This is a genomic window from Marinactinospora thermotolerans DSM 45154, from assembly GCF_900167435.1.
GTDB lineage: Bacteria > Actinomycetota > Actinomycetes > Streptosporangiales > Streptosporangiaceae > Marinactinospora > Marinactinospora thermotolerans.
Window position 1 is genome coordinate 115344 of the sequence record NZ_FUWS01000006.1, and the last position, 56433, is coordinate 171776.

The window sequence follows — 56433 nt, forward strand, 5'->3', positions numbered from 1 at the left end:
GAGCAGGACGCAGTCGAAGTGGTTGGCCTTGAACACGGCGACCCGGTCGCCGGAGCGGACGCCCGCCGCGTGGAGCACCCCCGAGAGCCTGCGCACGAACTCGGCCATGTCGGCCACGTCGATGACGGTCCGGCCGATCGGGTCGATGTCGAGGGGGCGGTCGAGGCGGAAGAGCATGGACGCGCCCTGTTCCGCCCTGCGGTCGAAGAATAGGCCGATATCGTATTTCCAGAGTTGCCTATTACGCATCCGTTTCCCCGTTTGCCGACATAGGAGCGGGACAAGCGAGCCGCTTTCCCCGGAACACGGCCACGGACAAGACAAGCAACGGCCAACCATCAGGTCAACCTCAATATTCACATCCGCAGCAAAGGCCAGATGTGGCCTCGACACCTTCTCCTATTTGCTGTTCAATTCGCTTCTTTTGCGAGCCCGCGGTTATGCCACTCCATTCGGAAAACAGACACATCAAGAAACCCCACAAAGGCGACAAGACAGCCAGACTCTCTGGAAATACGTATTTCGCCTACAATCCGGCGTCCGACGTCGACTCCCGGCGAGCCGCCGTCCCTGGTATCCCGCCACACCATGGCCGACACCGCGTGGCTCCGATCGGTCAGCGGGCCCCGGGCGACGGAAAGCCCGTGCCGGCGAGCGCGTCAGCGGGGCGGTCACGCGCCGCTCCGGCACCCGGCCATGGAGCCCGCCCTCGCGGACGTCCGCGGAAAGCCGGAGCATACGCACCGTCTCACCGCCGGGGCCGCATAGCGGCGTCAGGGTGATCGTTCCCGACCGCGAATGGGATCGCCTTCCTCGACGCGGCGGAACCCGCCCCGCTCTGATCCCGCCCGCCCCGGATGACGTGGAGTGGTACCGCTCACGCGCTCACGGCACGTCGAGTACCCGTAACCCGCCGGCGTCGATGGTGACACCGCCCCGGAGGTCGGGGCCGCGGTCACGAAAGGGAAGGAGCAGGGGCCAGCGTTCCCGATCTCCAGGCCCGTTGGCCTCCTCCCCGGAAACATCACCGATCCGGACGGACTTTTAATTGCATAAGCGAAATACGAGCGCACGCTGCTAATAACGCCTGGTCGCCTATACTGATGGCGGGGAGGTTCCGGTCTCCCCTCGTCGCACCCCGAGGAGACCGCAGTGTCGATGCCCGACGACGCCGCAGAGGCACGCGCGCAGGGCTGGCGCGCCCTCGCCGCGCTGCACGCCCGCATCGAGATCCACATCGAACGCGCCCTCCAGGCCGCCCACGGTCTCAGCGTGAGCGAGTACACGGTGCTCGACGTGCTGTCCCGGCAGAAGGGGCACCACATGCGCATGCAACAGCTCGCCCGGGCCGTCGTGCTCAGCCAGAGCGCCACCACCCGGCTCGTCACCCGGCTGGAGGACCAGGGCCTGCTCACCCGTTACCTGTGCGCCGACGACCGGCGCGGCATCTACACCGAGGTGAGTCCCGCGGGTCACGCCCGCCTGGACGAGGCGCGCCCCACCCACGACACCGCGCTGCGCGCCGCGTTGGACGAGGCCGCCGAGCTGCCCGAACTCGCGCCGTTGGTGGACGCCCTGCACCGGCTCGAACCCGCGGCCGGATAGCCGGTCCGGCCTCCTCGGCCGCTACGGACGAGCGCGCCCCTCCGTCCGGAGGAGCCATCCGCCGATCCGGGTCGGGTCCGTGCCCCGCGCCCGGCCCAGGGTCTCGCCCGGGCCGCCCGGGCCGGGACTCCCCGCGGGTTCGGCGGGGTCACCCCGCCCTCCCGGGTCCGGCCATCACGATCGCTCCGCCCGGCGCGCCGCCGGCCACGTAAGAGGCCGCCCCCCTTCTCGAATTCTCCCGGCCGCTCCTGATCCGCCTCCTCGGTGACGGCGAGATCCCCTTCGGTGTGCGGGGCGGTCATCACCGTGGCGACGCGGTCCGCGTAGCGCGGCCCGGCGTCGGCTTCCAAGGTCCTGACGGCTCGCTCCGTTCCCTACCCGTCTCCTCCTCACCCCTCCCCGTGGGGATGTTCCGCCTCCCGGGGGGCAGGCGGGGGAGGGTGCGGGCGGTGCTATGCTCTCCGCAATTATCTCGATTTTCAAGATGCTTGTTTTTCAAGTCACATTTCACGGTCGAATCCACCGACGGGACGGAGAGGACGAGGGTGAGCGGAACGGTGAGACAGGGGGATCCCGTGCAGGCTCCCGACCGGCAGGACAGACCGGTGAAACGCAGACGCCTCATCTACGGGGCCGCGATCGTGCTCGTCCTGGTGTGGCTGGCCGGCGCCGGCCCGCTCGGCGCGTTCATGGGCCGCCTCTCGGAGGTACAGTCCAACGACAACTCGGCCTTCCTCCCGGTCAGCGCGGAGTCGACCGAGGTCCAGCGCATCCAGGAGGGCTTCCAGGAGGACGAGCGTGTCCCGGCCATCGTCGTCTACTCCGCCGAGGAGGCCCTGACCCCCGATGACCTGGCGGGAATCGCCGAGGACGCGGCCGCCATCGAGGCCGAGCCGTGGGCGTCGGGCCAGGTCATCGGCCCCGTCCCCGGACCCGAGGACGACAGCGTCGCCCAGCTCGTCGTCCCCCTCGCCGAGGACTCCGACACCGGCGAGGCGGTGGGGGAGCTCCGCGCGCTGCTGGACGGACGCGCCACCGGCACATCGCCGGAGGCGCTGGTCACCGGCCCCGCCGGGTTCGCCGCCGACATCTCGGCCGCCTTCGGCGGGATCGACGGCACCCTCCTGCTCGTGGCGCTCGCCGCGGTCCTGGTCATCCTCATCGCCGTGTACCGCTCCCCGCTGCTGCCGGTCGTCGTCATCCTGTCGGCGCTGCTGGCCCTCGCGCTGTCGGCCGCGCTGGTCTACGTGGCGGCCGACGCCGGCTGGATCCAGCTCAACGGGCAGAGCCAGGGCATCCTGTTCATCCTGGTCGTGGGGGCGTGCACCGATTACGCGCTGCTGCTGGTCTCGCGCTACCGCGAAGAGCTCCAACGGCGTCCCACCGCGCCGGAGGCCGTCCGCGCGGCGGTGCGCGGCACGGTCGAACCGATCCTGGCCTCCGGCGGCACCGTCATCCTGGGCGTGCTGTGCCTGCTCGCCAGCGACCTCGCCTCGAACCGGGGCCTGGGCCCGGTCGCGGCACTGGGCATCGCGGCCGCGCTGGTGTCCGCGCTGACCTTCCTGCCCGCGGTGCTGCTCCTGCTCGGCCGGGCCGCGTTCTGGCCGGTGCGGCCCCGTTACGAGGGCGGTTCAACGGCCCGGGAGGAGAGCACCGAGGCGGTGGTGCGCCGGCACCGGCTGTGGGGCGGGGTCGCCACCGCCGTCGCGCGACGTCCACGGCTGTACTGGGTCGGCACCGCGCTGGTGCTGGTCGTGGCGGCGGCGTTCGTCCCCCAGTTCCGGGCCGAGGGCACCTCACAGGTCGACGTGTTCCGCACCGAGGTGGACTCGGTGGCCGGCCAGGAGGTCCTCGAACGCGGTTTCGGCTCCGAGTCCACGGCGACCCCCGCCGTGATCGCGGCGAACGCCGACCACCTGGACGAGGTCGTCGCCGCGGCCGAGGACGTGGACGGGGTGAGCCGGGTGGTCCCGGTCACCGAGGGCGGCGCGCAGGGCGCGCCCGCCGCGGCGGGCGGCGGCGCCCCCGACGCCGAGCCCAAGGTCGTCGACGACCGGGTCCTGGTGGAGGCGACGCTCTCCGAACCCGCCGAGAGCACCGAGGCGATCGAGATCGTCCGCGACCTGCGCGCGGCCGTGCACGAGGTCGAGGGCGCCGACGCGCTCGTCGGCGGGACCACGGCGTCCAACCTGGACACGCTCGACACGTCCTCGCGCGACCTCGTGGTGGTGGTGCCGCTCGTGCTGGGCGTGGTGCTGCTCGTCCTGGTGGTGTTGCTGCGCTCGATCGTGGCGCCCGTGCTGCTGGTGCTGACGACCGTGGTGTCCTTCGGGTCGGCCCTGGGGGTCGGCGCGCTGGTGTTCAACCACGTCCTGGGCTTCCCGGGGGCCGACCCGGTGGTCCCGTTGTTCGCCTTCGTGTTCCTGGTGGCGTTGGGCATCGACTACAACATCTTCCTGATGACCCGGGTCCGCGAGGAGACGCTGCGCCACGGGCACCGCGAGGGCGTGCTGCGCGGGCTGACCGTCACGGGCGGGGTCATCACCTCGGCCGGCGTGGTGCTCGCCGCGACCTTCGCCGCGCTCGGGGTGATCCCGGTGCTGTTCCTCGTCCAGCTCGCCTTCCTGGTGGCGTTCGGTGTCCTGCTGGACGCGCTGATCGTCCGCTCGCTCCTCGTCCCGGCCCTGACCCTGGACCTGGGCCGGTGGATGTGGTGGCCCGGCGCCCCCTTCCGCCTCCCACGGAAGTAGGTGAGGGGGACGAGAAGGCGGGTGGCCCCGGGCGGATCGGCCCGGGGCCGCCCACCCCGCCGGCCTCCGGCGCCACGCGGACGCCCTTTCCGCCCCTTTGTCCGGCTTCGAAGCCGCCTCGCGGGGCAGGGACCCTATGGCCACCCCAGCGAAAGGACGCACATGCGCAAACGCAACGTCGCGGCCGACGTCACCGCCGGAATGCTGCTGTCCAACGCGATGCCCCACCTGATCATGGGCGTCGCCGGAAAGCGGATGCTGACCCCTGGCCGCCCGGACTCCTCCCCCACCCGCAACCTCGTGTGGGCCGGCCTGAACCTGGTCGGGGGGGCGCTCCTGCTCGGTGTCACCGGCTGGGGGACGGCCTCTCAAGAGGAGGCCGAACGCCGGATGGTCGCGGTGGCCGCCGGAATGCTGCTGAAGGACCTGTCCGGGCTCGGATACGAGCTGACGCTCGGCCCGGGACGCGCCGCGCTGCGGCGCGGCCGGCACTAGCCGCCCGTCACTCCCCCGAGACCGCCGCACCCGCCCGGCAGGTGTCCAGGATCGCCGCGGCGACCGCGCGCGGGCGGTCGGCCATGGGGACGTGGCCGCACCCCAGCAACGTCACCTGGCGGGCGTGCGGAATGCGCGCGCAGGCCCGGCGCGCGGCCCGGGCCGGGAGGATCCGGTCGAGGTCGCCCCAGCCGATGGTGACCAGGCACGGCACCTCGGAGGCGGTGAACTCGTAGTCGACAACGGGCCGGGCCAGGCGCACGAACGGCGACCCGGGCGACAGCACGGTCGCGTCGAAGCGCAGCTCACGCACTGCCGGGTCGGCGGGATCGCCCCGCAGGACCCGTTTGGCGATGGCCCGGGCCGGCCGGCTGGCCGCCGCGGCGAGCCGGACCGGTTCGGGGATCCGCGCCGCCAGCCCCATCCCACGGGTCAGCAGCCGTGTCCCGGCCTTCTCACGCGGCGTGGTGAACCCGATCGGCGCCAGCGCCGTCACCGACCCCGCCAGCCCCCGCGCGCCCAGTTCCAGCGCGATCGCGCCGCCCAGCGAGTTGCCGGCGAGGTGCGGACGCTCCAACCCCAGTGCTCGGCACGCCCTCGCGACGACGTCCACGAGGGAGTCCACGTCGTACCGCTCCTGCGCGGCGGGGGCCGGCGAGCGGCCGAACCCCGGAAGGTCGAGCGCGATGACGTCGTGCCGGCGCGCAAGCTCGTCCATGACCGGGTACCACGCCTGCCTGCGGTGCCCGAGACCGTGCAGCAGTACCAGCGGACTGCCCGAGCCCCTGCGGTCGTAGACGATGTTCCACGGTTTCATGAACTCCAGGTGTACCCGATGCGGGAGGGTGGCGTCGGGTGGAGGTCCCGCCGGCGACGTCCCCGCCCGTTCCGTCCGGACCTCGCGTGCCCGGCGGCTCCCCATGGGGCCGGGCCACCGCGCTCACGCCCGCGAGGCGACCAGTTCCACCTCGAACCCGTCGGCGTCCTCCAGGTAGCCGGCGTAGTGGCGGTCGCCGCCGGCGTGGGGGTAGCGGTCGGCGAAGAGCGGGGACCAGCCGTGCGACGGCGCGGCGGCGACGAGGGCGTCGACCCCGGCCGCCGAGGAGACGTGGAACGCCAGGTGGTTGAGCCCGGGACGGTGCCGGTCGTGGGTCCGCGCGGACAGCGCCGGGGAGCGTTCCATGACCAGGTAGGTGGCCCCCAGCCGCCGGCTCCGTCCGGCCGGCCACGCCTGGAAGGGCTCCCAGCCCAGTTCGCCCAGCAGCCACCCCCAGCTCGTGGCCGCCCGTTCCAGGTCGGCCACCCACAACTCGACGTGGTGCAGCGCGCCGTTCACCGGATCCTGCGGGCGAACCGGTCGTAGTCGATGACGAGCCCATCGGCGTCCACCGTCAGCTCGTAGCGTTCCTCGACGGGTCCTCGGTACTCGTAGCGGTCGACACCGCCGAAGGGCGCCAGCCTCGTGTAGCGCTGGGCCATGCGGTGGATCTTGAGGCCCGGGACGTCGATCCAGGCCACCGCGATGTCACGTGATTCGCCCGGTTCGAGCCCCAGCCTGCGGATCGGCAGCGTGTTGGTGAGCGGGGTCGCCGCGACGTCGACGTCCAGGCAGCCGTCCAGGCGGGGCTCCCTGCGTCCGTTGACGGTCCACTGCCCGCCACCCCCGGTCAGCGTGATCCGTTCGGCGCCCCGTTCCGTCAGCACCTCCACCTCGACCTCGCGGGTCACCCAGGCGAGGTCGGCGCGCACGGTGAACCGGCAGCCGAAGTGTTCGCGCCGGTCGGCGATGACCTCGCTGCCCTCCAGCCGGAACCCGGCGGGCTCGGCGACGAGCGCCCCCACCCCCGTCCCCTCGGGGACGTCGATGCGCGTCCAGGCGGCGGGCAGACGGTACGTGACGGACATGCCGACCGTTCTACCCCTTCTCCGTGTCGCCGCGCCATACCCGGTGTCACCGTATGGGCACAAATCGCACCCCGGACGCCCACCGCGGCGCGGACGCCCCTGCCCCTCGCACCGGCCGCCCGAGGGGTGCGGCGTTAGCATGTGCAGGCGACGGAAACCAGGAAGCCGGTGCGAGTCCGGCACGGTCCCGCCACTGTGATCGGGGAGCCGAACCCCCCGCGCGCCACGGTGCCCCGCACCGGAAGGCCGGGTGAGGCGTTGATCCGCGAGTCAGGAGACTGGGCCGTCGCTGCTTCGTCCACGCGGGCGCGGATCCCCGCGAGACGTGCCCGGCGGCCCGCCTCCGGTTCCTTCTCGCGCCGTGCCCGGATCCCGCGAGAGGACCCTGACGTGCACCTCCCCTTCCCCCGCCGGCCGCGCGCGTTCGCGCTCCCGGCCGCCCTGGCCTGCGCCGCCCTGGTGGCCGGCTGCGGCGCCGGCCCCGCCGAGCCTGCCGCCGACCCGGCGACCGGATCCGCCGAGGGCCGCCCGCTCACCCTGGACAACTGCGGCGTCGAAGTGAGCGTGACGGCGCCGCCCGAACGGGTCGTCACCATGAACCAGCACGTCACCGAGGTGATGCTGGCGCTGGGCCTGGAGGACCGGCTCGTGGGCACCGCGTTCCTCGACGACGAGATCGTGCCGGAGTACCGCGACGCCTACGAGAAGGTCCCGGTGCTGGCCGACGAGTACCCGTCGTTCGAGGACCTGCTGGCGGCCGAACCCGACTTCGTCTACGGCGGCTTCGCCAGCGCGTTCGACGAGACCCAGGGGCGCGGCAGGGCCGCGCTGGCCGACGCGGGCATCCTCACCTACCAGAACATCGAGCAGTGCGTCGACGAGGTGACGGTGGGCACGGTGGAGGAGGAGATCCGCAACGTCGCCGCGATCTTCGGGGTGGAGGAGCGCGGCGAAGAGCTCATCTCGGAGATGAACGACGAGCTCGCGCGCACCGAGGCGGCGCTGGAGGGCGTCGACCCCGTCGACGTGCTCGTCGTGGACTCCATCGGGGCGACCGTGTTCACCTCGGGCGGCAGCGGCATCGGCAGCGACCTGATCGCCCGCGCCGGCGGACGCAACGTCTTCGACGACGTGGACGACACCTTCGCGGACGTGTCCATCGAACAGGCCGCCGAACGCGCACCCGAGGCGATCCTGTTCTACGACTACGGCTCCACCGGCATCGAGGACAAGCGGGCGGCCGTGCTCGCCGACCCCCTGCTGGCCGGCACGCCGGCGGTGGAGCGGGAACGGTTCGCGGTGCTGCCCCTGACCTCGGCCCTGGTGGGGATCCGGGTCGGCGACGCGGTCGCCGACATCGCCGAACAGCTCCATCCGGGCGTGTTCTGAGCGTGCGCGCGCGGATGCGGATCGGGCGGCCGGCACGGCGGGCGGCGGGAAGCGCGGCGCCGGTCCGCCGCGGCGGTGGCCGGCTGAGCGTGGCCGTGGTCCTGCCGCTGCTGGTGGCGGGGCTGGTGGCGGCGGTGACCGCGGGGATCGCCGTGGGATCGGTCGCGGTCTCCCCCGCCGACACCTGGGGGATCATGCTCCACCGGGTGGTGCCCGGGTGGGTGGAGGTGTCGTGGCCGGCGACGCACGAGCGGATCGTGCTCTCCTCCCGGCTGCCGCGCGTCCTGCTCGGGGTGGTCGCCGGCGCGGGGCTGGCCCTGGTGGGGATGGTGCTCCAGGCGCTGGTGCGCAACCCCCTGGCCGACCCCTCCCTGCTGGGGGTGTCCTCGGGGGCGACGTTGGGCGCGGTGCTGGTCGTGGTGTCGGGGGTGGGGCTGTTCGGCGTGTACTCGCTGCCGTTGTCGGCGTTCCTGGGGGCGCTGGTCGCGCTGGTCACCGTGTACCTGCTGGCGCGGACGGGCGGCCGGACGGGTTCCACCCGGCTGGTGCTCTCGGGGGTCGTGGTCGGGCAGGTGTTCCTGTCGGCGTCGAGCCTGCTGATCATGACCTCGGGCGACCCGCACGCCTCGACCGCGGTGACCCGGTGGACACTGGGCGGGCTGGGCGGCACGACCTGGCAGACGCTGACCCTGCCGTCGGCGGTGGTGGTGCTGCTGCTCGCGGCGCTGGCGGCGCGGACGCGGTCGCTCAACCTGCTCCTGGCCGGTGAGGAGGCGGCGACGACGATGGGGCTGGCCGTGGGACGGTTCCGGACCGAGATGTTCCTGTTGACGGCGCTGGTCACCGGGGTGATCGTCGCGGTGAGCGGGGTGATCGGGTTCGTCGGCCTGATGATGCCGCACATCGCCCGGCTGCTCGTCGGCGCCGACCACCGTCGGGCGCTGCCCGTGGCGACGCTGCTCGGTGCGGTGTTCCTCGTCCTGGCCGACCTCGCCTCGCGTACCCTGGCCAGCCCCGAGGAACTTCCGGTGGGCATCCTCACCGCGTTGTCCGGCGCCCCGTTCTTCCTGTGGTTGATGCACCGGGAGTCGCGTGGCCGGCGGGGCCGCCCGTGACGACGCCTCCTCCGTCCACAGCCTGTGGACACCCCTTCCACTCCCCTCTTCCGCCCGGGAGGACCACACCATGAGCCACCACGGCGTCCACCCCGCGTCGTTGTCGCTGCGCGGGGTCGGCTGCCGGGTCGAGGGCACCGACCTGGTGCGCGACGTCGATCTCGACGTCGCGCCCGGCGAGTTCGTCGGCGTCATCGGCCCCAACGGCGCCGGCAAGTCCACGCTGCTGCGCACCGTGCACCGGACCCTGCGGCCCCGGACCGGGAGTGTCCGCATCGACGGCGAGGACCTGTGGGCGCTGTCGCAACGGGCGCTGGCCCGGCGTGTGGCCGCCGTCCTCCAGGAGAACGGCGCGGACTTCGAACTGACCGTCGACGAGGTCGTCGCGATGGGCCGCGCCCCGCACAAGCGGGCCTTCTCCCCCGACAACGACGACGACCGGCGCCTGGTGATGACCTCACTGGAACTCGTCGGCGCCGCCCATCTGGCCGCCCGGTCCTATCCGACCCTGTCGGGCGGTGAACGGCAGCGCGTCCTGCTCGCCCGCGCGCTGGCCCAGGAACCCGCCCTGCTGGTCCTGGACGAGCCGACCAACCACCTCGACATCGCGCACCAGCTCGACGTGCTGGCCGTCGTGCGCCGGCTCGGCACGAGCGTGCTGGCCGTGCTGCACGACCTGAACCTGGCCGCGCTGTTCTGCGACCGGCTCTACGTCGTGGACCACGGCCGGGTCGTGGCCGCCGGCACGCCCGCGGCCGTGCTCACCCCCGACCTGCTCGCCGAGGTGTACCGGGTCCAGGCCGACGTCACCCTCCATCCGCTGACCGGCGCCCCCAACGTCGTGCTGCTCCCACCACGCTGAGCCCGCCCGTCGGACACGAGGAGGCCCGGCCGGCGCCTCACACGCCGGCCGGGCCGCCCCCTACGCGGATCGACAGGTCAGTCCCAGTCCAGGCCGCCCCCTGTCTGGTACTCGATCACGCGGGTCTCGAAGAAGTTCTTCTCCTTCTTGAGGTCCATCATCTCCGACATCCACGGGAACGGGTTCTCGGTCTCGCCGAAGATCGGCGCCAGGCCGATCTGCTCGGCCCGCCGGTCGGTGATGAAGCGCATGTACTGCTCGCACAGCCCGCTGTTGAGCCCCAGGATGCCGCGCGGCATCGTCTCGCGGCCGTAGGCGATCTCCAGCTCGCACGCCTCCGCCAGCATCGAACGCACCTCGGCCTGGAACTCCTCGCTCCACAGGTGCGGGTTCTCGATCTTGATCTGGTTGATGACGTCGATCCCGAAGTTCAGGTGGATGCTCTCGTCACGCAGGATGTACTGGTACTGCTCGGCGATGCCCACCATCTTGTTGCGCCGCCCCAGCGACAGCACCTGCGCGAAGCCGGTGTAGAACCACATCCCCTCGAACACCACGTAGAAGGCGACGAGGTCGCGCAGGAACGCCTGGTCGGCCTCTGGCGTGCCCGTCGCGAAGTCGGGGTCCTCCAGGTTGCGCGTGTACCTCAGCGCCCAGGCGTCCTTCTCGGTGATCGAGGGGATCTCCCGGTACATGTTGAACAGCTCGCCCTCGTCCAGGCCGAGGCTCTCGCAGATGTACTGGAAGGTGTGGGTGTGCACGGCCTCCTCGAACGCCTGGCGCAGCAGGTACTGGCGGCACTCGGGATTGGTGAGGTGGCGGTAGACCGCGAGCACGATGTTGTTGGCGACCAGCGACTCCGCCGTGGCGAAGAAGCCGAGGTTGCGCTTGAGCATCAGCCGCTCGTCGTCGGTGAGGCCGTCGGGCGACCTCCACAGGGCGATGTCGGCCTGCATCGCCACCTCGGTGGGCATCCAGTGGTTGTTGCAGCCGGCCAGGTACTTCTCCCACGCCCAGTGGTACTTCAGCGGCAGGAGCTGGTTGACGTCGGCGCGGGCGTTGATCATGGCCTTGTCGCCGACGTCGACCCTGCCGGCGTCGCGCTGGATCTCACCGAGGCCGGTGGTGTCGTTCTCCGAAACGGTGGTCATCTCGTCGTTCTCTCAGGAGGTCGGGTGAGCGGGGCCGGGGCGGGGCGCCGCCCCGGCCGGGGGGGCGCCGCTACTGGCACGCCTCGCACTCGGGGTCGTCGATGGAGCAGACCGCGCCCGTGACGGGGGCGGGGGCCGGCGCCGGGGAGGGCGCGGCGGCCGGCGGCGTCGCCGCGACCGCGTTGAGCCGGCCGTCGGTGCCGCGCAGGGTGCTCTTCTCCACGTGGGTCGCGCTCTGCGAGCGCAGGTAGTAGGTGGTCTTCAACCCGGACCGCCAGGCCCGCCGGTACAGCTCGTCGAGCTTGCGGCCGCTGGGCGCCGCCATGTAGAGGTTCAGCGACTGCGCCTGGTCGATCCACTTCTGGCGCCGCGCCCCCGCGTCGACCAGCCACGACGGCTCGATCTCGAACGCGGTCGCGTACAGCTCCTTCAGGTCGACCGGGATGCGCGCGATCTCGCCGAGGCTGCCGTCGTGCAGTTTCAGCTCGGTCACCATCTCCTCGTCCCACAGCCCGCGCTCCTTCAGGTCGCGGACCAGGTAGGGGTTGATGACGGTGAAGTCGCCCGACATGTTGGACTTCACGTACAGGTTGCGGTAGATCGGTTCGATCGACTGGCCGACCCCGGTGATGTTGGCGATGGTCGCGGTCGGCGCGATCGCCAGCACGTTGGAGTTGCGCATCCCCTGGGAGCGCACCTTGGCGCGCAGGGCGTCCCAGTCGAGCCGCTCGGTGGTGTCGACGTCGAGGTCGCCGCCGCGCGCCTCGGCGAGCAGCCGCAGCGAGTCGATCGGCAGCACGCCCCGGCTCCACAGCGACCCGTCGAACGTGGCGTAGGAGCCGCGCTCGGCGGCGAGGTCGCTGGACGCCTCGATCGCGTGGTAGGAGATGAGCTCCATGCTCTCGTCGGCGAACTCCACGGCGCCGCGCGAGCTCATCGGCAGCCGGAGTTCGAACAGCGCGTCCTGGAAGCCCATGAGCCCCAGGCCGACCGGGCGGTGGCGCATGTTGGCGCGCTCGGCCTCGGGGATCGTGTAGAAGTTCACGTCGATGACGTTGTCGAGCATCCGCACGGCGGTGCGCACGGTACGGCGCAGCCGGTCGGCGTCCAACCCGTCCGGGCCGACGTGGGCGGCCAGGTTCACCGAGCCGAGGTTGCACACGGCCACCTCGTCGGCGCTGGTGTTCAGGGTGATCTCGGTGCACAGGTTGGAGGAGTGCACCACGCCCACGTGCTGCTGCGGGGAGCGCAGGTTGCACGGGTCCTTGAAGGTGATCCACGGGTGGCCGGTCTCGAACAGCATCGTCAGCATGCGCCGCCACAGGTCGACGGCGCGCACCCGGCGCCACACCCGGATCTCGCCGGCGTCGGCGGCCCGCTCGTAGGCGACGTAGCGCTCGGCGAACTCCGGCCCGTACAGGTCGTGCAGGTCGGGCACCTCGTCGGGGGAGAACAGGGTCCACTCGGCGCCGGCCTCGACCCGCTGGAGGAACAGGTCGGGCACCCAGTTGGCGGTGTTCATGTCGTGGGTGCGGCGCCGGTCGTCACCGGTGTTCTTGCGCAGGTCGAGGAACTCCTCGATGTCGATGTGCCAGGTCTCCAGGTAGGCGCAGACGGCCCCCTTCCGTTTGCCCCCTTGGTTGACCGCCACCGCCGTGTCGTTGGCGATCTTCAGGAACGGCACGACACCCTGGCTGTTGCCGTTGGTGCCCCTGATGTGGGCGCCCATGCCGCGCACCGGGGTCCAGTCGTTGCCCAGGCCACCGGAGTACTTCGACAGCATCGCGTTGTTGGAGATGCCGTGGAAGATCGCCTGGAGGTCGTCGCCGATCGTGGTGAGGAAGCAGGACGAGAGCTGGGGGCGGCGGGTGCCGGAGTTGAACAGCGTCGGCGTGGAGCACATGAAGTCGAACGACGACAGCAGGTCGTAGAACTCGATCGCCCGGGCGTCGCGGTCGTCCTCGCGCAGCGCCAGGCCCATCGCCACGCGCATGAAGAACGCCTGCGGCAGCTCGTAGCGGACGCCGCCGCTGTGCAGGAAGTAACGGTCGTAGAGGGTCTGGAGACCGAGGAAGGTGAACTGGAGGTCACGTTCGGGGCGCAGCGCCGCGCCGAGCCGGTCCAGGTCGAAGTCGGCCAGTTCGGGGGCGAGCTGGTCCAGCTCGATCCCGCGGGCGATGTAGTCCTTGAGGTAGGCCGGGTAGCGGGCGGCCATCTCCGCCTGGCCCGCCTCGTCGAACCCGCCGGCCAGGAATCCCAGCGCCTCGCGGCGGAGCTTGTCCAGCAGCAGCCGGGCGCTGACGTAGGAGTAGCCGGGGTCGACCTCGACGAAGGTCCTGGCCGCCATGACCAGGGCGAGTTCCAGCTCGGCGGGGGTGATGCCGGGGTAGAGGTTGCGCCGCGCCTCCGCGAGGACCGTCTCCGCCGAGACGCCGGCGAGTCCGGCGCAGGCCTCACCGACCACCATCCGGACCCGTTCCATGGGGTCGGCGGTTCCTCCCGCTGACGGCGCGACCTCGGTGCCGAGGGACATGGTGACTCCAACCAGGTAGACGGTAACCGGCCGGGTCCTGAGCAGGAGGGCACACGTCCGGGAGTGGGCACATGTCAGCCCATGTCCGTCCCTGGTTCGCGCGGCGGCCCTCCCTCGAGGCCCCGTTCCGTGCGCGCACGCGCGCACGCCGATGGCAGGTCTTCGGACTCACGGGCGTGGGCGGATTCCTCCGGCCCGGCCTACCGGCCGTCGCTTCCCAGGCGTGTGGCACCCAGTGCGTGTTGACGGCTTCCGTTCCCGTTCACCGCTGCGGGGCAGTCCCGGATTCCCACCGGGTTCCCTCTTGCCTCACCCGGGGAATGCACCGGGTGAACCATCAGCGGGAGAGATACTACATCTGGTGGCGACAGGTCGCGACAGCCGCAAGATATCGGCGCGCCACCGTTGGTTCACCGATCTGGTAGGCGGAACGGACCGTGGCCCCCCGAGCACTCCGCGAAGGCGGCCCCGGCGGGTGGAACAGTGGACCGACGAGACGGACCGCTCTGAGGGCGCCTCTCCGCCGCCAGGCGACCGTCGAGGAGGTGCGCACGCGAGGGGATCGCGCGGGAGCGGTGCGTGGCCTGTGGCGGCTCGCTGTCGGACGGCCCCCTGTTCGGGCACCTGGCGCGCACGGTCGCCGTCAACGCCGACCACCACCTCGCCGACATCGCGCGTGTGGACCATCGCGGCACCGACCTGTGGGACGCCTACCTGCTCGGCCGCGGACTGCTGGACGGTTCGGGGGAAGGACCGGACACCGCCTCCAGGACCCTCCGGGCGAACCGCGCGCACCAGGCGTGAAGGTCCTGCGGCTCGTGGACGGTGAAGTCGGCGTCGAGGAAGGCGAGCTTGAGCAGGAGCCACTCGGGTGAGTGGATCCAGGTCGTGAGCCGGCTGGTGGCCGCCCCGAGGGGTTCGATCGCGCAGTCCTCCCAGGTGAAGACGTCGGCGACGGCCGTGGCGGGCGCGTCGACGGTGAGGACCACGCGCCGCCGGTCGGGGCGCATGGCGGTGCGCAGGTAGTCCTCCACCGAGTCGGCGGGGAGGGGACGGGGGGTGAAGGACGTCCCGGTGCCGCGCACGCCGCCGATGCGGTCCACCCGGTAGACACGCCAATCGTCCCTGTCGAGGTCCCAGCCGAACAGGTACCAGCGCAGGTGGCGCACCACCTGGCGGTGGGGTTCGACGCGGCGGTGCGTGCCGACCCCGTTCCTGTCCTCGTAGTCGAAGGTGACGACCTCGTGGTGGTGGGCGGCGCCGGCGAGCAGGACGAGCGTCCGGGGGTCGGCGGACGGGCCGGACTGGGGTGCCGCTTCGAGGGTCGCCCGCAGGGCCCGCGCCTTCGGCCGCAGCGAGCGGGGCAGGAGCTGGTCGATCATGCCGTAGGCGCGCTGCGCGGCGCCGTCGAGCCCGCCGGGGGCGTCGGGCGGCGTGGTGGCCGCGACGATCGCCAGTCCGACCAGGGTGGCGACCGCCTCGTCGTCGTCGAGGACCAGGGGCGGGAGGGCGCGGCCCGCGCCGAGTCGGTAGCAGCCGCCGGGGCCCGGGCGCGTGGTGACGGGGTATCCGTAGGCGCGCAGGCGTTCCACGTCGCGGCGCAGGGTGCGGGGGCTCACCTCCAGTCGACGGGCGAGCTCGTCGCCGGAGAAGCCGCGCCCGCTCTGGAGGGTGGCGAGCAGGTCGAGCATCCGGCGGGTGACATCGGCCATGCCCCCATCATCGCCGGTTTCGCGGTCAGGATCCGGCCACATCTGTTCCTAGCGTCATGGCCATGCAGATGCGACGGCAGGACGGCGCGCAGCGGATGATCCGGATCAGGCGCGCCAGGACGAACAACCTCAAGGGCGTCGACATCGACGTCCCCCGCAACGCCGTGGTCGTGTTCGCGGGGGTGTCCGGGTCGGGGAAGTCCTCGCTGGTGTTCGACACCATCGCGGCCGAGGCCGGCCACCAGTTGAACGAGACCTATCCGCCGTTCGTCCGCAACCGGCTGCCCAAATGGCGTCGGCCGGAGGTGGACCACATCGACGGTCTGTCCCCGGTCGTGGTGATCGACCAGCGCCGTATCGGGGGCAACGCGCGTTCCACGGTGGGAACGATCACCGACGCCTACACCTACCTGCGCCTGTTGTTCTCGCGGGTGAGCGAGCCCCACGTGGGCGAGTCGAACCACTTCTCGTTCAACGACCCGGCGGGGATGTGTCCGACCTGCTCGGGGCTGGGGGAGACGGTGGTCAGCGCCGTCGACCGGTTCCTCGACCTCGACCGGTCCCTGGAGGAGGGGGCGATCCTGCTGCCCGGTTTCGGCAGGGGCGGCTATTGGTACTCCCAGTACGCCGACATCGGTTCCTTCGAGCCGACCACGCCGCTCCGCGAGTGGAGCGCGGAGCAACGGCGGGCGCTGCTGTACGGCGGCGAGGCCGCGGCGCGGCTCGGCACGCGGCCACCGAAGGACTACGAGGGGGTCGTCGAACGGTTCGAGCGGATCTACCTGCGCACCTCGGACGACCTGTCCCAGCGCAAACAGGAGGTGCTGGCGCGCTTCACCCGGCGCGAGGTCTGCCCGGAGTGCCGGGGTGAGCGGCTCGCCGAGGCGCCCAGGACGGCGACCGTCCTGGGCCGCACGATCGGCGAGATGACGCGTATGGAGGTCGCCGACCTCGCCGCGCTGGTCGCCGGCGTCACGCGGCCCGATGTCGCCCCGGTGGTGGAGGCGCTGCGGGAGCGCCTGGACGCGATGACACGGATCGGCCTGGGCTATCTGTCCCTGTCCCGGGCCACCACGACGCTGTCGGGCGGCGAGTCCCAGAGGATCAAGACCGTCCGCCACCTGGGCAGCAGCCTCGCCGAGATGGTGTACGTGTTCGACGAGCCCACCGTCGGCCTGCACTCCCACGACGTCACGTCCATGATCGACCTGTTGCTGCGGTTGCGGGACAAGGGCAACACGGTGCTGGTGGTCGAGCACGATCCCGCCGTGATGCGGGTGGCGGACCAGATCGTCGAGATCGGTCCGGGCGCCGGCGACGCCGGCGGGAACGTCGTCTTCCAGGGCCCCTGGGAGGAGCTTCGTCGGGCCGACACGCCCACCGGCCGCGTGGTGCGGGCGCGCTCGGCGTCCGCGCCGCCGCGGCGCCGGCCCACGGGGGCTCTGACGGTCCGCGGGGCGTCCCGCAACAACCTGCGCGACGTCACCGTGGACATCCCCACCGGTGTCCTCACCGTGTTGACCGGTGTCGCCGGTTCGGGCAAGTCCAGCCTCGCCGCGGAGCTCGTGGAGCGGCACGACGCCGTGGTCATCGACCAACGTCCGGTGTCCACCGGTCGCCGATCGACCCCGATGACCTACACCGGCATCGCTCCGGCGATCCGCCGGCTCTTCGCCCGGGCCAACGGGGTCGGTGTGAAGTTGTTCAGCGCCAACTCCGAGGGAGGCTGTGCCCCGTGTGGCGGGCTGGGGGTCATCTACACGGACCTGGCCTTCATGGACGGCCAGGAGGTCACCTGCGAGGCGTGCCAGGGGCGGCGTTTCTCCCCTGAGGCGCTGGCGCATACCGTCGGCGGGCTCAGCATCGCCGACGTCGACGACCTCACCGTCGCCGAGGCGGTGGAGCGCCTCGGCGACGAGGCGGTCGTGCGGACGCTGGACGTGCTGCGTACCGTCGGGCTGGGCTATCTCCGCCTGGGCCAGCCGCTCGGCACCCTTTCGGGCGGTGAGTGCCAGCGTCTCAAGATCGCCCGGGAACTCGCCGGCGACGCGCGGCCCGCCGCCCTTTACGTCCTGGACGAGCCGACGACCGGGCTGCACCCGTCCGACACCGCGACCCTGTTGCGCGTCCTGGACAACCTGGTCGACTCCGGTGCCGGCGTGGTCGTCGTGGAGCACGACCTCGACGTCATCTGGCACGCCGACCGGGTGATCGATCTCGGTCCCGGTCCGGGCCGGCACGGCGGCCGGGTGATCTTCGAGGGCACCCCCGACGAGCTCGCCCGGGAGGAGGGCTCGTTGACCGGGGCGGCGTTGCGGGGCCGGGCGTTCGGCTGAGCCTCGTCGGGGCGCGTTCCGCCCGGCGCCGGACCGGGGACCGTCGTTCGGGCCGAGCAGGTGGGATCGCTCCCGGGCAGAGCGGTCCCCGCGCCGGCCCGTGACGTGCCGGCGCCGCCGGTCCGCGCGGCCGTGCCGCCAGGGCCTGGTGCGAAAACGCCGGTCACCGCCGGTTCGGCCCTCAGGTGCGGCTCGTTGTCAGCGGCGCCGGGCATGATCGGCCCGTCGGTTCTTCCAAGGGGACGGGACACTATGCCGATCACCAATCCGCAGGTGGCGGGGCACGCTTTTCTGCGACAGCTGTACGCGGACTCCTACTTCCCCGATCACGTCGTCGACAAGGGCCGGATGGTCCTGCTGCGGCTGTGCGAGCGGATCGAGGCTGAGCGGCCGTCGGATCTGGCGGCCCTGTACGCGCTCACCCAGGCCGCGACGGAGGAGTTCAACCTCCTGGAGGCGGAGTTCGAGGCGGCCGGGAGCGAGATCGAGACGGTTGCGCGGGAGGAGATCGCTGAGGGCTTCTGGTTCGTCGCGTCCGGCTACGGGTTCCCGGACGCCGACGTCGAGGAGCTGATCGCCACCCGGGACTGGTGAGCGGCGTCCGGCAACGGGATCGGGCCGCCGGTCAGGGCCATCCGTTTTCGCGACAGGCGCTAGCCGTCGAGCAGCCGGTCGAGGTCGTCCTCGGTGAAGCCGAGGTCCATGCGGATCCGGAAGCGGATGCGCAACAGCTCCAGCAGGAGGTCGTGCATGTAGGGCGAGACGTCCTGGTGGCGGAAGCGCTCCACCCCGAGGGTGGCCCACTCGTGGGCTCCGGTGAGGTCGTCGTGCGCCTGTAGGGTCTCGGCGATGTGGATGTAGGTGGGGAGGTTGCGGGGTCCCTCGGCGCGGAGCCGGTCGAGCTGGGTCCGGGCCTCCTCGACACGGTCGAGTTCGAGAAGGGCGCCGCACTGCAACGCGCGGGCGTCGATGATGGTGACGCCCCCGTCGTCGATGGCGCGCTGGTAGATGGCCACGGCCAGTTCGAACTCCTGGGCCATCTCCCACTGCTCACCGGCGCGGACGAACAGCTCGGCGCGACAGATCTCGCTGTCGGCGTCGACTTGGTTGGCCAGGTCGGCCAGCTCCCTCGCGACCTCGGCGTGGTCGCCGGACTGCACGGCCCGGAATTCCAACCGATCGAGGTCTGCCGTCGTCACCCGGGTCACTTGCCACCTCCCTGTGCTTGCCGCCGGCGATCTACTGTGCGTGCGAACGTTCGAGGGCCTCCCAGAAGCCCTGCCGCAGTGCGTGGCGGACCTCGTCACGCAGCAGGTAGTCGATCGGCAGCACCGAACCCTGGAGCAGCCGCGCCTCCAGGTCGGAGGGCATGCGCGGCTTGCGTGCCAGCACGGCCTCCCGCCAGAGGGCCGGCGCGTCACGCGCGATGGATTCGGCGAAGCCGTCGCCCTCTTTCCGCGCGATGGCGACGGCCTCCTCGACGGTCCGTGCCGGCGACCGCGGCAGGACATGGTGCCCCGGCCGGGGGACCGGGTCGGTGTGGGGACCGTGGTGGACACGGTCGGCGGGGCGGGGGCCAGTAGCGGTCCCGGAGTCCTGTCCGGCTCCGGGGATGCTCCTGAACGCGGGATCAGTTCCCGTACTGGCCCCAAAAGTAGGGTTTGGTCCGGTATTACCTCCGAATCCCGGATTCTCCCCTGTGGCGGGCCCGTACCGTGGATCGGGCCCCGGCGGGGCCCCGCGTGTCGGTGGCGCCTCGCGTTCGTAGGGCGAACCCCCCATCACCGGATTGCGGTGGGCTCCCGTGGGGTGCTGTTGCGGCTGCCCCTGCGGCGGCGTGCCGTACCCGCCCTGCTGCATCCCGCGCATGCCCGGGTGGGCCCCGGTCTGCGGTGGCACCGCGTGACTCGGGTTGGGCCCCGTGGAGGCGGAGGAGTGCGCCATGCTCGTGTGCGCCCCGGTGGCCGGCTGCGCCGGCGGTGGCGTGTGCCCGCCCGTGGGGAATCCGTCGGCGTCGACCCCCGCGGCGGCGCCTCCCCGAGGTTCCATGCCGCTGGAGCCCTGGGGGGCGAGATGGTCGCCGCCGCGCTGCTGGGCGATGCTCTGCCGCATCGCGCGCAACTGCTCCATCGCGCTACCGGACGGCGCCTGCTGGGCTCCGGTGCCGGCGAAGACCGCGTCCAGGCCGGAGGGGGCGGGCTCCACCCGTGCGGCCCCCGCGTGCGCGGAGACCGGCCGGCGGTTGACCTCGCGCTCGGCCGAGCGCGAACGCCCGTTGCTCAACGGGGAGTGCGACGCGGGCGCCGCCTCCTCGCCGTTTCCGCTCCCGGCGAGCAGGTTGACGTAGGGACGCAGGTGACCGGCCCCGATCTCGATCAGGTCGTCGCACTCGCGGCGCAACGCCCGCGAGATCGTCCAGTTCCCCTCGACGGAGACGTGGATGACGGTGACCCGCACGCCGAGGTCCTGGACGTCGGCCACGACCTGCGCCATGTCCTCGTCCCCGCCGACCAGGACGGCGTCGCACAGCCTCCCGGTTCCGGCGAGCGTGATCAGATCCCGTTGGACATAGCTCTCGACGCCCTCCCGTCTGCCCGGACGGATGCGCGCGGCTCGGAACTTGACACCGGGAATGTCGGCGATGCCGTCCTGCTCCTGGTTGCGGCGTCCCTCGGGGGTCGCCTCGTACCAGTAGCAGCGCAGCACCGGAAGCCCCGTGCGGTCACGCGCGACCTCGTTGAGGAGCTGTACGAGTCCCGCATAGTCCCAGGACACGGAATCGCGGTTGCGGGTTCCGTGCACGGCCATCGCGCCGTCGGCCAGGAGGTAGCCGGCGTCAACGAACAACGCGCAGCGATCCACGCGACACCGCCCCTTCCCTTGTGTTCGGTTGCCCGGGTCGGTGGCCGGGTTCACCCGAAGATCGGTACTCGGCCAAAGACAGGCCGGGCCACAGCCTAACCAAGTCTGTGACGTTTTGTGTGCCGGGCCGCACACCTGGGATCGGGGAAGGGGATACGGTCCTGGAGCCGGGTCGTTTCGGGGCAGGGCGGTGACCCGCGCAAACGCCCACTGCCCGGGTCCGGGCCGCTCAGTCGTCGGTGTGCAGGATCGCACCGTCCTCGGCGCTCACGCCGATCTCGCGGTCATCGTCGACCTCGACCTCCCAGCGGGCGATCCGCTCTTCGGCGTCGTCATCGTCGTCGTCACGCTCGGCTGCCTCGAACTGCACGCTGGTGACGGTGCCGCCGAGTTCACGCTCGGCCGCCTGCGCGGCCTCCACCAGACCGACCCCGGCCTGCGCGGCCCGCATGTCCTCGTCATCGGCGCGACCCTCCCGCTCCGTGCTGACCGCGCCGCTCCGGTCCACGCACAGTTCGTACTCGCGCTCCTCGTCGAGGACGACGACGTCGATCTCCCACCCGGCGCCCCCGCGTTCCACGTCGTGGACGACACCGTCGGGGACGGCCTCCTCGGCCAGGTTCAGGACGCGGGCCAGGTCGAGGATCGTCTCCTCGGAGCCGCCGGCCGGTTCGGCCGGGCCGCTCGACTCGCCGCCCGCGGACCGGGCGGGTTCGATGTCGGGCGTGGAGGACGCCGCCTCCACGTGCTGTCCGTCGCCGCGGGCCTCCGCCGGCGCGTCGGCGCCCAGGCCGGAGGCGAAGGCCAGTCCGGCACCGCCCAGGGCGATCAGCCCGACCGCCGCGGTTCCCGCGAGCAGCAGGGGGGTGCGTCCGAATCCATTGGCGGCCATGTGGTGCCCCTCTCGTCTGTGTCGCGGCGCGCTTGCGCCGACATGTCACAGACTCGCGTGTCGCGTGCTAGCGGTGCGCTGCGCCGACGTTAAGGCCGCGCTAAGAGGGCCGGGCGGGAGTCTCGGCGGTGTGCCTGTCGGTCTGGATGCCCGTCGGCTCTGCTGCGGGGAAGGGGCGGGTGCGTCTTTGAGAACCGTGGTGGGGAGCCGTGGTCACCGGTGGGACCGCTGCCGTCCCCGGGGCATGGCGGGGCGGCCGGACCCGTCCCGGGCGGTGATCGCCCCTCCCGCATCCGGGCCGCCCGACACGGGCCGGTGGCAGGCACCTCGCCCTCGTCGCCACCCGGGGAATCCCGCTCGCGGTGGCGCCGGCCAGCGGTTCCCGCAACGGCGCCGCCCAGCCGCAGCGCCGCGGGCCGAAGCGCCGCCGTGCCCGGTCGGCCGGCTCCGGCGATGTCCCGGCAGCGTGCCCGGCGACCGCGGCGGGTATCGCCGGCCGCGGCGGGCCTGGGGACCACGCCGGTCATCGCCGGCGATCGGTTCCGCGCGGCTTCGGCGTGCTCCTTCACCGCTGGAGCGGCGAGCGGCCCATCGTCCGGCTTGTCCCGCCCGCGCGGCCATGGAGCGACGCGACGACATCCACGCGGCCGAGCCCTCCTGAGGCGAAGCAGGTTCAGCGATCCCTGGCGAGCAGATCGGCCGCGAGCCCCAGCAGCGCGCCGGCCGGGGAACCGGGACCGGACGGGGACTCGACGACGGGCCAACCGCGCAGGCGGGCCAGCCGGGCGCAACCGGCGTATCCGGGGTCGGAGAGGAGGTAGCCGCAGGGCGCGTCCGGCCAGTCGGCCGTCACGGGGAGCGGCTCGGTGTCGTATCCCGGGGGCGGCGGCGGGCCGGTGTGGTGGACGTGGGGCAGCTGCGCGGCGGCGAGGGCGGCCCGCGTGGGCGTGCCCGGTTGCGGGAGCGGTCCGTCGGCGAGGACGTATCCGGCGACGCGGCGGTGCGCGGCGCGCTGGGCCGCGGCGACCCCCGGCAGCAGCGGTGCGGCCCCGCCCTCGCCGACGAGCAGGAGCGGGGCCGAGGGAGCCGCTCGGCGGATCTCCAGGGCCGCCCCGGCGACGTAGCGCGCGGCGTAGGGGGCGGTGTCGCCCACGACGACCTCGGGGACCACCACCTCGATCCCCTCCTCGGCGAGGTCGGCGGGCAGGGCGCCCCAATCGGCCGGCCCGCGCAACGGGTCGTGGAGCAGGACGACGGAGAACGGGGTCACGTCTTCGGGCCGGTCTCGGCGCTCACCCAGGCGAGGTAGCCGGCGGATCCACCGGTGACGGGGACCGCCACGACCTCGGGTTCGTCATAGGGGTGGAGGTCGAGGAGGCGGGCGGTGAGCTCGTCGAGGCGGGCGGCGGTGGTCTTCATGACGACCGTCCACTCCTGGTCCGCCTGGACCTCCCCCTCCCAGCGGTAGAAACTCGTGATGGGGCCGCCGACCTGGGCGCACGCGACGAGGCGGGCCTCGACCACCGCGCGGGCCAGCCGTTCGGCCGCGGCCCGGTCGTCGACCGTGGTCTCGACCCGCACGTGTCCGGCCGCGGACCGAGGATCCGTCATGTCGCGCCTCCTCCGCTGCTCAGGGCAGTGATCCGCACGTCCTAGGCTCATGGGACATGAGCGACCGCGAGGATCTCCTCCGACACATCAACGATAAGGCCGTGGTGCACGGCAAGGTCACCCTGTCCTCGGGCATCGAGGCCGATTACTACGTCGATCTGCGCCGGGTGACGCTGGACGGCCAGAGCGCTCCGCTGGTGGGCCGCGTGATGCTGGACACCACGGCGGACCTCGACTACGACGCCGTGGGCGGCCTGACGCTGGGCGCCGACCCGGTGGCCACCGCGATGCTGCACGCGGCGTCCGCCCGCGGACGGCGGCTGGACGCTTTCGTGGTGCGCAAGGCCGGTAAGGCGCACGGTCTGCAACGGCGTATCGAGGGACCCGACGTCAAGGGATGCCGGGTGCTGGCGGTCGAGGACACCTCGACCACTGGGGGATCGGTGCTGACCGCCGTGGAGGCGTTGCGCGAGGCCGGCGCCCATGTCGTCGGCGTCGCCGTCATCGTGGACCGAGGCGCGCGCGCCAAGGTCGCCGGCGAGGGACTGGAGTACCGCGCCGCGTTTGAATTGTCCGATCTGGACGTCGGGGAAGGCCGCTAACCCTCCTGTTCCACGGTGAAGGCGTAGTCCGGACCCTCACCGCTGATGTCCTTGGGCCTGCCGTTGACGTGGACCTCGACCGCGTCTGGATCGCCGATGGTGACGTCCAGGCGCGGTTGGTCATAGGTGGCGTACTGGCCCTGTTGCATGGTCGTGTCGGTGATGACCTCCCCGCCGGGGATCCTGACGAGCACGTCGCTGGATTCTCCGACGACCCGGATGTAGAGCACCTTCTTGTCGGTGATCTCGTCCTGCGGCTCGGCCAGCGCCGCGGATCCCTCGGGGACCACGACGTCGCCGGTTCCGGGTAGGGAACGGTAGAAGAAGTACCCGCCCAGGACCACCAGGATGATCAACAGCACGACCGCTCCGACGATGGCCAGCATTTGGCCAACGCCCCGAGGATCATTGCGATGTCGTCCCACGGTGCTGAATGTAGCGTGTATCACCCGGGGGGTTCGACGGGCGGGGGCACTCTCGCCGCCGCCCCCCACGGCCGGTCACGCAGCGCGTCAGCGGTGGTACCCACCGTGCGCCGCTCCCCTCGGCGGGACGCGGTTCGGCACGATGGATCCGAGAGGTCATTTCCGGCTTTTTGGTCTAGACCTTTCGTGGGCACCCGGTGTTCGCGATACTTGCACCGGAAACCCGACGGGACATCCCGTGCACGACCCGGCCCCGGGAGCCCCCGGAGCCGTTCTCATCGACAACTCCAAGGCCAGAGCAGGGAGTCATCACCATGCCCATCGCCACCCCAGAGGTCTACACCGAGATGCTGGGCCGCGCGAAGTCGCAGGGCTTCGCCTACCCCGCGATCAACGTGACCTCCAGCCAGACGCTGCACGCCGCCCTGCGCGGCTTCGCCGAGGCCGAGAGCGACGGCATCATCCAGGTCTCCACCGGTGGCGCGGAGTTCCTGTCCGGCGCGACCGTCAAGGACATGGTCACCGGCTCGGTGGCGTTCGCCGAGTACGCCCGCATCGTGGCCGACAAGTACCCGGTCAACATCGCCCTGCACACCGACCACTGCCCGAAGAACAAGCTCGACGGCTTCGTCCGTCCGCTGCTGGAGATCTCCAAGGAGCGCGTGGCCAGGGGCCAGGAGCCGCTGTTCCAGTCGCACATGTGGGACGGTTCCGCCGTCGAGCTGGAGGAGAACCTCCAGATCGCCGAAGAGCTGCTGGCCGCCTCCAAGGAGGCCCGCACCATCCTGGAGATCGAGGTCGGCGTCGTCGGCGGCGAGGAGGACGGCATCGTCGGCGAGATCAACGAGAAGCTCTACACCACGCCGGGCGACGGCCTGCGCACCGCCGAGGTCCTCGGCCTGGGCGAGAAGGGCTACTACATGGCGGCCCTGACCTTCGGCAACGTGCACGGCGTCTACAAGCCCGGCCACGTCAAGCTGCGCCCGGAGGTGCTGAAGGAGATCCAGGACGCCGTCGGCGCCCAGTACGGCAAGGACAAGCCGTTCGACCTGGTCTTCCACGGCGGCTCGGGGTCGACCCTGGAGGAGATCCACGCGGCGATCGAGTACGGCGTGGTCAAGATGAACATCGACACCGACACGCAGTACGCCTTCACCCGTCCGATCGTCGACCACGTCATGAAGAACTACGACGGCGTGCTCAAGATCGACGGCGAGGTCGGCAACAAGAAGGTCTACGACCCGCGCTCCTACGGCAAGGCCGCCGAGGCCGGCATGGCGGCGCGCGTCGTCGAGGCCGCGCAGCAGCTGAAGTCCGCGGGCAACAAGATGAAGTAGCCACGCGCCTGTCAGGGCCTCCGGCCGCGGCCGGAGGCCCCTCGGCTGCCGCGGAAGGCGCCCGCGCGCTGGCAGGATGGGGGCATGGACCTGTCACAGAACCTGCTGGGGGAGCCCCCGGCGACCCGTCTGCCCGAGAACGAGGAGGCCCGCGCCGCTCTCGCCGCCGGCGACCCGGCCGAGGTCGCGGCCCGCTTCCCCGCCTACTCCGCCGCGTGGGCCACGCTCGCCGAGCGGGCGCTCGCCGCCGGCGACCCCGTCGCCGCCTACGCCTACGCCCGCACCGGCTACCACCGGGGGCTGGACCAGTTGCGGCGCTCCGGTTGGAAGGGGCACGGCCCCATCCCCTGGGAGCACGAGGCCAACCGCGGTTTCCTGCGCTCGCTGCACGCCCTCGGCCGCGCCGCGGCCGAGATCGGCGAGACCGACGAGGCCGAGCGCTGCTCCACGTTCCTGCGGGACAGCAGCGCCGAGGCCGCCGCGGCGCTGTCCTCCTGAGCTGGGACGCCTCCCCCGGGCGGGGAGCCCGGTGACGCCCTTAACGTCCCGTTGAGGGTCGTGTACCCTCGATATGCAAGAGCCCCTGTCGTTTTCTTGCGCCAGGGGCTCAGGCATGTGCAGGGACACCGTGCCATGGTCCTCGGTCGGACAGAGATTGAAGAGGTAGACGCGGATGCCGGCGATCACGCTCGTTGGGGCCCAGTGGGGGGACGAGGGGAAGGGCAAGGCCACCGACCTGGTCGGCAACCGCGTTGACTACGTCGTGCGCTATCAGGGCGGCAACAACGCCGGCCACACCGTCGTCATCGGCGACCAGAAGTACGCGTTGCACCTGCTGCCGTCGGGCATCCTCTCCCCCGACGTCGTCCCGGTCATCGCCAACGGCGTCGTCATCGACCCGGCCGTGCTGTTCGAGGAGCTGCGCGGCCTCCAGGAGCGCGGTGTCTCCACCGAACGGCTGCTGATCTCGGCGAACGCGCACCTGATCATGCCCTACCACCGGGCCTTGGACAAGGTCAGCGAGCGCTTCCTGGGCAAGGGCCGCATCGGCACCACCGGGCGCGGCATCGGCCCGACCTACGCCGACAAGATCTCCCGCGCGGGCGTGCGGGTCCAGGACATGTTCGACGCCAAGATCCTGCGCAAGAAGCTGGAGCTGGCGCTCAACGACAAGAACCAGATCCTGACCAAGGTCTACAACCGTCGCGGTCTGGAGCTGGAGCAGATCCTCGACGAGTACCTGGGCTACGCCGAACAGCTGCGCCCCTACGTGGCCGACACCTCCCTGATCCTCAACAAGGCCCTGGACGAGGGCAAGACGGTCTACCTCGAGGGGTCGCAGGGCACGCTGCTGGACATCGACCACGGCACCTACCCGTTCGTGACCTCCTCCTCGCCCACCGCGGGCGGCGCGTGCGCCGGTTCGGGTATCGGCCCGACCCGCATCACCAAGGTCGTGGGCATCCTCAAGGCCTACACCACCCGGGTCGGATCGGGGCCGTTCCCGACCGAGCTCCTGGACGAGTCGGGCGAGTGGCTGCGCCGCCAGGGCCACGAGTACGGGGTGACCACGGGTCGCAACCGCCGCTGCGGCTGGTTCGACGCCCCGATCGCGCGCTACGCCACGCGGGTCAACGGCATCACGGACTTCTTCCTCACCAAGCTCGACGTGCTGTCGGGCCTGGACCGCATCCCGGTGTGCGTGGCCTACGACGTCGACGGCGTGCGCCACGACGAGATCCCGATGACCCAGACCGACTTCCACCACGCCACGCCGATCTACGAGTACTTCGACGGCTGGAACGAGGACATCACCCACGTCCGCGCCTTCGAGGAGCTCCCCAAGAACGCCCAGGCCTACGTCCGCGCGCTGGAGGAGATGTCCGGCGCGCCGATCTCGGCGATCGGCGTCGGCCCGGGCCGTGACCAGACCCTGGAGCTGCGCTCCCTCGTCTGACCCGTCCGCTTCCCCACGTTGGTCTCGACGTCGGGGCCCTCTCCCGGCCACTGGGGGAACTCCGTCGCGGGATCGCCGTGGGGACGTCCCGTCCGTTTCCTCACACCCCCTGGGGTTCCTCCTGTGATAACCCTCGTCCTCGGTGGTGGCGGCCGCGAGCACGCCCTCGTCCGCGCCCTGTCGCTCGACCCCGACGTGACCGCCGTGCACTGCGCGCCCGGCAACCCGGGCATCGCCGACCTGGCGGAGCTGCACCCCGTCGACCCCGCCGACGGCGGGGCCGTGGCCGATCTCGCCGAGCGCGTCGGCGCCGGGCTCGTCGTCATCGGCCCCGAGGCGCCGCTCGTCGCGGGCGTCGCCGACGAACTGCGCGCGCGTGGCATCCCGGTGTTCGGCCCGGGCCGCGAGGCGGCCCGGCTGGAAGGCTCCAAGGCGTTCGCCAAGGAGGTCATGGAGGCCGCCGGCGTGCCCACCGCGCGCGCCAGGGTCTGCGTCACCGAGGCCGAGGCCGCCGAGGCGCTGAAGGAGTTCGGCGCGCCCCACGTGGTGAAGGACGACGGGCTGGCCGCGGGTAAGGGCGTCGTGGTCACCGACGATCTCGAAACGGCCCTGCGGCACGCCCGCGCCTGTGACCGGGTGGTCATCGAGGAGTACCTCGACGGCCCCGAGGTGTCGCTGTTCGTGCTGTGCGACGGCGTCGACGCGGTCCCCCTGCTGCCCGCGCAGGACTTCAAGCGCGCCCTGGACGGCGACGAGGGCCCCAACACGGGCGGGATGGGCGCCTACACGCCGTTGCCGTGGGCTCCGGAGGATCTGGTCGCGCAGGTCATGGCCGCCGTGGTGCGCCCCACCCTGGCCGAGATGGCCCGGCGCGGCACGCCCTACCAGGGGCTGCTCTACGTCGGCCTGGCGCTGACCTCGCGGGGTCCGCGGGTGGTGGAGTTCAACGCGCGTTTCGGCGACCCCGAGACCCAGGTCGTGCTGGACCGGCTGGCCACGCCGCTGGGATCGCTGCTGCTGGCCACCGACACCGGTGGGCTGGGGGCGCTGCCGGAGCTGCGTTGGCACCCGGGCGCGGCGGTGACCGTGGTGGTCGCGGCCGAGGGCTACCCGGGGACGCCGGCGAAGGGCGACGTCATCACCGGCCTGGACGCCGCGAACGCGGTCGAGGGCGCCTACGTGCTGCACGCCGGGACCTCCCGGGACGCTGACGGCAGGATCGTCGCCTCGGGCGGCCGGGTGCTCAGCGTCGTGGGCACGGGCGAGGATCTGGAGGCGGCCCGCGAACGCGCCTACGCCGCCGTCGCCGAGATCGGGTTGCGGGGGGCGCACCACCGTAGCGACATCGCCGAGGCCGCTGCCCGGAACACGTGACACTGCCGGACGTCGGGTTTCTCGGCGTCCGCGAAGTTCGTCCTCCCTGTCGGGAAAGATGTGCTTTTTCGCGGGCAGGGAGGCGGCATGGAAGATATCGCGTCCCGCGCCGAAGAGGCCTACGTCACCGACGACGGCTCGATCCTCTTTCCCGAGAAGGTCCTGGCCCAGGCACACCTGCGGCCCGGCGACCGGGTCGCGGTCCGGGTGGTCGGGCAGGGCGCGCTGTCGGTGCGCGCCCTGCCCGGCGCCGCGGATGTGGCCCCGCCCGTGGTGGGAGGGACCGCCGCGCCCGCGGGTGGTGAGGCCGCGCCCGACAGCGCCCCGACCGTCCCCCTCCCCCGTTGAGATCCCGCCGGGCCGTCTCCCCGCGCAACCGCGCACCGCCTGCCCCCGCGTGGCGGACACCTGCCAAAATGGTCCCGTGATCGAGCGCTACACCCTCCCCGAAATCGGCCGCGTCTTCAGCGACGCCCACAAGTACGAACTCTGGTGCCGGGTCGAGACCCTGGTGATGGAGGCACACGCGGCGGCGGGGACGATCCCGGCCGACTCCGTGGAGCCGGTCCGCCAGGCGCCGCCGCCCACCCCCGAGCGGGTCGCCGAGATCGAGGCCGTCACCCAGCACGACGTCATCGCCTTCCTGACGGCCTGGGCCGACAACACCGAGCCGCGCGAGGCGGCCAAGTGGGTCCACTTCGGCATGACCTCCTCCGACCTGCTCGACACCGCGCTCGCCGCCCAACTGGTCGAGGCGACCGACATCCTGCTGGCCAAGGCCGACACGCTCGTCGCCACGCTGCGCGACCACGCGCTGGAGCACCAGGAGACCCTACGGGTGGGCCGCACCCACGGCATCCACGGCGAGCCCGACGTGTGGGGCCACCGCGTCGCCGACTTCGCCTTCGCCATGGCGCGCTCCCGCGACCGGCTGCGCCGCGCCCGCGAGTCGGTCGGCGTGATGGCGATCTCCGGACCGGTCGGCACCTACTCCAACATCGACCCCGCGGTCGAGTCCTACGTCGCCGAGCGGCTGGGGCTGCGCCGCGCCGACGTCTCCACCCAGGTGGTCATCCGCGACGGCATCTCCGAATGGGTGTCGGCGCTCGCGATCATCGCGACCGTGTGCGAGGCGATCGCGCTGGAGGTCCGCCACGGCCAGCGCACCGAGGTCCGCGAACTGTGGGAGCCGTTCGGCAAGGGGCAGAAGGGCTCCAGCGCCATGCCCCACAAGAAGAACCCGATCATGTCGGAGCGCGTCGCGGGGATGGCCCGCATCGTCCGCGCCCAGATCGTGCCGGTCATGGAGGGCATCCCGCTGTGGCACGAGCGTGACATCTCCCACTCCTCCACCGAGCGCATCGCGCTGCCCGACGCGGCCATCGCCACCGACTACCTGCTGCACCTGACCAACCGGCTGGTCACCGGCCTGGTCGTGGACGCCGAGCGGATGCGCGCCAACCTCGACTCCACGCACGGCCTCATCTACTCCTCCACGGTCGTCTCCGAGCTCATCGAGGGCGGGTTGTCGCGCGAGGACGTCTACGCGCTGGTGCAGACCGCGGCGATGCGGACGTGGGAGAACGGCACCCCCTTCCGCGAGACGCTGCGCGAGGAGGCCGCCTCCCGCGACATCGAACTGGACGAGGCCCGGCTGGACGAGGTGTGCCGCCCCGAGCGCTTCGTCGAACGGCTCGGCGGCGTCTTCGACCGGCTGAAGAACCTGTCCTGATGATGCGGCCCGACCAGTACACCGAGGTCGTCCGGCGACGCCTGTACGCCGCGCGCGCCAGGGTCACCGAGGAGCAGCGGCTCGGCCCCGGCACGGCCCTGGTCGGGCTGCTCTCCGACACCGTCGCCCTGTCCCCGGTCACCCTGTGCCTGGCGGTGACCAGGGCCGAGGTCGCGACCGCGCCGATGCTGCGCGACTTCTGCGGGCACGCCGCCGCCCACACCCGCGCGGTGGTGGGCGGCGGGGTCGGCCTCCTGGAGGGCGCGTGCACGATCGCGGCGGTCGTCGCCGTCCACTCGGATCCCCCGGCGCAGGCCGCCGCCTCGGCGAAGACCGCGGTCGGGTTCGGCACGATGCTGCGCCCGGTGCTGGTCGACCTCTCGACGGGGACGGTGCACACCTGGACCGGGACGCGGCTGCTCGGTCTGGCCGCCATGGGCTACATCCGCGACAGCGTCCGCCGTCTCCTGCCGCCGCCGGGCGAGGCGCTGGCGGAGCTCGGTGGTCCCACCCGGCCTGTTGGACCGCCGCACCCTCCGGGGCCGTCCGGCCACGATGGCCGTTTCGGCCCGCGGCCTCAGCCTCCCGGCCACTGGCCGCCCGGTCCGCCCCCGCCTCCTCGGCGGGGTCGCTGAGCGGCCTCGTCCCGTCCTTACGCATCTGAGAGCACAGCGAGCACACCATGAACGGTTTCGTCGAAAAGCCCGTCCCCGTCGAGGTCCCCGGGTTGACCCACCTGCACACCGGCAAGGTCCGCGACCTCTACCGGACGGAGAGCGGCGACCTCGTCATGGTCGCCAGCGACCGCGTCTCCGCCTACGACTGGGTGCTGCCCACGGAGATCCCCGGCAAGGGACGGATCCTCACCCAGATGTCGCTGTGGTGGTTCGAGCGCCTGGCCGACCTGGTGCCCTGCCACGTGCTCTCGGACACGCCGCCGCCGGGCGCCCCCTCCGACTGGGCCGGCCGCACGCTGGTCTGCCGCGCCCTGGACATGGTGCCGGTGGAGTGCGTGGCACGCGGCTACCTCACCGGTTCGGGCCTGGCCGAGTACCGCGTCGACGGCACGGTCTGCGGTGTCGAACTGCCCGGGGGCCTGGTCGACGGGTCACGCCTGGAGGAGCCGATCTTCACACCGGCGACAAAGGCCGAGGTCGGCGAGCACGACGAGAACGTCTCCTACGAGGCCGTTGCGGCCCGCCACGGCGAGGAGCTGGCGGCCGAGCTGCGCCGGCTCACCCTGGCCATCTACACGCGGGGCCGCGAGATCGCCGAGGAGCGCGGCATCATCCTCGCCGACACCAAGTTCGAGTTCGGCCGTGACGACGAGGGCGGGCTGGTCCTGGCCGACGAGGTCCTCACCCCCGACTCGTCGCGGTTCTGGCCGGCGGACTCCTGGGTCCCCGGCCGTCCCCAGCCCTCCTACGACAAGCAGTACATCCGCGACTGGTTGACCTCGCCGGCCTCGGGATGGGATCGTGCCGCCGACACCCCGCCGCCGCCGCTGCCGGCGGAGGTGGTCGAACACACGCGCGCCACCTACGTCACCGCCTTCGAGCGTCTCACCGGACGCTCCGTCGACGCCGGGTGATCCCGGCCACGATGGCCCCAGGGAGCGCGCCCAGCACTTACAGTGGTAACCGGTCCGTTCGGTCGCATGGGGCCGTGATCCCCTCTTGCGCGTAGGACCGTCCGCATTCGCCGGCGGGCGATCTGCCTTGGTTGCATATGGCGCGTTTTCCCGGGTAACCGGTGATTCGTTGCGGGATGATCAGGCGTACGAAGTACGTTGCTATAGAGTCATCGCCAGATGGCCACCGGTTGAGCCCATTCTCGTCGGAGCGCTCCGCGTGAAACCCCGCGTTCGACGGTTATGCATTCCCGGCGAGTACCACCAGATTCTGCCTCACGAAGGAGCTTATGAGCATGGGCCAGGAGGTTCGTTACCGCGTTCGAGGCGGCCGTCCCCTCACCGGAACCGCGTTCATCCAGGGCGCGAAGAACGCCGTCCTGCCGATGATCGGCGCCGCACTGCTGGCGTCCAAGGGGCGCACCGTCCTGCGGAACGTTCCGATCATCGAAGACGTCCGCCGCGCTCTGGAACTCGCCGAGCACATCGGCGCGAAGGTCGAGTTCCACGAGCCCGAGCGCACGATCGTCATCGACGCCTCCCAGCTCAACGACCCCGAACGCGCGGTCCTGCCGGCCGACATCGCGGCCCGCTTCCGCGGCTCGGTGCTCTTCGTGCCGGCGCTCATGCACCGCATGGGCCAGGCCCGGATCGAGGGCGTGGGCGGCTGCAACCTGGGCAGCCGCAACCTCGACTTCCACTACCGCGGGTTCGCCCGTCTCGGCGCCGAGGTGACCGAGGACGCCGAGCGCAACCACATCAACATCAAGGCCGGGAACCTCAAGGGCGGCCACCTCTACCTCGACACCCCCTCGCACACCGGCACCGAGAACCTCATCATGGCCGCGGTCCTCGCGCCGGGAACCACGGTCATCGAGCACGCCGCGCTGGAGCCCGAGGTCCTCGACGTCATCGACTTCCTCACCCGCATGGGGGCGAAGATCACCGGCGGCGGCACCGGCTTCATCACGGTCGAGGGCGTCGAGGAGCTCAGCGCCGTCGAGCACACGATCATGTCGGACCGCATCGACGCCGGCGTGTTCGCGATGATGGCGGCGGCCACCGGCGGTGAGGTCAGCCTGGTCGGCGCGCACCTGGAGCACCTGGGCGTGGCCCGCTGGAAGCTGGAGCAGATGGGCGTGGAGTTCGCCCAGCAGGGCGCCGTGCTGCACGTACGCCGCGACCCCGCCACCCAGCTGCGGCCGATCAACGCCGTCACCTCGCCCTACCCGGGCTTCGCGACGGACCTGCAGTCCCCGTTGATGGCGCTGGCGACGCTGGCCGAGGGTGAGAGCTACATCCACGAGGCCATCTACGACGGCCGCTTCGCGCTGGCCGACGAGCTCAACAAGATGGGGGCCAAGGTCGAGGTCGACGGGACCCGCGCGATCGTCCACGGTCCGACGGCGCTGCACGGGGCCGAGGTCGTCGCCCACGACCTGCGCACCGGCGCCGCGCTGGTGCTGGCCGGTCTGGTCGCCGACGGGGAGACGATCGTCGCACCGGGCTACCTCGTCGACCGCGGTCACTCTCAGTTCGCGACGCGTCTGGCCGCTTTGGGCGCCGACGTGTCACGGGAAGAGGTTGGTTGATCACGTAACGTCCCAGTTCACGGCGGGGCGGGGGGGTGGTCCCCCGCCCGGCCTTTTGACGTTCTGTGGCAAACGATCTTCATGGCCCCCGAACAATGGGTACGATCTCGGCAATCATGCCGTGACAGGAATTGGGTCGGGACCAGTGGGCGCACATAGTGAAGAGCGTGGAATGGTAGCGGGGAGCAACCCGAGGTGAGTGCGCAGCGTACCGGCGATTTGACGATCGGCGTCATCGGGCCGCACGAGGTGGTCGAGCGCGTCATGCTCATGGGCCCGGGCTCGACGGGACCGCTCAACGCCAGACTCATCGCCGCCGCCTATCGAGACGAGCAGGAGGCCACCGACAAGGTCCTCCGTCTGGGGTCGGCCATCGACGCCTATTTGTTCGCGAGCCCGGTCCCCTATGAGTTCGCGCGCAAGGCCGGCGTCTTGACCATGCCCGCCACCTATGTGCCGCTCGGCGGGGCGAGCCTGCACGAGGCGCTGCTGCGGGCCACCCTCGATGAGCGCTACGACCCCACCCGGGCCAGTCTGGACGTGCTCAGCCGCGCCGACGTGGTCGAGGCCTACTCCGAGGTCGACCTGCCCGTCGACGGGATCCACGTGCACGAGGAGCTCGCCAGCACCGCGGCGCTCACCTCGTTCCACGAGGGGCTGTGGCGCCGCAAGGCCACCCGCATGGCCATCACCTGCGTGCGGGGGGTCGCCGAACGGCTGGAGGCGGTCGGGGTCCCCACCCTGCGGTTGCGCCCGACCAACGCGGGCGTGCGCAGCGCGTTGCAGACCGCCGGCCTGCTCGGTGCCCACCATCGTCTGGAGGAGGCCCAGCTCGGCGTGGTCATCGTGGACGTTCCCACGCTGCGCGACTCCACCCGCCGCTCGACCCCCCGCTACTGGCGGGACGAGCTGCGCCTGTCGCTCCAGCGGCTGCTGTTGCAGGAGGCGCACCGCATCAACGCCACGGCGCACCCGGTGGACGACCACACCTTCATGGTCACGGCCACCCGCGGCTCCCTGGTGAGCGCCACCGAGGGATTCCGCCAGCCCCCGTTCGTCGAGCGGATCAAGTCCGAGCTGGGCATCACCATCGAGGTCGGCATCGGCATGGGCCGCACCACCCAGGACGCCGAGGCGCACGCCCGCGCGGCGCTGAGCAGGGCCCAGGCCACCCGGCAGAGCTTCGCGGTGGACCGCGAGGGCCGTTCCCTCGTCCCCGCCCAGCGCGCGCCCCAGCGCCAGTCCGGCGAGCCGTTGCGCACGAAGGGACGCGAGACCCTGCTGCGCCTCTCCGAGAAGATCGCCGAGGAGGACGCGCCGCTCGTGGTCGACGCCGAGGGCGCCGGGCGGATGCTCGGCGTCACCCCGCGTACCGCGCGCCGGCTGCTGCGCACGCTCGTCGAGGAGGGGCTGGCCTGGCCGCTGCCGCCCAACCGGACCCTCCAGCCCGGTCGTCCCCGGCAGTTGTACCGCCTGATCGTCGAGAAGCTCGACAAGGACAAGGCCGGGAAGTAACGGCGTGGCCGCACGGGGGCGGCCCGGTCGCCGGACGCGCGACCGGGCCGCCCCCGTCGGCGTCCCGTCTCAGTTGCGCGTCGGGTAGGACCGCGCCACCGCGAGGAAGGCGTCGTTGTCGGCCGGCTCCCCGATGCTGACGCGCGCGCCCTCACCGGCGAAGGGACGCACCGCCACGCCCGCCGCCTCGCACGCGGCGGCGAAGTCCGACGTGGCCTCGCCCAGCCGCAGCCAGACGAAGTTCGCCTCGGTCGGGGGGACCGTCCAGCCGTCGGCGAGGAGCGCGCCGCGCACCCGTTCACGCTCCTTGACCGTGCTCTCCACCCGCTCCAGCAGCTCCTCCTCGGCCTCCAGCGAGGCGACGGCCGCGGCCTGGGCGAGCGCGTTCACCGCGAACGGCACCATCGTCTTGCGCACCGCCTCGGCGACGTGGGGGTGGCCGACGAGGAAGCCGACCCGCAGCGCCGCGAGCCCGTAGGCCTTGGAGAAGGTGCGCAGGACCGCCACGTTGGGACGGTCGCGGTAGAGGGAGAGCCCGTCGGGAACCGCGGGGTCGCGGACGTACTCGCGGTAGGCCTCGTCGAGGACGACCAGCACGTGGTCGGGAACCCGGTCGAGGAAGGCGGTGAGCTCCTCCCCGCGCACCACCGTGCCGGTGGGGTTGTTGGGGTTGCACACCAGGAGGAGCCGGGTGCGCTCGGTGACGGCCGCGAGCAGGGCGTCGAGGTCGTGCGTCTCGTCGCGGAGCGGCACCTGGACCGACGTCGCGCCGGAGAGGCCCGCGAGCAGCGGGTAGGCCTCGAAGGACCGCCAGGCGTAGACGACCTCGGCGCCGGGTTCGGCGACCGTCTCCAGGAGCTGCTGGAGGATGCCCACGGACCCCGCTCCGAGGGCCACGTGCTCCTCGGGGACGTCGAAACGGCGGGCGAGCGCGGCGGTGAGTTCGGCCGCTCCGTTGTCGGGGTAGCGGTTGATCCCGGTCGCCGCCGCCGTGATGGCCTCCAGGACCGAGGGCAGCGGCCCGTAGGGCGACTCGTTGGAGGAGAGCTTCGCCGATCGGCCGTCGGGACCGACCACCGCGCGGCCCGGCCGATAGGGGGGGATTGTCCCGAGTACGGCCCTGAAGTATGGCGAGTTCCGCTCCGACACCGCTGACCTTCCTCGATACTCTACGTATATGGGGTGTCACGCAGGGCGAGCCCATCCGGTGCCCGCTGTCACCCCCTCTCCCGAAATATCGCACAGGACAGGAAAGCGCACCATGGAGCACCCCCGGAACACCCTGAAGGCCAGCGTGGCGGCCCTGGGGGCGGCGGCCCTCCTGTGCGCCCTGTCGGGCTGCGCGGGCAACGTCGCGCCGGCCCCCACCGATCCCGGGGCCGAGGCCGCGGCCCGGCTCGGCACGGCCCAGATGGTCGAGTACGGCGCGCTCAAGTTCGTCGCGGACCAGAGCGAGACCGGCACCTATGAACGGCTCGCCTCCGTGCGCCAGTTGGAGTCGGTCCGCCAGGAGGCCGACTCCGACAAGCCCGCGTGCATGGACGCGGCGAACCGCTGGGGGCGCATCCCCGAGGTGCGCACGGCCCCCGCCTCGCTGGCGACCTTCGTCTCCGACTCCACGACCGTCACCCACCTGTTGTTGGCGCTCCCCGAGGAGACGGCGCGCGCGGTCCTCGACTCCGGGCCGCCGCGCGAGTGCGCCTCCTACACCATCACCCTCGGCGGCGTGCCCACCTCCTACCGGGTGCGCGATCTCGACCTGGCCGGCATCGGCGAGGAGAGCCGGGCCTTCTCCGTCTCGGCCACCTCGCGGGGGGAGCGGGTGTGGATGCACAATCTCGTCTACCGTGACGGCGGGCACGTCGCGATGACGACGCTCATCAGCGGTTCCGACGACACCACCACGACCCTGGAGGGCTTCGCCGACGCCGCGCTGGAGCGTGAGCGCAGGGTGCTGCTGGGCTAGCGCGCCTTCCCCCACCCCTGGTCCGCCCGATCCCCCGTCATCCACGCCGCGCCCGTCCCGGCCTCGGCGTGCCCACCCCTCCCCCTTTCCGCCGTCCCCGTCGCGAGGGCGGTCTTCCCACGACTTTCCCCAACCCGCCCCAAGGCGCTGGCACGCCGCCGGAGGATCCACTACAGTCATACCGAGTCGAACACTTGTTCGACGAAAGGGGGAGGGGGAACATGACCACGGCAGCGCTTCCACCGTTCCGGACGGCGGTACGGCACGGTGGGGTCGGACAGGTCCCCCTCCCCCACCCCGACGAACGCCACGCCCTGCGCCGGATCGACTGGGCGGCCACCTCATCGGCGGCCTTCTACCGCTCCCTGGAGGCCGCGCTGGACCCCGCGCCCGTGTCCGGGCGTCCCGACCCCCTGCACAACCCCTACACCCCCGGCGCGGGTCGTCGCCCTCCGGAGCTCGCCGGTCGCGAGATCCCGCTCCGGCGCTTCGACCTGCTCCTCGATCGCGTCGCGCACGGCCGCCCCGACCGCAGCGTGCTCCTCACCGGGCCACGCGGGGTCGGCAAGACCGTCCTCCTCGACACCTTCCGCTCGATGGCGTCCGGCCGGATGTGGGGCACCGGCGGCTTCGAAACCCGTCCCGGCCACTCCCTGCGCCGTCCGATCGCCACCGCGGTGCACACGGCGCTGCGCGAGCTCGCCCCCCGCCACCGTGCTCCCGAACGCGCCGACCACGCCCTGGGCGTCCTCAAGTCGTTCGTCCTGGCCTCCCCCGCCCCGGCCGCCGGCGCGGGCCGTGGGGCCGTCCCCCGTCGCCGGCCCGTCGTCGACGCCGTGGCCGTGCGCGGTCAGGCCGACTCCGGCGACCTCGAAACCGACCTCGCCGACCTGTTCACCGCCGTGGCGTCGGTGGCCACCGACCTCGGCGTGGGCATCTGCCTGCTCGCCGACGAGCTCCATGACGCCTCCCACGACGACCTCTCGGCGTTGTGCGCGGCCTGCCACCGCATGGCCCGCAGCGGCGCGCCCCTCGTCGTCGTCGCGGCCGGGCTGCCCGACCTTCCCAGGGCGCTGTCGACCGCCAAGGGATACGCCGACCGTCTGTTCCAGCATCTGGGCCTCGGTCCCCTCGACCGCGCGGCCACCGAACACGCCCTCGTCGCGCCCGCCCGGGCCCGGGGTGTCGCCTTCACCCCCGAGGCGCTCGACGAGCTCTACCGGGCCACCGGCGGGCACCCGTTCCTCGTCCAGTCCTGTGGCCGGGCCGCGTGGGACCTCGCGGAGGGGGCGACGATCCGCCGCGCCGACGCGCGGGCCGCCGTGGCCGAGGTGAAGGACGAGATCGGCCTACACGGGGACGCCCCCGCCCCGTCCCGCCCGGCCTCCGTTGCCGGGGCGGGCCGTCGCCCCGGCACGCGTCACGGCCCCGCCGATTCCCCGCCAGGCGCTCACACGGCTTCGTAGGGAGCCCTGGCGGCCCCGTCCCCGCCTCGCGCGCGGTCGGACCGCGACAGCCCGGCGACCTCGCCGAAACCCACCAGCGTCGTCCCGGTCTCGGCGTCGACGATCACGGCGCGCACGCCCGACTTGCCTCCGGTGATCGGCACCCCGAACACGACGTCCACGTCCCGCCCGTTACGGCGGCCCGCGAACCGCACGAACCTCCAGCAGCCGTGCCGCCACAGGTCCACAGGTTCGGCCGAGGTGATGGTGGCCCGGTTGGACTCCCACAGATCACTGGCGCGCAATCGGGCCATCGTCCGGCGTAGCGGAACCTGACGCAGCTCGCACGGTGTCCGGTGCGTCAACCGGAACGCGATCTCCTTGAGTTCCGGCGACAGCGCGCCGAGCACCACGATCTCGGCGCCCAGCACGATCGCGTGGGCCGAGGCGGATCCCAGCAGTGCCGTCACCCCCGACACCGGCAGGCCGACCGTACTCACCGCCGCGACGGCCAGCAGGCCCGCGCGGGTGATCGTGCGCCAGCCCACGGGTTCGCTGCTCAGGCCGCCGAAGCAGCCGCACCCCATCTCCGGATCGCGTTTGCGCAACTGGATCAGCGTCACGACCGCCAGGACGAACATCAGCGCGGTGGCGCCCCGGACGATGTTCCCCGGCTGGCCCTTCAGCACCAGCAGTCCCACCGCCAGCGCGGCCTCGGTGCCGCCGTGCAGGAGCGCGACGGGCCGGTGGAACCGCACGGGCAGCAGCCCCGCCGGACCCTGCCCGTTGATGGAGCGGTCGGTGAACTTCGCCGCGGCGCCCAGCAGCAGCATCACGGCGAGGACCAGGAGTTGGATCTCGCGGACGACGTCGATCATGATCAGCCCACCGTCAGGGTCGCGTTGAAACAGCCCGCCTCGGGGAGCCCGCCCAAGGCGATGAAGCTGGTCAGGGTGAGTTGCGCGATACGGCCCCGCTCCTCGGACCCGCACGTGGCGCAGCGGTCGCAAAAGCGCGCGGTGGCCGATCCGCAGGCGATGACCTGGAGCGCCGCGGAGCGGCCGGTGCAGTCGTTGCGCAGCCGAAAGGAGGTGCCGATGGACAGCAATGGCAGCGGCGCGCAGCTGGTGACCTGGTCGCAGCCGGGACCGCAGTCGGCGGACCGGTCGAGCGCGGGGTAGGCCGCGCCGGTCGCGGTCGCCAGCGGATCGCCGGAACGCCCCTCGGCCGGGTCGTACCATCCCACCGTGCCCGAGACCGTCGTGGGCCGGCGTCGTACCGCGGGCCGGCGCGGCGTCTCCGCCACCGGATAGGGCGGCTGGGAGGACACGGGGATCATCGCCTGGAACTCGCCGTCCTTGTCCAGCCCGACCGCGTCGAACAGGTAGCCGGGTTTGAGGATGGGGTGGCGCACCTGGATGCGGCCGGAGGAGCGGTAGGGGATGGCGACGACGCTGTTACGGCGGTCGTGTCCGGTGTCGACCTCCAGGAGGCCGTCCTCCTCCGCGACGATCACACCGGTGACCCGGGCCAGCCCGGACCACACGCGCTGGGCCACCCACCGGTTGTCGGGGTGGGTGCGGACGATGACGTCCTGGCCGGGGCTCAGCTCGGTGACGTCGGCGACCCGCCCCCGCCACAGGACGCTGTCCTCCGCGAGGACGAAGCGCTCCTCGCCTTGAGGCGTGGCGACGCTGATCAGGTGCGGGCCGATGTCGACCAGCGTGCCGCGCACGACCCCCGGATCGGGTTCGTCGGGAACCGGGGCGGTCCCACCGCCCAGCAGGGCGGCGGTAAGCCTGCGGCGCTCCCGCGTGTCCACCGGCATCAGCGTCCCCCTTCCGCGAGTTACGGCTTTGCGGTCCCTCGGGACCGCAACCGCCATGTTCCCGCACGGCCACTGCGCGGGCGACACGTGCCCGGGGGCCGCGCGTCCGGACATGACGGTCTTTCCCGGCATTGTTCGTACCAGCCGAGGCCGCCAGAGGACTGACACTCCGACCTATCAGGAAATATTTCCTATGTCGTTCTCACCTCATGGTCTTCTCCTCCGCTCCCCCGCCGTATCGGCGGATTCGCCGCCGAACACGCCCGTCGGGGGACAGATCCACCTCCTCATCAGGGGACCTGTTTCGCCTATCGGGACGCTCCTCTCACTCGCCCATAGATCCGGTTTGTCGGAAGATGGGGCTCTTGTGAGCCGGTGATGACAGAGGCCGTGCGACAGTGAGGGGCGTGAGGATGTGACGAAGAGCGCGTGTCCGGGTTCTGGGGACGCGCTCGCGGGAAGCAGGTCGGTGGTCGTGTGGACGGAGCAACGCGGCAGAGTAGGTACGAGGAGTTCTCCGACTACGTCGCCAGCCGCGGACCGGCCCTCCTGCGCATGGCCCAGTCGCTGACCGGCAACCACGCCGACGCGGAGGATCTCCTCCAGGCCGCCCTGGTCAAGACGTTCTTCTCGTGGGACCGCATCGCCAATCCGCGCGCCCGCGACGGTTACGTGCGCCGGGCGATGGTCAACACCCAGATCTCGGAGTGGCGCCGCCGCCGCGTGGACGTCTACCCGACCGACGAGATCCCCGAGCAGCGGATGGACGACCCCACCTGGCAGACCGATCTCGCCGACGCGGTGGCGCGGGCGGTGAACCGGCTGCCACAGCGCCAGAGGGTGACCGTGGTGCTGCGCTACTACGAGGACATGTCGGAGGCGGAGATCGCGTCGAGGCTGGGGGTGAGCGTCGGCACGGTGAAGAGCACGGTCTCCCGCGCGGTCGCCAAGCTCCGCCGCGACGCCGATCTCGCCATCGAGCGGGCCACCTCCTGACGTCCGGTGACGCCGCTTCCCGAGTTCGTTTTGCTCCCGGCCCTCGCTCTCGGTACGCTTGTCCCAGCCAGGAGGATTCGCCTAGTCCGGTCTATGGCGCCGCACTGCTAATGCGGTTAGGGTTCACGCCCTTCCGGGGTTCAAATCCCCGATCCTCCGCAGGTCGGAAGGGGCCTCGCGCTTCGGCGCGGGGCCCCTTCTTCATGGGCTAGTCGCGGTCCTAGTTGCAGTCGCACGCGGAAGCACGGTGTCTCGGCGCCGTCATGGCCACACCTCGAACCGCCTGCGTGGCGGAAAGCCCCAACAGGTACCCGCACCGACACGACCGCTTCGCTCCGAGTCACTGACACCGGCCGGTACCCGACGCGCACCAGCCGCACCGGATGGGGCATGCCGTTGTCCACAGCGTGAAGGCGCCCCGCTCCACAGGCTGTGGAGCGGGGCGCCCTTTCGTGTCGCCGTGGTTCTAGGCGAACAGACTTGCAGCGACCTCGCGCACCTCGGCAAGTCCGACACGGGCGCGCCCGTAGGCGATCGCGTTCGTCAACAGCACCAGGTACCGCCCCGTCTGCGGATGCAGGTACAGGCTGGTTCCGGTGAATCCGTGGTGGTAGACGAGGCCGCTGTCTGCGAGCAGCCAGGCAAGCCCGCGGTGCGTCGCCTGATCGACGCGTACAGCCGATTCCCACGACTCGCGCACGTAGGCACCGAACGCCGAGTCGGCGCTCCACGCTTGCAGGATCACGCCCGCGTAGTCGGCGAGTCCATCGGCCGTGGCGAACACGCCCGCGTGTCCGGCCATACCGCCCAGGGTCGCGGCGTTCTCGTCATGCGTGGTCCCGTGGACAGGGTGACCGCCCGTGAGCCGACGCTCGGTCGGCGCCACCTGCGGGCCCCGTGCGAGCGGACCATAGGAGACACCGCTCACACCGGTCTCGCTCGTGTACTCCTCGAGGAGTTGCCCGAGCGTCGCCCCGCGCAGGCTTCGTGGGCTGGTCGCGGTCCTAGGCTCAGTCGCACGCCAGAGCATGCGATCTCCCCCTGCCTTTACTCTGCCGACGACCTCATGAGCTGGGACCTAGGGGTCGGCGACTTCGTGATCTTTCATCCGCGTATCCTCCACGGCGCCTCCGGCACCGGACCGGATTCCGGAGGCAGGGCCTTTGTATCCCGCTGGATCGCGGACGGTGTGACGTTTGAGCCCGAGCACGCCGTGCTCCCGCTTTTGTGGAAGCACGGACCGAAACCGGAGATCCGATCTCCGGCACCCTGTCCCCCAGGTGCTCCCCCACACCATCGAAAGCGAGTCAGCCTTGCGCTGGGAACATCCAGAAACTGAAGCCGAGGAGCGGTTCCTTGAAATCATCGACCTACTCCGAGAAAGGGAGTAGAGTGATATCCATTTGATTCACAGAAGAGGACCGCGTGAAGAATAATCCGAATCCCATCATCGACGTTCTGAAGATACCGAAGTTCAGAAGACTGATAGCCGCACGCTTTCTTGCACTATTGGGGAACGGAATAGCCCCGGTCGCACTCGCTTTCGGTATCCTAGCGACGGGCGGCTCAGGGGCGAGCATTGGGATTGTCGTCGCTGCTCGGGGATTCGCCCTACTACCAGGTCTGCTGTTCGGCGGGGCGCTCGCCGACCGGTTCTCCCGGACATCCATCATGGCCTGGTCCGATTCCGTCGCCGGACTGAGCGCACTCGCCACAGCCTACCTATTCGTGAGCGGCAGCGCCGAGACCTGGAATCTCGCCGCCATCCAGCTCCTCAACGGCGCAGCCGCGTCTTTTTTCATTCCGGCTTCACAAAGCGTCATGCCCATGATCGTTCCGGCCGAGAAACGACAGGCCGCGAACTCCCTGATGTCGCTGTCGATGCAGCTCGGTGTCATCATCGGCGCAACCGGTGCTGGGCTCATCGTGGCCAACCTGGGCGCCGGATGGGCCATGTCCGTCAACGCACTGACCTTCCTCCTCAGTGCCCTGTTGATCTCTCGGATGCTTCTCCCCGCCATCGCGTCAACCGGGGAGAGCATGTTCCAGAGCATCCGCACCGGCTGGCGGGAGTTCTACTCACGGCGTTGGGTCTTCATCGTCGTGCTCCAATTCATGGTGATCATGGCAGCCGTCTACGCGACACTGAACGTCCTTGGTCCCCTCGCCGCCGATCTTCACCTCGACGGAGCGACGTCCTGGGGGTTCATTCTCTCCGCCAACTCCCTGGGCTACGTCCTGGGTGGCTTCATCGCACTGAGAATCAGGACGAAGTACCCGTTAAGGACCGCGGTGTTCATGACGCTGCTGTTCGCCGCGCCCAGCATCTTCCTGGCCATCGCCACCGGCAACACCTGGATCATCGCCCTCGGGGCGGTCATCAACGGCGTCGGCGCCACGGTCTTCAACGTCCTGTGGGACACGACGGTCCAGGAACGGGTACCCCCCCAGTACCTTTCCCGCGTCGCTTCCTACGATGCGCTCGGTTCACTAGCCGCGGTGCCGATCGGTACCGCCGCCGCCGGCTTCCTGTCAGAGGCCATCTCGCTGGATGTGGCCCTGTGGATCTGCAGCGCGGTCATCATCGTCTCAGGTGTCATCACGCTCTGTTTTCGGGAGGTCAGGACCCTCACCAGCGAAGAGGAGAATTTGTCGAAGACCTGATCCGGGGCGGGTACCGCAGTTGCACTACCGATCTCCAGCACTTTCGCCCCTGGGCGCACGTCGAGGCCGTCGAGGGTCGACGCGATCAACGTCGCCGCGGTCGTCTACGTGAGGAGTGACCCGTCGGGGTTGAGCGTGTAGGTGTCTTCGTCGACGGCCGACAGGGCAGCGGTCACGTGGGAGCTGTACCGGGTCATGGCGCCTTTCGGGTTCGGGTGATCACGGTGAACGGCCGGTCGGGTTCCACCTGTTCTCCAACAGGGATTCCCTCTGCCTCGGCCCAGGCGTGAGCGGCGTAGGGCGTCAGGCGAACGCCGATGCACCAATCGACCGACCGCCGCGTCAGTATTGTGGTCAGCGCGGCGACCAGGGAGTTTTCCAGGCAGGCGGCGCGCCCGGGGAACCAACGCGCGGCAGCCCGCACTGCGGCGACCGCGTCGGCCGCCTCGGTAACAACAGCGGCGGCGCGGGTACGGCGTTTGAGCGCGGCGAGAACCGCCAGGCTGTGCTTGAGCTGGAAACGCAGCAGCAGGACGGCACCCCAGAACCCGACTCCGAATCGGGGGTCGTCAGGCGGTACGTCGTCAGTGCTGTACGGACCGTCGGCAGCGCCTCGTGGGCGTCCCGTGTGATCGTCGTCGCTGAAAGCCGCTCCCCTCCCGTGAGCTCGGCCAGGTCCTGCACCTGGAGAACCTCAGCGAGTCGAAGCAACAGGGGAAGCCGAGGAACGCCGAGACGGCCGGTCTCTATCGCCCTCACCCACCCGGCCGAGCGGCCGACCAGACCGCCCACGACCGCGCGGGTCTGTCCGTTGCGTGTGCGGTAGAACTGCACGCGCTTCCCGAAACCGGCTGTTGTTGGCGGGGTATCGTTGGGCATAGGCCCTGTCCCTTCCTGATCAGGTCGCACTATCAGGCTAAAGACAGGGCCTCGCCCTTGTAGGGAATCGGGTTCCGGTCCCTGGCCCACCCGTGGTGAACACGAGTGCGGCTACTTCGGCAGGGTGAGGATCTCGGCTCCGTCGTCGGTGATGGCGATCGTGTGCTCGCTGTGCGCCGTCCGGCAGCCCGTCGCGCTTCGGAGCGTCCACCCGTCGGCGTCGGTGACGAGCCTGGCGGTGTCCGCCATGACCCACGGTTCCAGTGCCAGCAGCAGCCCCGGGCGCAGCCGGTACCCACGGCCGGGCCGTCCGGTGTTCGAGATGTGCGGGTCCTGGTGCATCGTCGATCCGATGCCGTGGCCTCCGAACTCGGTGTTGACCTGGTAGCCCGCCTCGCTGAGGACCGTGCCGATGGCGTGGGAGATGTCGCCGGTGCGGGCCCCGGGCCGGGCGGCGGCGATCCCCGCGGCCAACGCGCGTTCGGTCGCGCTGATCAGCGCGACGCTCTCCTGGGGCCTCGCGTCGCCCACGATGAAGCTGATGGCGGCGTCCGCGGCGACCCCGCCTTGGGAGACGGCGAGGTCGAGCGACAACAGGTCGCCGTCGGCGAGCGCGTAGTCGTAGGGCCGCCCGTGGAGCACGGCGTCGTTGACGCCCGTGCAGATGTAGTGGCCGAACGGGCCGCGGCCGAAGGACGGCGCGTAGTCGACGTAGCAGGACACCGCCCCGGCCTCGACGATCATCGCCTTGGCCCACTGGTCGATCTCCAGCAGGTTCGTGCCGACCGTGCTGCGCCTCTTCAGTGTCTGCAGGATGTCGGCGACCAGGGCGCCCGTGTCCTTCGCCTGGGCCAGCTCGGCGGGTTTCAGGATCTCGATCATGCGGCGTCTCCTCACGGGACCGATAACTATACCGGTCATATTATCCCGGTATTACAATCGGATCCATGGTCAGGTTGCCGCTCACTCCCGCAGAGATCGAACGCGGACAGCGCCTCGGCGCCCTCCTACGTCGCGCCAGGGGGGAGCGCTCGATGCTCGATGTCGCGCTCGACGCGCGCGTCTCACCCGAGACCCTCCGCAAGATCGAGTCGGGTCGCGTGGCCACCCCCGCCTTTCCGACCATCGCGGCGATCGCCGATGTCCTTGGCCTCTCCCTTGACGCGGTGTGGGCCGAGATCAACCGGTCCGAACCCGGCGGCGAACCGACCACCTCCGGTCACGGCGCGCGCGAGCGGCTGCCCTCCTAAGCCTCGGACCCGCGGTCGCGTCGGAGATCGCGGGAGGAGAGGACCGGGCACGGCGCCCCGGCACGCCACCAGGCCGGCCCCGCCATGAGCAGGCCAAGGGCCCGTGGAGCGGTCACCCCTCGCCCGGCGCCCGCGCCCCCGCGAGGTGGCGCCGCGCGGACGGCGCGCACAACAGCGCGAACGCCGTCCAGCAGCCGACCGCGGCCACCCCTGCCGCGAACACCCCCGCTCCGGCGCCGAGGAACACGAGAGCGGCAAGGGCCACTCCCCCCAGAACGCCCTCGAACACCACGGACCAGATCCACGCCCTGAAACACCGGCGGCGAAGCCGGGCGGCGAGGAGCAGGGCCGGCACCGCGACTCCCAGGCAGACCAGGGAACCGACCGCCGCCACGATGGCGACGCCGGCCCCCACCGCCATGGGGCCGGGCCCCAGGTAGTCGTCCTCCAACGGGACCGTGGACGCCTCCAGCCCCGCCACGACCGCCGCCACCAGGAGGCCGGCCCCCGCCAGGCAGCACAGGAGACCCTGCGCGGCCATGATCACCCGCGCCACCACCAGGGGAACGGGGACCGGGCCGGAACGGACCTCCGGAGGCGGCGCGGGCGCGCCGGCGTCCCGGCCGGACGGCGTCCGCCCATCGTGGACCGGACCCCCGGGGGCGGCGCCGCTGGGATTTTGGCCGGGACCTGCGGGAACGTCGCGTTGCGACGGACGGGAACGAGCCGGACGCGAGACGGACATCGTCGGTGCTCCGATCTTCGGGACCTGACCGCGGGCGGTCCTCACCACGGGTCTCGGCCGGGCCATGACCTGCCGGGCAGACCACCCTTCGCCCACGCCCCCCTCGCTTCGGGAACCCCTCGATGACTACAGTGAGCGACTGCTATATTCCTCACAGTGACGAGGTCGGCGGAAACGCGGACCAGCCTCCCCTCCCACAACCCACGCGTGCCCCCGACCGGCCGCCACTCCCCGGGCACGCCCCACCCGGTCGCGAGGGCGCGCACGCCCATCGGAGGTCATGTCCCATGCAGGTTTCGAGCCCCAACCCGCTCGACGAGCTTCGCGTCCAACGCGATCGGCTGGCCGGCCCCCTCACGGGCCGGCGCGCTCCCAGCACCGACTCGCACGAGCGGATCGTCGAGGCGCTGGACCAGCTCCTCACCGCCTGCCTCCTCGACCCACCCGCACCCCACGCCCACGACCCGCGCCACCGTCTCCTCGACGCCGTGCTGGAACTGTGCCGGCGGATCCCCGAACCGGACTCCCGCGACGGCGAGGGGGACGACCACCTTCTCGACCATCTCATCCTCCTGGTCGATCAGATCCTGGCCGCCTCCCGCACCGACCGCGCCGGGACGGCGTTCACGCGGCGGGTGAGCGCCCAGCGTCTGCGGGTGGCCCTGGGGCCGGTCGTGAAGGCCGGCCGCCCCCATCCGACGGTCCTGCGTCTGGTCACGCTGGCCGACGAACTCTCAGCCTGCCGAGACCAGGGCGTCCCCACGGGTGGGACAGCGGCCACCCGGACATCGGAGACCCGGGTCGCCGACATCGGGATCACGGGCCTGGGCCGGCGCGTGACGACGGCGGGTCAGGCCAGTGGCTGGCAGACCACCTGACACCCCACCGGGCCGTCGTACACCGGTTTCCCCCCGGTCGGGGCCGGATCCGATCCGGGGACGTGCGTGCCCGTCCCGGTGACGTTGATGTCACCGATCAGGCATCCTCCCGGCTTCCCGATCCCCCCACCTCCACGTCGACGCCGGAAACATCGTCCACCACAGCCGGAGCCCCGGGATCGGCCGCGGGCTGTCCCGCGCCATCGGCTCCCTCCACCACCCCGCCCGGGTCTTCCGCCGTGGCGGCCGGTTGTCCCGTGCCGGGGTCCGCCGAGACGGCCGCGGGCTGTGCCGCCTCGACCTCCTCGGGGGCGTCTCCGGGCTGCCCCGCCCCGCCCGGGTCCGGCGCCGCGCCCCCGGGAGTGCCGCCCGCCGCTTCGGGCTTCCCGGCCGGAGACGGGGTGACGGCACCCGGATCCCCCGTTGCCTGCGGTTCGGTGACGACGCAGCCCGCGTTGGCACTCACCAAGCCTTCGCGGCCGTCACCCCACCTGACCAGGTAGGTGATACCGCGCTCCCCCTTGCTCACGCCGATGATCTCCCCCTTGTGGATCTGCCCGGTGAAGGAACAGGAACAGTGGATCATGTCCCCCACCCCTCCCCCCGAAGCCGGGGACGCGGCCCCCATCGTCACCGTCATCGCCCCGATGACCATCCCCATGGTCAGCACGCGACGTAGCTCCATGACGCCCACCTTCTTCACCGACACCGCCCCCTTTCAGACGATGCCTCACGACGCCGGACCGATTACCTACAGTGACGAAGTGGACGCATTTATTTGCGCTAGGTAGTCAATTCCTTGCTGCGGCCATTCCTCCAAAAACAAGAAAGCCGCTCATTTTCGCCTTTTCCCCTCCGCTCACCACGCTCCCCCTCCCTCTCCAGACGATCCCTCGACGACGCGAAGGAGACGCGCGACCTCTCGAACGCACGAGGAGCACACATGAGAAGTTTTAGAACATCCTCGGGTTTTTGCTGTCCAAGGCGCTGTGGGACACGACCCGACGGCGGACCGGCCCGCCCCTTCCCCCGGGGGCGGGGCGCGAGGAGCGGGCCGCGACGTCCCAGGGGGTCACGGCCGCGTCAGCGGCGAGAAACGCGAATCGCCCGCGGCGGGGTCCACGCAGATCCGATCGGCCCCCCGCGTCGGGACGTACTCCGCCCCCTCGTCATTGCGGAAGAAGAGGTGGACGCCGGCCACCTCGACCGGGTCGCACTCCCCCGGATCGCGTCCGTCCGGATCGGGTTTGGCAACGGTCAGCCGGGCCGCCTCGCCGGGGAAGAGCGCGAACGGATCACCTCCCGCGCCATCACGCACCCCGGGCGCGCCGATCGGGTTGCCCTCGGAGTCGCCCCAGTACATGGCGGCGAGGTCGCCGTACATGACGCACGCCTCGTCGTCGTAGGGGGTTCTGGGCGGGAGCTTGACGATCTCGAAATCGATGTGGGTGGTCCCGTCCACCGTGCGCCTGCCGACCTCGTCGACCTCCAGCACCGCGGCGGTACAGTCGGCCACGCTCAACGGGGCGCTCACGGGTCCCGCCGCGAGCGCGTTCGTCGCCCCCGCCGTCACCAGGACGGTCGAGGTGGCACCCACCAGCAGGGCCGTACCGGTCACGCGAGAACGGGACATGGGGGTCTTCTCGGACATGTTTCCCCTCCGGGGGCCGTCGTCCTTCGTCTGCCATCCTGACGCCGGCCGCCCCCACGGGGTTGCCCCTCGAACGCGGCCTGGACCCGCTCCGCCCTTCCGACCTGCCCGTCCTATCGGCCGGTCGGCCGCGTTCCCCTCCTCACGGACCAGCCGAAACCAATATCCCCGCATGTCACAAATCCGATAATCACCCTCTGTAGGGGTGAGGTGACTAGTTTCGGCCTAGGCAATGGCCCAGCTGGGCCATATCGAAAATGGGCCTAATGGGGCCTGTTGGCTGTGCACGGTGAGCCGTAATTTCATCACCAGCGGCAACGAGGAAGGCCGCGTCGCAACGGTCATGACCCCCACGGCCGGACGCCCCCGTCCGGTTCGTCTTCCTTTCCCGACGCCCGCCCCTCGACGCCGCATGCCGACGACCGCGCCCGTCGGCAGGAACACCACAACACAACACATGCTGATCTTGGGAGTGGGGCACATGTGGAACACCAATTGGGCCAACGAAGGGGCGTGTCGGGGGTCCGATCCCGACGCGCTCTTCGTCCAGGGAGCCGCGCAGAACCGAGCCAAACTCATCTGCCGGGGCTGCCCGGTACGTACCGAGTGCCTGGCCGACGCATTGGACAACCGGGTCGAGTTCGGTGTCTGGGGAGGGATGACCGAACGCGAACGCCGTGCCCTGCTACGCCGCAGGCCCGAGGTGAAGTCGTGGCGTGACCTCCTGGAGGGCGCCCGCGAGCAGTACGAACAGTCGCGACAGCCCGCCTGACCCGACCACGGCGCACCCGGAGGTGACCGTCCCCGGCAGGACAACGGGGGCGGCGCCTTCGGCCGGCGGCGGTCACGCCACCCGCCGGCCCCGGGCACGCCAGAATGCTACGTCAACGACCTGCGAGCCCGCAGGACTTCCCACGACACCACGCCGGCCGCCCGCGGTCCCGACCCGATCACGCGGCGGTCCACACACCCGAACTGCCGCGGCGATGGCTGCCCAACAGGTGGGTGTCGACCATGCCCACCGCCTCCATCAGGGCGAACATGGTCGTGGGACCGACGAACGCGAACCCCTTACGGCGCAGCGCCGCCGACAGCGCGGCCGACTCGGCCGAACGGGTCGGCACCTCGGCCATGGTCCGCGGAGCGGGGGTCCGCGCCGGCCTGAACGACCAGACGAAATCGGCCAGGCCACCCTCGTCGCGAAGCGCGAGGGTGGCCTTGGCGTTGGTGATGGTGGCGCGGATCTTGCGCTCGTTGCGGACGATCCCCGCGTCGGCCATGAGCCGGGCGACGTCGTCCTCCGTGTACCGCGCCACCGCCTCGGGATCGAATCCGTCGAACGCGGCGCGGAAGGCGGGCCGCTTACGCAGGATCGTCGCCCAGGACAGACCCGCCTGGAACGCCTCCAGGCTGATCCGTTCGTACATCCCCTGCTCGTCTCGGACCGGCATCCCCCACTCGGTGTCGTAGTAGGCCCGCAACAACGGGTCGGCCGCGGCCCATGGGGGACGGGCCAGGCCGTCCTCACCCACCACCAGCCCGGTCCCCTCCGGCCCCGGTTCCCCGGTGACGGTCCCGACCCGCCCCGGCCCGCCGGCCTGGTCCTGCGTCTCCCCGATACGGTCCATCCGTCCTCCCCGGAAACGGCGACTGGCGCCGGAACGGCACGGGCCGCTCCGGGCAATGAGCGTAGACGAGGCGACGACGCGCTAGGCCGCCTCCAGGTCGAGCAGGACCCGCTTCGCGTCGACGCCGCCGATGTAACCGCCGATCCCCCCGTCGCTTCGCACGACCCGATGGCAGGGAAGGACGACGGGCAAGGGGTTGGTGGCGCAGGCCGTTCCCGTGGCCCGCACGGCGCGGGGGCTCCCCGCCGCCGTCGCCAGGGCCGCGTAGCCGACGGTGGTGCCATAGGGGACCTCGGCGAGCCGGGTCAGGACCTCGCGGCGGAATCCGGAGGTCAGACGCAGGTCGATCCCCAGATCGAAGGAGGTGCGGCGCCTCGTGAAGTACTCCTCGACCTGGCGCGCGGCCGCGTCCAACGGCGCGGGAGCGGCCAGGACGCGCGGTCCGACACGCGCGGCGAGGGTGCCGAGGACCCGGTCGAAGTCCTCGACCTCGAAGGCGACCCGGACCAGGCCGCGCTGGGTGGCGGCGAGCAGGAGCGGGCCGACCGGGCTGTCGACGGTCCGGTAGGCGACGTCGAACGGGTCCTCGTCCGATGCCCCCGTCACGGGACGCCGGCGGTGTGGTGTGGTCCCGTCCTTGTCCGCCGGGTCGGTGAAGGAGGTGCTCACGGTGTCGCGTTCGTTCATGGTGCCGCTCCGGTGCGGTGGGTTCTGCGCGGTTCCCCATGCCGTCGACGACGGGCGAGGGGGCGGAGGCCGGGGTGGGCCGCTGTCCGCGTAGCACGGCCCTCGACGCCTTCCGCTCGATCCTGAGAACAGGGGGCGGGAAGACGGTCCGTGGGTGAGGGGGCCGGCCACGCCTCGACGCCGCTCCCCCGACACTAGCCGGGAATGGGGGCGGGGTCGCGGGGAGCCTTCCCGGCCCGGTGTCCGCCGCGCCGTCCGGATCGGGGACTCCGGCACGGTGGGGCCGGGTCAGGCCATGACCTGCTGGAACGACGGCGGGTCCGCGAACGGTGGACATCAGCCGACGGACGCGAGGTCATCCGGATGCCGGGGTGTGGCCCGCTCCGCGCGCGGCGCCGGAGTCCTCCCGGCTCGGCGACGTTGCGCCGTCCACAGGCTGTGGACGACCGCGCGCCCCACCACTTCCATCCCGCCGATCGCCGCGCTCATGGCCACCGCGTCCCCGGGGACGCGGACGGGCCGGGCGGGGGCCGCGCAACGCCTCGGACCGGTCCTGTCACACGTTCCCCGAGGTGTCGGCCGCGGGCGTACGGGGACCGCCGGTCACCCGTAGAGCCGCTGGGCGTACTGTTCGCCGTAGTAGGTCTCCAGCTCCTCCAGCGTCTCCTCACGGTCCTCGACCGCCTTGGCGATGCGCGGGCGGCTCGGGAGCACCTCGGGGTTCCACGTCTCCGGCTTCCACAGCGAGGAGCGGAGGAACGCCTTCGCGCAGTGGTGGAACACCTGCTCGATCTCGACGACCAGGGCGAGGGAGGGCCGGTGCCCCCTGACCACCATCCGGTCGAAGAAGGGGGCGTCGCTCACCAGGCGCGCCCGCCCGTTGATGCGCAGCGTGTCGCCCCGCCCGGGGATCAGGTAGACCAGACCGACATGGGGGTTGGCCAGCACGTTGCGGAACCCGTCGACGCGCCGGTTGCCCGGACGGTCGGGGATCGCGATCGTCGTGTCGTCGAGGACCAGGGTGAATCCGGGCGGGTCCCCCTTCGGGGAGACATCGCAGGACCCGTCCGCCCCGGAGGTCGCGATGAGGCAGAACGGGGACGCCGCCAGCCACTCCCGGTCGAGGTCCCGCAACGCCCTCCGCTCCTTGGCGATGGACTGCGGCATCGGCGCACCGACCAGTTTCGCGAGCTCGGCCTCAGAGGTTATCTCCACCAGGCCGTCGATGTTGTGCATGTCATCCGCCTCCAGGTGTGACCCTGCCGTCGCCCAGGCGCGCCGGCCGCGACCAGCCTTGCGCAGGCGTTCCCCGCGCGCCACCGTTTTCCGGTGGCCGATACCGGTACGCGCGGGCGGGAGCGGCGGGTGCCACCGGTCACATCCGGCGCAAGGGGAAATAGCGGAGGGGGAGGTCCTGTTGTACCGGGTGCAGGTCGATGCGGTAGCAAGTGTCCCCCGGGCCTCACCTATCGCCTTCGTGGAATACCGCGTCCGGCCCCGCCCTCGGCGGGAATCCGGACGGCCTCGGAGCCACGTTGTGCCCCGCGCCGAGAGGCGACCGCCGCATCGTCCTGGCAACGTGCGCGAGCCCCGGTGGAGATCCCTCCACCGGGGCTCGCGTGTTCTCACGGGGCGCGCGCCGCCGGCCATGGACAGGTGAATGGCGGAACGGCCCGCCGACATCGAGACGCGCGCCGGCCACACCGCGCCGGCCCCCGGGCCGGGGGCCGTGTCCGGGGTCAGTTCGTTTCGGTGCCCTCGGTGGTCTCCGTCCGGGCGGTGCGGCCGGCGAGGCGGTCGTGGCGTTGCCGGGCGGCCTGGGCGGTGCCCAGTCCCAGGCCGAAGGCGATCTCCTGCCAGGTCATGCCGCGCCCACGGGCCATCTGAAGGAGGCCGGCCTCCAGCGCGTCGAGCTCGGAGCGGGCGCGCGGGGCGAGGGTCAGCGCGGCGGTGATGTCCTCGGCGTCGACGGCGGGCTCGTCCGGCGCGGTCGGGGCGACACCGGAGGCGAGGTCGGCGACGCGGCGGACCGCGTCCAGGGGCTCCATCGGGATACGCCGCTCGTCCCACCTGCGGCGCGCCTCGTCGATGGCGTGGCGCTCGGTGATCCGGAACAGCGCGGTGTGGACACGCCTGCGGCGGGCGTCCTCAGGGTCGGGAGGGGAGAAGGGGGCGTGCTCGTCGGTCATGCCTCCACTCTGCGACTCAAGCAAGTCGTTGTCAACGGAATATGTTGAACAATTTGTTCAACGACCGTCTTCACCATCCCCCTTCTCCCCGTTCCACCGCGCAGCCCGGCGGACGCCGGCGGCACCGGTCCGCCCCCGGAAGCGAGAGACGTGGAATGGGTTCCACCTCGTCCGGGGTTATATTTGAACTGACCAGTCAGTTCAAAAAGTGTCCGGTAGGAGCTCCGACATGCGATTCGCGACGGGGGCCCGGGTCCAGGCCCACGAGCTGTCCCTACGGACCGGCCGGGGATGGGTCTACCGTGACGTCGACCTCACCGCCGCGCCCGGATCCCTCACCGCGCTACAGGCCGAGTCGGGCGGTGGCCGCACCGCGCTGCTGCTCACCCTCGGCGGCCGGATGCGCCCCAGCTCGGGTTCGGCGCGGGTCGACGGCCACGAACTTCCCGGCGCCGAGGCCAAGGTGCGGGGCATCGCCGCGCTCGGTCTGAGCGACGGCGTCAACGACCTCGACGGCCGGCTGCGCGTCCGCGAGCACCTGCGCGAACGCCTGCACCTCCGGTTGCGCCCGGCCCGCCGCTCCCTCACCCGCGCCGCGTTGCGCGCCGCGGGCCTCGACGACCTCGACACCGCCCGCCCCGTGGGCGGGCTCTCGGCGGAGGAGCGGCGCCGGCTCGGTGTCGCGCTCGCCCTCGTCGACGAACCCCGGCTGCTCCTCGTCGACGACGCCGACCGCGGCCTGCCCCACGATCGGCAACGGGAGCTGTGGCGGACGTTGCGCGAGCTCGCCGACGGCGGGCTGACCGTCATCGCCGCCTGCGCCGACGCCGGGGCCGCCCACGACCTGGCCGACGTGGTCGCGCTGGGCCGCCCCGGCGACGATCCGGCGACACGCCCGGCCGACGGCTCCGAGACGGGGGAGGCGCGGCCGTGAGACGACCGCGACCGCGCGGGATCCCCGCGCTGCGACTCGGCGGGCTGTCGATGCTCTCCTTCCTGCGGGCCCCCCTGCCCGCCGCCGCCCTCGCGGCGCTGGTGCTCATCCCATTGCTGTACTCCGGGCTGTACCTGTGGTCGTTTTGGGACCCGTTCGGCCGGATGGACCAGCTGCCGGTCGCGCTGGTCGACGAGGACCGGCCGGTGGAGGTCGGCGGAGAGGAGCTGGACGCGGGCGGCGCGCTCGCCGACGAGCTGGTCGAGGGCGGCGACCTGGACTGGAACCTGGTCGACGCGCAGGAGGCGGAACAGGGGCTGCGCGAAGGCCGCTACTACGTGTCGCTGCGGATCCCCGAGGACTTCAGCGAGCGCCTGGCCTCGCCCTCACGTGACGACGCGACGCCCGTGCCCGCGATGTTGGAGGCCCACTACGACGACTCCAACGGCTACATCGTCCGCTCCCTGATGCGGTCGGCCTTCACCGAGGTGCAAAACGCCGCGGCCTCCTCCGCGATCGCCGACTACCTCGACGAGATCTTCCTCGGCTTCAACGACATCCACGAGGCCACGCGGGAGGCCGCCGACGGCGCCGCCGAACTCGCCGACGGCGCCGGGACGGCCAAGGACGGTTCGGGGGAACTGGCGAGCGGCGCGTCCGAGGCCGCCGCGGGCTCCAGTGACCTGTCCAGCGGCCTGGGAACGCTGTACTCCGGGTCGCAGGAACTGGCCGACGGGGCGACCTCGGCGTCGGACCAGGTGTCGGCCGCCACCGACGAGCTCGACACGATCGCCGACACCTACATCCCGCTGCTGCGCGACAACGCCCCCGAGATCGAGACCGCGGCCGACGCCATCTCGACCGCGGCCTCGAACCTGTCGTCCGCGCTCGGCGACCTGCCCACGGGGACGCGGTCGCGGGTGGCCGACCTCCAGGACGACCACCAGGCCCTCCAGGAGTACGTCACGGCGCACCCGGAACTGCGCGAGGACCCGGCGTTGAAGGAGGCCGTGGACGGGCTCCTGTCCAGCGCTGATGAGGCCGTGAGCCAGGCGACCGCCTTCGACGACTACGTCCAGGGCCACGCCGCCGACATCTCCGACATCGCCGAGCAGGCCGACACGGTCTCCGGCATCGCCGCCGACATCGCCGACGCCGCGCCGACCCTCGCCGACGACGCCGAGGCCGCGCGGGACAAGGTCGACGCCCTGGACGCCGGCCTGGCCGAGCTCGCCCAGGGCAGCCGTGACCTGCGGGACGGGCTGGCCGACGCCTACGACGGCAGTGCCGACCTCGGTGAGGGGCTGAGCG

54 protein-coding genes, 1 tRNA gene, 1 pseudogene and 2 riboswitches (2 of these 58 running past the window's edge) are annotated in these 56433 nt (G+C 71.6%); of the genes and pseudogenes, 29 read left to right on the forward strand and 27 right to left on the reverse strand.

The genetic code is table 11. The features are described 5' to 3' along the window. Positions 1-177 carry the start of a class I adenylate-forming enzyme family protein gene (locus B5D66_RS12110; RefSeq protein ID WP_078761808.1) on the reverse strand. 1365 nt of this gene lie to the left of the window's left edge, so the window shows 177 of its 1542 coding nt (coding positions 1-177); the start codon lies at positions 175-177; its stop codon lies off the left edge, out of view. 975 nt (positions 178-1152) lie between these two features. On the opposite strand from B5D66_RS12110, the gene B5D66_RS12115 reads away from it, so the two are divergent. From B5D66_RS12115 to B5D66_RS12125, 3 genes are all read left to right on the forward strand, one after another. Continuing rightward, positions 1153-1605: a MarR family winged helix-turn-helix transcriptional regulator gene (locus B5D66_RS12115; RefSeq protein ID WP_078761809.1), complete on the forward strand. Its 453-nt coding sequence runs from the start codon at positions 1153-1155 to the stop codon at positions 1603-1605. Positions 1606-2294: 689 nt separating this feature from the next. Next, a complete protein-coding gene (locus B5D66_RS12120) occupies positions 2295-4355 on the forward strand; it encodes an MMPL family transporter (RefSeq protein ID WP_144390113.1) in 2061 nt (686 codons plus the stop codon). 162 nt (positions 4356-4517) lie between these two features. Further along, entirely contained in the window at positions 4518-4850 is a 333-nt protein-coding gene (locus B5D66_RS12125; RefSeq protein ID WP_078761811.1) for a hypothetical protein, read from the forward strand. Positions 4851-4857: 7 nt separating this feature from the next. Here the strand turns inward: B5D66_RS12125 and B5D66_RS12130 are convergent, their stop codons facing one another. The 3 genes from B5D66_RS12130 to B5D66_RS25065 all read right to left on the reverse strand — a co-directional run bounded on the left by B5D66_RS12130 (position 4858) and on the right by B5D66_RS25065 (position 6755). Continuing rightward, complete coding sequence (locus B5D66_RS12130; RefSeq protein WP_078761812.1) at positions 4858-5667, reverse strand: alpha/beta fold hydrolase; 810 nt, start codon at positions 5665-5667, stop codon at positions 4858-4860. A 123-nt stretch (positions 5668-5790) separates the two neighbouring features. After that, positions 5791-6186 carry a VOC family protein gene (locus B5D66_RS12135; RefSeq protein WP_144390098.1) on the reverse strand — a complete coding sequence of 132 codons (396 nt, stop codon included), beginning with the start codon at positions 6184-6186 and terminating at the stop codon, positions 5791-5793. After that, entirely contained in the window at positions 6183-6755 is a 573-nt protein-coding gene (locus B5D66_RS25065; protein WP_144390099.1) for a putative glycolipid-binding domain-containing protein, read from the reverse strand. The genes B5D66_RS12135 and B5D66_RS25065 overlap by 4 nt, the downstream gene beginning before the upstream one ends. Before the next feature lie 118 nt (positions 6756-6873). Next, positions 6874-7057: riboswitch (cobalamin riboswitch) on the forward strand. Positions 7058-7145: 88 nt separating this feature from the next. On the opposite strand from B5D66_RS25065, the gene B5D66_RS12140 reads away from it, so the two are divergent. The 3 genes from B5D66_RS12140 to B5D66_RS12150 all read left to right on the forward strand — a co-directional run bounded on the left by B5D66_RS12140 (position 7146) and on the right by B5D66_RS12150 (position 10121). Continuing rightward, on the forward strand, positions 7146-8144 hold the full coding sequence (locus B5D66_RS12140; protein ID WP_078761814.1) for an ABC transporter substrate-binding protein: 999 nt from the start codon (positions 7146-7148) through the stop codon (positions 8142-8144). Positions 8145-8158: 14 nt separating this feature from the next. Further along, complete coding sequence (locus B5D66_RS12145) at positions 8159-9259, forward strand: FecCD family ABC transporter permease (protein ID WP_078762057.1); 1101 nt, start codon at positions 8159-8161, stop codon at positions 9257-9259. A 70-nt stretch (positions 9260-9329) separates the two neighbouring features. Continuing rightward, complete coding sequence (locus B5D66_RS12150; protein WP_078762058.1) at positions 9330-10121, forward strand: heme ABC transporter ATP-binding protein; 792 nt, start codon at positions 9330-9332, stop codon at positions 10119-10121. 77 nt (positions 10122-10198) lie between these two features. Here the strand turns inward: B5D66_RS12150 and B5D66_RS12155 are convergent, their stop codons facing one another. The 3 genes from B5D66_RS12155 to B5D66_RS12170 all read right to left on the reverse strand — a co-directional run bounded on the left by B5D66_RS12155 (position 10199) and on the right by B5D66_RS12170 (position 15517). Continuing rightward, positions 10199-11272 carry a ribonucleotide-diphosphate reductase subunit beta gene (locus B5D66_RS12155; RefSeq protein ID WP_078761815.1) on the reverse strand — a complete coding sequence of 358 codons (1074 nt, stop codon included), beginning with the start codon at positions 11270-11272 and terminating at the stop codon, positions 10199-10201. Positions 11273-11342: 70 nt separating this feature from the next. Next, positions 11343-13805 carry a ribonucleoside-diphosphate reductase subunit alpha gene (locus tag B5D66_RS12160; protein ID WP_078761816.1) on the reverse strand — a complete coding sequence of 821 codons (2463 nt, stop codon included), beginning with the start codon at positions 13803-13805 and terminating at the stop codon, positions 11343-11345. 136 nt (positions 13806-13941) lie between these two features. Further along, a riboswitch (cobalamin riboswitch) is annotated at positions 13942-14159 on the reverse strand. Positions 14160-14515: 356 nt separating this feature from the next. Beyond that, positions 14516-15517, reverse strand: coding sequence for a helix-turn-helix transcriptional regulator (locus B5D66_RS12170; RefSeq protein ID WP_078761818.1), 1002 nt, complete (start codon positions 15515-15517; stop codon positions 14516-14518). 62 nt (positions 15518-15579) lie between these two features. Here B5D66_RS12170 and B5D66_RS12175 point away from each other — a divergent pair, with 62 nt between their 5' ends. After that, positions 15580-17853: an ATP-binding cassette domain-containing protein gene (locus tag B5D66_RS12175; protein WP_235000953.1), complete on the forward strand. Its 2274-nt coding sequence runs from the start codon at positions 15580-15582 to the stop codon at positions 17851-17853. A gap of 252 nt (positions 17854-18105) precedes the next feature. Continuing rightward, a complete protein-coding gene (locus B5D66_RS12180; RefSeq protein WP_078761820.1) occupies positions 18106-18447 on the forward strand; it encodes a DUF5713 family protein in 342 nt (113 codons plus the stop codon). Between the two features lie 59 nt (positions 18448-18506). Here B5D66_RS12180 and B5D66_RS12185 read toward each other — a convergent pair whose 3' ends face one another. The 5 genes from B5D66_RS12185 to cutA form a co-directional block, all read right to left on the reverse strand. Then, a complete protein-coding gene (locus B5D66_RS12185; RefSeq protein ID WP_200813626.1) occupies positions 18507-19061 on the reverse strand; it encodes a hypothetical protein in 555 nt (184 codons plus the stop codon). A gap of 31 nt (positions 19062-19092) precedes the next feature. After that, positions 19093-20715, reverse strand: coding sequence for an NYN domain-containing protein (locus tag B5D66_RS12190; RefSeq protein ID WP_078761821.1), 1623 nt, complete (start codon positions 20713-20715; stop codon positions 19093-19095). A gap of 229 nt (positions 20716-20944) precedes the next feature. After that, on the reverse strand, positions 20945-21607 hold the full coding sequence (locus tag B5D66_RS12195; protein ID WP_078761822.1) for a hypothetical protein: 663 nt from the start codon (positions 21605-21607) through the stop codon (positions 20945-20947). A 673-nt stretch (positions 21608-22280) separates the two neighbouring features. Next, positions 22281-22877, reverse strand: coding sequence for a hypothetical protein (locus tag B5D66_RS12200; RefSeq protein ID WP_078761823.1), 597 nt, complete (start codon positions 22875-22877; stop codon positions 22281-22283). Then, positions 22874-23218 carry a divalent-cation tolerance protein CutA gene (cutA, locus tag B5D66_RS12205; RefSeq protein WP_078761824.1) on the reverse strand — a complete coding sequence of 115 codons (345 nt, stop codon included), beginning with the start codon at positions 23216-23218 and terminating at the stop codon, positions 22874-22876. Before cutA ends, B5D66_RS12200 begins: the two co-directional genes overlap by 4 nt. A 56-nt stretch (positions 23219-23274) precedes the next feature. Between cutA and pyrE the strand changes: the two genes are divergently transcribed. Further along, positions 23275-23820 (forward strand): orotate phosphoribosyltransferase, encoded by a 546-nt coding sequence (gene pyrE, locus B5D66_RS12210; protein ID WP_078761825.1) that lies wholly within the window; start codon positions 23275-23277, stop codon positions 23818-23820. Here pyrE and B5D66_RS12215 read toward each other — a convergent pair. After that, complete coding sequence (locus B5D66_RS12215; RefSeq protein ID WP_078762060.1) at positions 23817-24203, reverse strand: RodZ domain-containing protein; 387 nt, start codon at positions 24201-24203, stop codon at positions 23817-23819. The two genes, pyrE and B5D66_RS12215, sit on opposite strands and share 4 nt — an antisense overlap. A gap of 356 nt (positions 24204-24559) precedes the next feature. Here B5D66_RS12215 and fbaA point away from each other — a divergent pair, with 356 nt between their 5' ends. The 10 genes from fbaA to B5D66_RS12265 all read left to right on the forward strand — a co-directional run bounded on the left by fbaA (position 24560) and on the right by B5D66_RS12265 (position 35382). Next, positions 24560-25582 carry a class II fructose-bisphosphate aldolase gene (gene fbaA, locus B5D66_RS12220; protein ID WP_078761826.1) on the forward strand — a complete coding sequence of 341 codons (1023 nt, stop codon included), beginning with the start codon at positions 24560-24562 and terminating at the stop codon, positions 25580-25582. An 84-nt stretch (positions 25583-25666) separates the two neighbouring features. Then, positions 25667-26080, forward strand: a complete 414-nt coding sequence (locus B5D66_RS12225) for a DUF3151 domain-containing protein (protein WP_078761827.1) — start codon at positions 25667-25669, stop codon at positions 26078-26080. Between the two features lie 175 nt (positions 26081-26255). Beyond that, positions 26256-27539 carry an adenylosuccinate synthase gene (locus tag B5D66_RS12230; protein WP_078761828.1) on the forward strand — a complete coding sequence of 428 codons (1284 nt, stop codon included), beginning with the start codon at positions 26256-26258 and terminating at the stop codon, positions 27537-27539. 123 nt (positions 27540-27662) lie between these two features. Then, positions 27663-28913, forward strand: coding sequence for a phosphoribosylamine--glycine ligase (gene purD, locus B5D66_RS12235; RefSeq protein ID WP_078761829.1), 1251 nt, complete (start codon positions 27663-27665; stop codon positions 28911-28913). A gap of 87 nt (positions 28914-29000) precedes the next feature. Then, positions 29001-29261, forward strand: coding sequence for a hypothetical protein (locus tag B5D66_RS12240; RefSeq protein ID WP_078761830.1), 261 nt, complete (start codon positions 29001-29003; stop codon positions 29259-29261). Positions 29262-29337: 76 nt separating this feature from the next. Then, positions 29338-30645: an adenylosuccinate lyase gene (gene purB, locus B5D66_RS12245; RefSeq protein ID WP_078761831.1), complete on the forward strand. Its 1308-nt coding sequence runs from the start codon at positions 29338-29340 to the stop codon at positions 30643-30645. Then, on the forward strand, positions 30645-31280 hold the full coding sequence (locus B5D66_RS25735; protein WP_078761832.1) for a hypothetical protein: 636 nt from the start codon (positions 30645-30647) through the stop codon (positions 31278-31280). Before purB ends, B5D66_RS25735 begins: the two co-directional genes overlap by 1 nt. A 47-nt stretch (positions 31281-31327) precedes the next feature. Then, positions 31328-32236, forward strand: a complete 909-nt coding sequence (locus B5D66_RS12255; protein WP_078761833.1) for a phosphoribosylaminoimidazolesuccinocarboxamide synthase — start codon at positions 31328-31330, stop codon at positions 32234-32236. Between the two features lie 329 nt (positions 32237-32565). Beyond that, complete coding sequence (murA, locus tag B5D66_RS12260; protein WP_078761834.1) at positions 32566-33867, forward strand: UDP-N-acetylglucosamine 1-carboxyvinyltransferase; 1302 nt, start codon at positions 32566-32568, stop codon at positions 33865-33867. Between the two features lie 249 nt (positions 33868-34116). Then, positions 34117-35382, forward strand: coding sequence for a transcriptional regulator (locus tag B5D66_RS12265; protein ID WP_078762061.1), 1266 nt, complete (start codon positions 34117-34119; stop codon positions 35380-35382). 69 nt (positions 35383-35451) lie between these two features. Here B5D66_RS12265 and hisC read toward each other — a convergent pair whose 3' ends face one another. Continuing rightward, positions 35452-36531: a histidinol-phosphate transaminase gene (hisC, locus tag B5D66_RS12270; protein ID WP_078761835.1), complete on the reverse strand. Its 1080-nt coding sequence runs from the start codon at positions 36529-36531 to the stop codon at positions 35452-35454. A 112-nt stretch (positions 36532-36643) separates the two neighbouring features. Here hisC and B5D66_RS12275 point away from each other — a divergent pair, with 112 nt between their 5' ends. Both B5D66_RS12275 and B5D66_RS12280 read left to right on the forward strand, forming a co-directional pair. Further along, positions 36644-37348: a hypothetical protein gene (locus tag B5D66_RS12275; protein WP_078761836.1), complete on the forward strand. Its 705-nt coding sequence runs from the start codon at positions 36644-36646 to the stop codon at positions 37346-37348. A gap of 221 nt (positions 37349-37569) precedes the next feature. Then, a complete protein-coding gene (locus B5D66_RS12280; protein ID WP_235000954.1) occupies positions 37570-38814 on the forward strand; it encodes an ATP-binding protein in 1245 nt (414 codons plus the stop codon). Here the strand turns inward: B5D66_RS12280 and B5D66_RS12285 are convergent. Both B5D66_RS12285 and B5D66_RS12290 read right to left on the reverse strand, forming a co-directional pair. Beyond that, positions 38799-39671 (reverse strand): MauE/DoxX family redox-associated membrane protein, encoded by an 873-nt coding sequence (locus B5D66_RS12285; RefSeq protein WP_078761837.1) that lies wholly within the window; start codon positions 39669-39671, stop codon positions 38799-38801. The genes B5D66_RS12280 and B5D66_RS12285 overlap by 16 nt on opposite strands. 2 nt (positions 39672-39673) lie before the next feature. Then, positions 39674-40621 (reverse strand): hypothetical protein, encoded by a 948-nt coding sequence (locus tag B5D66_RS12290; RefSeq protein ID WP_078761838.1) that lies wholly within the window; start codon positions 40619-40621, stop codon positions 39674-39676. Between the two features lie 477 nt (positions 40622-41098). On the opposite strand from B5D66_RS12290, the gene B5D66_RS12295 reads away from it, so the two are divergent. Together B5D66_RS12295 and B5D66_RS12300 are read left to right on the forward strand one after the other, a co-directional pair. Then, positions 41099-41617 carry a SigE family RNA polymerase sigma factor gene (locus tag B5D66_RS12295; protein ID WP_078762063.1) on the forward strand — a complete coding sequence of 173 codons (519 nt, stop codon included), beginning with the start codon at positions 41099-41101 and terminating at the stop codon, positions 41615-41617. A gap of 70 nt (positions 41618-41687) precedes the next feature. Continuing rightward, a tRNA-Ser gene (locus B5D66_RS12300) sits at positions 41688-41776 on the forward strand. A gap of 307 nt (positions 41777-42083) precedes the next feature. Here B5D66_RS12300 and B5D66_RS12305 read toward each other — a convergent pair. Beyond that, positions 42084-42647, reverse strand: coding sequence for a serine hydrolase (locus B5D66_RS12305; RefSeq protein WP_078761839.1), 564 nt, complete (start codon positions 42645-42647; stop codon positions 42084-42086). A gap of 395 nt (positions 42648-43042) precedes the next feature. Between B5D66_RS12305 and B5D66_RS12310 the strand changes: the two genes are divergently transcribed. Then, the gene (locus tag B5D66_RS12310; RefSeq protein WP_078761840.1) at positions 43043-44281 is read left to right on the forward strand and encodes an MFS transporter; all 1239 of its coding nucleotides are present in this window, start codon (positions 43043-43045) and stop codon (positions 44279-44281) included. 193 nt (positions 44282-44474) lie between these two features. Here the strand turns inward: B5D66_RS12310 and B5D66_RS12320 are convergent, their stop codons facing one another. From B5D66_RS12320 to map, 3 genes and pseudogenes are all read right to left on the reverse strand, one after another. Further along, positions 44475-44813, reverse strand: a complete 339-nt coding sequence (locus tag B5D66_RS12320) for a lasso peptide biosynthesis B2 protein (protein ID WP_078761841.1) — start codon at positions 44811-44813, stop codon at positions 44475-44477. 155 nt (positions 44814-44968) lie between these two features. Next, a pseudogene (locus B5D66_RS26100) lies at positions 44969-45160 on the reverse strand (helix-turn-helix domain-containing protein); the annotation flags it as partial. Between the two features lie 111 nt (positions 45161-45271). Then, entirely contained in the window at positions 45272-46042 is a 771-nt protein-coding gene (map, locus tag B5D66_RS12330; protein WP_078761843.1) for a type I methionyl aminopeptidase, read from the reverse strand. 65 nt (positions 46043-46107) lie between these two features. Here map and B5D66_RS12335 point away from each other — a divergent pair, with 65 nt between their 5' ends. Beyond that, positions 46108-46410: a helix-turn-helix transcriptional regulator gene (locus B5D66_RS12335; protein ID WP_078761844.1), complete on the forward strand. Its 303-nt coding sequence runs from the start codon at positions 46108-46110 to the stop codon at positions 46408-46410. Between the two features lie 112 nt (positions 46411-46522). Here B5D66_RS12335 and B5D66_RS12340 read toward each other — a convergent pair whose 3' ends face one another. Continuing rightward, positions 46523-46951, reverse strand: a complete 429-nt coding sequence (locus B5D66_RS12340; RefSeq protein ID WP_144390100.1) for a hypothetical protein — start codon at positions 46949-46951, stop codon at positions 46523-46525. A gap of 491 nt (positions 46952-47442) precedes the next feature. On the opposite strand from B5D66_RS12340, the gene B5D66_RS12345 reads away from it, so the two are divergent. Then, a complete protein-coding gene (locus B5D66_RS12345; protein ID WP_078761846.1) occupies positions 47443-48033 on the forward strand; it encodes a hypothetical protein in 591 nt (196 codons plus the stop codon). 97 nt (positions 48034-48130) lie between these two features. On the opposite strand, the gene B5D66_RS26335 is transcribed toward B5D66_RS12345, so the two are convergent. Both B5D66_RS26335 and B5D66_RS12355 read right to left on the reverse strand, forming a co-directional pair. Continuing rightward, entirely contained in the window at positions 48131-48718 is a 588-nt protein-coding gene (locus B5D66_RS26335) for a DUF1918 domain-containing protein (RefSeq protein ID WP_078761847.1), read from the reverse strand. Positions 48719-49105: 387 nt separating this feature from the next. Next, positions 49106-49666, reverse strand: a complete 561-nt coding sequence (locus B5D66_RS12355; protein ID WP_078762064.1) for a DUF4232 domain-containing protein — start codon at positions 49664-49666, stop codon at positions 49106-49108. 499 nt (positions 49667-50165) lie between these two features. Between B5D66_RS12355 and B5D66_RS12360 the strand changes: the two genes are divergently transcribed. Next, positions 50166-50456, forward strand: coding sequence for a WhiB family transcriptional regulator (locus B5D66_RS12360; RefSeq protein WP_078762065.1), 291 nt, complete (start codon positions 50166-50168; stop codon positions 50454-50456). A 178-nt stretch (positions 50457-50634) separates the two neighbouring features. Here the strand turns inward: B5D66_RS12360 and B5D66_RS12365 are convergent, their stop codons facing one another. The 4 genes from B5D66_RS12365 to B5D66_RS12380 form a co-directional block, all read right to left on the reverse strand. Continuing rightward, positions 50635-51312 carry a DNA-3-methyladenine glycosylase I gene (locus tag B5D66_RS12365; protein WP_078761848.1) on the reverse strand — a complete coding sequence of 226 codons (678 nt, stop codon included), beginning with the start codon at positions 51310-51312 and terminating at the stop codon, positions 50635-50637. A gap of 81 nt (positions 51313-51393) precedes the next feature. Next, the gene (locus tag B5D66_RS12370) at positions 51394-51999 is read right to left on the reverse strand and encodes a methylated-DNA--[protein]-cysteine S-methyltransferase (protein ID WP_078761849.1); all 606 of its coding nucleotides are present in this window, start codon (positions 51997-51999) and stop codon (positions 51394-51396) included. A 603-nt stretch (positions 52000-52602) separates the two neighbouring features. Further along, the gene (locus tag B5D66_RS12375; protein WP_078761850.1) at positions 52603-53235 is read right to left on the reverse strand and encodes a pyridoxamine 5'-phosphate oxidase family protein; all 633 of its coding nucleotides are present in this window, start codon (positions 53233-53235) and stop codon (positions 52603-52605) included. A 503-nt stretch (positions 53236-53738) separates the two neighbouring features. Beyond that, a complete protein-coding gene (locus tag B5D66_RS12380; protein ID WP_078761851.1) occupies positions 53739-54188 on the reverse strand; it encodes a DNA-binding protein in 450 nt (149 codons plus the stop codon). A gap of 229 nt (positions 54189-54417) precedes the next feature. Here B5D66_RS12380 and B5D66_RS12385 point away from each other — a divergent pair, with 229 nt between their 5' ends. Beyond that, the gene (locus tag B5D66_RS12385; RefSeq protein ID WP_078761852.1) at positions 54418-55122 is read left to right on the forward strand and encodes an ABC transporter ATP-binding protein; all 705 of its coding nucleotides are present in this window, start codon (positions 54418-54420) and stop codon (positions 55120-55122) included. Further along, positions 55119-56433, forward strand: partial view of a YhgE/Pip domain-containing protein gene (locus B5D66_RS12390; RefSeq protein WP_078761853.1) — the 5' portion only. It continues 797 nt past the right edge of the window; 1315 of the gene's 2112 nt are visible here — the first part of the coding sequence; its start codon is at positions 55119-55121; its stop codon lies off the right edge, out of view. Before B5D66_RS12385 ends, B5D66_RS12390 begins: the two co-directional genes overlap by 4 nt.

Coding starts and splice junctions, on each gene's coding strand:
- B5D66_RS12355 (WP_078762064.1), bottom strand. CDS start 49,666: ATGTCCCGTTCTCGCGTGACCGGTACGGCCCTGCTGGTGGGTGCCACC.
- B5D66_RS12335 (WP_078761844.1), top strand. CDS start 46,108: ATGGTCAGGTTGCCGCTCACTCCCGCAGAGATCGAACGCGGACAGCGC.
- B5D66_RS12360 (WP_078762065.1), top strand. CDS start 50,166: ATGTGGAACACCAATTGGGCCAACGAAGGGGCGTGTCGGGGGTCCGAT.
- B5D66_RS12145 (WP_078762057.1), top strand. CDS start 8,159: ATGCGGATCGGGCGGCCGGCACGGCGGGCGGCGGGAAGCGCGGCGCCG.
- B5D66_RS12125 (WP_078761811.1), top strand. CDS start 4,518: ATGCGCAAACGCAACGTCGCGGCCGACGTCACCGCCGGAATGCTGCTG.
- B5D66_RS25065 (WP_144390099.1), bottom strand. CDS start 6,755: ATGTCCGTCACGTACCGTCTGCCCGCCGCCTGGACGCGCATCGACGTC.
- B5D66_RS12375 (WP_078761850.1), bottom strand. CDS start 53,235: ATGCACAACATCGACGGCCTGGTGGAGATAACCTCTGAGGCCGAGCTC.
- B5D66_RS12150 (WP_078762058.1), top strand. CDS start 9,330: ATGAGCCACCACGGCGTCCACCCCGCGTCGTTGTCGCTGCGCGGGGTC.
- cutA (WP_078761824.1), bottom strand. CDS start 23,218: ATGACGGATCCTCGGTCCGCGGCCGGACACGTGCGGGTCGAGACCACG.
- B5D66_RS12285 (WP_078761837.1), bottom strand. CDS start 39,671: ATGATCGACGTCGTCCGCGAGATCCAACTCCTGGTCCTCGCCGTGATG.
- B5D66_RS12130 (WP_078761812.1), bottom strand. CDS start 5,667: ATGAAACCGTGGAACATCGTCTACGACCGCAGGGGCTCGGGCAGTCCG.
- B5D66_RS12160 (WP_078761816.1), bottom strand. CDS start 13,805: ATGTCCCTCGGCACCGAGGTCGCGCCGTCAGCGGGAGGAACCGCCGAC.
- B5D66_RS12385 (WP_078761852.1), top strand. CDS start 54,418: ATGCGATTCGCGACGGGGGCCCGGGTCCAGGCCCACGAGCTGTCCCTA.
- B5D66_RS12340 (WP_144390100.1), bottom strand. CDS start 46,951: ATGGCCGCGCAGGGTCTCCTGTGCTGCCTGGCGGGGGCCGGCCTCCTG.
- B5D66_RS12305 (WP_078761839.1), bottom strand. CDS start 42,647: ATGCTCTGGCGTGCGACTGAGCCTAGGACCGCGACCAGCCCACGAAGC.
- B5D66_RS12230 (WP_078761828.1), top strand. CDS start 26,256: ATGCCGGCGATCACGCTCGTTGGGGCCCAGTGGGGGGACGAGGGGAAG.
- B5D66_RS26335 (WP_078761847.1), bottom strand. CDS start 48,718: ATGGAGCTACGTCGCGTGCTGACCATGGGGATGGTCATCGGGGCGATG.
- B5D66_RS12365 (WP_078761848.1), bottom strand. CDS start 51,312: ATGGACCGTATCGGGGAGACGCAGGACCAGGCCGGCGGGCCGGGGCGG.
- B5D66_RS12370 (WP_078761849.1), bottom strand. CDS start 51,999: ATGAACGAACGCGACACCGTGAGCACCTCCTTCACCGACCCGGCGGAC.
- B5D66_RS12155 (WP_078761815.1), bottom strand. CDS start 11,272: ATGACCACCGTTTCGGAGAACGACACCACCGGCCTCGGTGAGATCCAG.
- pyrE (WP_078761825.1), top strand. CDS start 23,275: ATGAGCGACCGCGAGGATCTCCTCCGACACATCAACGATAAGGCCGTG.
- B5D66_RS12225 (WP_078761827.1), top strand. CDS start 25,667: ATGGACCTGTCACAGAACCTGCTGGGGGAGCCCCCGGCGACCCGTCTG.
- B5D66_RS12175 (WP_235000953.1), top strand. CDS start 15,580: ATGCAGATGCGACGGCAGGACGGCGCGCAGCGGATGATCCGGATCAGG.
- fbaA (WP_078761826.1), top strand. CDS start 24,560: ATGCCCATCGCCACCCCAGAGGTCTACACCGAGATGCTGGGCCGCGCG.
- B5D66_RS25735 (WP_078761832.1), top strand. CDS start 30,645: ATGATGCGGCCCGACCAGTACACCGAGGTCGTCCGGCGACGCCTGTAC.
- B5D66_RS12195 (WP_078761822.1), bottom strand. CDS start 21,607: ATGGCCGCCAATGGATTCGGACGCACCCCCCTGCTGCTCGCGGGAACC.
- B5D66_RS12120 (WP_144390113.1), top strand. CDS start 2,295: ATGGGCCGCCTCTCGGAGGTACAGTCCAACGACAACTCGGCCTTCCTC.
- map (WP_078761843.1), bottom strand. CDS start 46,042: ATGATCGAGATCCTGAAACCCGCCGAGCTGGCCCAGGCGAAGGACACG.
- B5D66_RS12255 (WP_078761833.1), top strand. CDS start 31,328: ATGAACGGTTTCGTCGAAAAGCCCGTCCCCGTCGAGGTCCCCGGGTTG.
- B5D66_RS12345 (WP_078761846.1), top strand. CDS start 47,443: ATGCAGGTTTCGAGCCCCAACCCGCTCGACGAGCTTCGCGTCCAACGC.
- B5D66_RS12180 (WP_078761820.1), top strand. CDS start 18,106: ATGCCGATCACCAATCCGCAGGTGGCGGGGCACGCTTTTCTGCGACAG.
- B5D66_RS12290 (WP_078761838.1), bottom strand. CDS start 40,621: ATGCCGGTGGACACGCGGGAGCGCCGCAGGCTTACCGCCGCCCTGCTG.
- murA (WP_078761834.1), top strand. CDS start 32,566: ATGAGCATGGGCCAGGAGGTTCGTTACCGCGTTCGAGGCGGCCGTCCC.
- B5D66_RS12280 (WP_235000954.1), top strand. CDS start 37,570: ATGACCACGGCAGCGCTTCCACCGTTCCGGACGGCGGTACGGCACGGT.
- B5D66_RS12170 (WP_078761818.1), bottom strand. CDS start 15,517: ATGGCCGATGTCACCCGCCGGATGCTCGACCTGCTCGCCACCCTCCAG.
- B5D66_RS12380 (WP_078761851.1), bottom strand. CDS start 54,188: ATGACCGACGAGCACGCCCCCTTCTCCCCTCCCGACCCTGAGGACGCC.
- B5D66_RS12240 (WP_078761830.1), top strand. CDS start 29,001: ATGGAAGATATCGCGTCCCGCGCCGAAGAGGCCTACGTCACCGACGAC.
- B5D66_RS12275 (WP_078761836.1), top strand. CDS start 36,644: ATGGAGCACCCCCGGAACACCCTGAAGGCCAGCGTGGCGGCCCTGGGG.